Origin of the sequence: Nocardia aurantiaca (genome assembly GCF_009708175.1) — a bacterium.
In the GTDB taxonomy this organism is placed as follows: domain Bacteria; phylum Actinomycetota; class Actinomycetes; order Mycobacteriales; family Mycobacteriaceae; genus Nocardia; species Nocardia aurantiaca.
Genome location: NZ_WMBB01000003.1, coordinates 115,343 through 173,013, shown reverse-complemented (window position 1 = coordinate 173,013; position 57,671 = coordinate 115,343). Strand labels below are relative to the sequence as shown.

Here is a 57,671-nt window from a genome sequence, read left to right as displayed (position 1 = left end):
TGCGCGATCTCGTGCACATTGCCCGCGGTCGGCAGGCCCGAGCCGATATCCAGGAACTGCCGTATGCCCGCCTCGCCGGTCAGGTAGGCGGCGGCCCGACGCAGGAAGTTCCGATTCTCCACCGCGGACAGCTGCACGGTGGGGAAGGCCTCGGCTACCGCGTCGGCGGACTCGCGATCGGCGGGGAAGTTGTCCTTGCCGCCCAGCCAATAGTCGTACCGGCGGGCCGGATGCGGTTTGGTGGTGTCGACGCGCTCCGCCGCTGAATCCGAGTTCACAACGCTCCCAATCCTTTTCGGCTACTGTTTCACTATGTCAGCTCCAGTTGCGGATCGGTAGCGGTCAGGCCCGCCCCCCGCTCCGCGGCATTGCCGGAAGGTTCGTCATGCAGTTGCGCTATAGCCCGTTCGATTTCGATGTCCATGCCGATCCTTATCCTTACTATGCCAGGTTGCGTAGCGAGGCCCCGGTCTACCGGAACGACACCGATGACTTCTGGGCCTTCTCGCGCCACGCCGACGTGCTTGCCGCACTCCGCGATTCGGACCGTTTCTCCAGCGTGAACGGGCTGCGCATGGAACCGGCCTTCTGGGGACCGCAGGCCGAGCGGTTCTTCTCCTTCGTCGCCATGGACCCGCCCAAGCACACCCGGCTGCGCGGCCTGGTGGCGCGCGCGTTCACCGCGCACCGGGTGCAGTCGCTCCAGCCGCGGCTGCGTGAGATCGCGATCGGCCTGCTGGAACCGCTGCTGGAGCGCGGCAGTTTCGATCTCATGGCCGAGTTCGCCGGGCCGTTTCCGACCGAGGTGATCTCCGAGCTGGTGGGCGTGCCCGAGGAGGATCGGGAGATGCTGCGCAAGCTCGGCATGGAGATCATGTACACCGAGGAGGAGTCCACCGATCTGCGGCCCGAGGCCATGCAGGCCATCGGCGCGCTGGTGGGCTACTACACCGAGCTGACCATCGAGCGCAGCAAGTCCCGGCAGGAGGATCTGCTTTCCGGCCTGCTCGACGCCGCCGACGGCGACGACCGGCTCACCCCCGAGGAGATCGTCGGCGTCCTCATCCTGCTGGTCGGCGCGGGGATCGAGACCAGCATGCTCACCTTCGGCAATGCCTGGCACGCTGCCTGGCTGCATCCGGAGCAGCGCCGCCAGGCGCTCGACGGCCGCATCGACGACTGGATCGCCGAGGCCATGCGGTGGGACCCCGCCACTCAGACCCAGCTGCGCACCACCACCGAACCGGTCGAACTGCACGGTGTCACCATCCCCGCCGACGCCCGCATCCTGCTCATCACCGGATCGGCCAACCGCGATCCGGAGGTCTTCGCCGACCCGGACACCTTCGACCTGGGCCGCGACACCTCCGCCTCCCTGGTCTTCGGCAGTGGCCGCCACCACTGCCTCGGCTCCAACCTGGCGCTGCTGGAGCTGCGGACCGCGCTGCGGGAAATCGCCTCCCGCGTAGCAGATTTCGACGTCGACCCGGCGGGCCTCATGCGCATCCACGCCTCGAACAACCGTGGCTTCGCCAGCCTGCCCACCACGGTCGCGCTGCGCTGACCAGGTTCTCCGGGCACGGGGCCCCGGTGAATTCACCGGGGCCGCGAGCCTATGGCTCGAGAGTCCGGGCGATGCCTCGGATGGCGCGCAACCTGCCGTCGGCGAGCGCCTGGGTCAGGTTCGCGATCTTCTCCGGGAAGTTCGCGACGAAGGCCTGTAGCCCAACGGGATTCGGCGGTGCGGCCAGGACGGCCCGCATGATGGTGGTGGCCTGATCGGTGAGGTCGTCCCACCGGTCGATGGCGAAACCCGACCGCTCCAGTGCGATGCGCAGCTCGTCCGGGGTCACCAGGTGACTCTGGTCCGGCCGATCGGCCCACGGCAGCGGATAGTCGGGGGAACCGCCGGGGGCGGCGGTGATGTCCCAGATGGCAAGCAGACCACCGACTTTCAGTACCCGGTGCGCTTCGAGATACAGCCGGTACTTGTCGGCGATGTTCATCTGCACGTGCTGACTGAAGGCGACATCGAAGCTGTCGTCTGCGAAAGGCAGGTTCGTGACGTCGCCCTGCCGCACGGAGATCCGATCATCCAGTCCGACAATCCGATTGAGCCAGCGCGCCGTCTCGCAGTAGTCCTCGGTCAGATCGACCGCGGTCACCTGGCAGCCGTAGGTCTGCGCGACGTAGCGCGCGGTGCCGCCGATTCCGCTCCCGGCGTCGAGTACCCGGGTCGCCGGCGTGAGACCGGCGAGTTCCGCCAGCGCGCCCGTGGCTATCCGGCCCATGGTGTGGAAGTCCTCCACCAGCGCGAGATCGGCGAGCTGTAACCGGTCGAGATCGCGCCCGGCCGCGACCAGGGCCCTGCCGATGTCGACGCGGGAAGTGCCGGAGGAGTACGGGGTATCGATCGAAATGTTGCTCATATCAGCACTTTTCATTCGAAGGCCGGGTTGCGGACCGGAGAAGTTTCCATTGGTCACATCTACGAGTATGCTATTCCATGTGACCGGCGTCAACATTTTCGCCGAATATGCGATCCTGACGGCATGAGCTCAGCCGCCCCGGACCGCCGCCAGACCTATCACCACGGCGCACTCCGCGCGGCCCTGGTCGACGCGGGACTCGCGCTGGCCGCAGAGGGCGGGCCGGATCGCGTGGTCCTGCGCGAGGTCGCCCGTGCGGCGGGGGTGTCGCATTCGGCCGCCTACCGGCACTTCGCCGATCGCGAGGCGCTGCTCGCCGAGGTCTCGCGCCACGCCCGGGCCGAACTCGCCGCCGACATGCGCCGCCGCATCGACCGCACCGACGATCCGCGCGGCCGGCTGCATGCGGTCGGCACCGCGTACATTGATTTCGCGTTGACCCGGACCGGGCTGTTCCGCACGGCGTTCGGCGCCCACTCGGCCGTGGGCACCCAGGCGGACAAGCCCTTCGATGACCCGCATCGCATCCTCGGCCAGGTCCTCGACGAGGCCGAGGATGCCGGACTGCTGGATCCGGAACTGCGACCGGGGGCCGACATCGCGGCCTGGTCGGCGGTCCACGGACTGGCCGGTCTGCTGCTCGACGGATCGCTTCCCACCACCCGTGACGACATAGACTTCGCGGTGGAGCGGGTGCTCGGGCTGGTCAATCGCGGACTGCTGAACCGCGAGGCCCGAACGGGTCCGGTGCGCCGGTGACCCATGATGGGGGTGTGCGTCGAATCCGGGAATGGTCGCGGCCCTCGCGCTGGGGTCTGCGGATCCGGTCGGCCATCGCGTCCGCGCTGACCGTGGGCGCGGTATTGCTGATCGCGGCGGCGGCGATGCTCGGACTGTTGAATCGGTCGCTGCTGCGCGAGATCGATACGGCGGCGACCACCCGTGCCGAGGCCATCGCCAGTGATCTCGCCCGGAATTCGGTCGCGGAGCTGCCCGATTCCCTGTTCGAGGTCACCGGGCAGATCGGGGTGGTACAGGTTGTCGATGCGCAGGGGCGGATCGTGCGAGAGTCGAATACGAAGCTGTCGACACCGCTGCTGGATCCGGGCACCCTGGGCGAGCGGGAGACCGCGCGGCGTCCGGTCACGGCATACGACGAGGATTTGCGGGTCTCCGGTCGCACCGTGTCCGCACGGGATGGTCGGTACATCGTGCTGGTCGCCGGCGACGGCGAATCCGCCGAGCATGCGGTGAAGCGGGTCGCGGTGCTGGTCGCGGTGGGCGGGCCCATCGTGGTCGCGGCGGCCGCGCTGGCCACCTATTTGCTGGTGGGACGGTCGCTGCGCTCCGTGGAGGAGATTCGCAGCCGGGTGGCGGGCATCGGCGCGGCCGGGCTGTCCGAGCGTGTGCCGGTGCCGGTGGCGCGCGACGAGATCGCCCGGCTCGCCGAGACCATGAACGACATGCTGGCCCGCATCGAGGCCGGGCACGCGGCGCAGCGGCGGTTCGTCGGCGACGCCTCCCACGAACTGCGCAGTCCGTTGGCGGCGGTCACGGCAGCGCTGGAGCTCGCCCGCGACCGGCCGGAGACGCTGGACGCCGAATTGATCGACGGCACACTGCTTCCCGAGACCGAACGCATGCGCCACCTCATCGAGGACCTGCTGACCCTGGCGGCCGCCGATGAGAGCGGACTCGAGGTGCGCACCGGCGATGTGGATCTCGACGATCTGGCCGGAGCGCAGGCGGCGGCGCTGCGGGCTCGGGGCGGATACACGGTGCGGACCGCCATCGAACCCGTGCGGATCCAGGGTGACCAGCCCAAACTGGCTCGGGCACTGCGCAATATCGTCGACAATGCCGCCGCGCACGCTCGGTCCACGGTGGCGGTGACGGTTCTGCGTGACGGTGACATCGCCCGTGTGCTCGTCGACGATGATGGGCCAGGCATTCCGGCCGCCGACCGCGAGCGTGTTTTCGGCCGGTTCGTGCGGCTGGACGCCGACCGCGCCCGCGCCACCGGCGGATCCGGGCTCGGCCTGGCCATCGTCGCGGAAATCGTGGCCGCGCACGGCGGCTCGGTCACGATCGGTGAATCACCTTGGGGCGGTGCGCGATTCGTCATCGACCTGCCCGTCGCCGGCCCGGTCGGGGTCGACCATCCGGTAGCCGACACCCCGTAGCGTCTCGATGCTGGCGCTGCCGAACGGCGCGTCGATCTTCTTGCGCAGGTAGCCGATGTACACCTCGACCACATTCTCCGGGCCGTCGTAGTGGGCGTCCCATACATTGCGCAGGATCTCGATCTTGGTCAGCGCCAAGCCCTTGTGCCGCAACAGGAATTCCAGGAGCCCGAACTCGCGCGGGGTCAGGGTGAGGTCGGTGTCGCCGCGTCGCACCGTCCGCCGTGCGGGGTCCAGCACCAGGTCGCCCGCCGACAGCACGGACGGCTGCTGCGGGACCCGGCGGCGCAGCAGCGCGCGCAACCGGGCGATGAGCACCACGAAGGAGAAGGGCTTGGTCAGGTAGTCGTCGGCGCCGAGGTCGAGCGCGTCGGCCTGCTCGTAGTCGCCGTCCTTGGCGGTCAGCATGAGAACCGGGGTGGTCACGTCGCGCGCGCGCAACCGGCGCAGCACCTCGTAGCCGCTCAGGCCCGGCAGCATGATGTCGAGCACGATCACGTCGAAGCTGTCCTCGGTCGCCGCCCACAGCCCGTCGGTCCCGGTGTGAGCGAGCTGCACCACGAATCCCTCGAGCTCGAGTCCACGCTGAATCGTCCGCGCCAGCCGCTCCTCGTCCTCGACCACCAGCACCCGCACGGCACCAGCATGCCCGACCCTGCGGTACGGCCCGGGACCGGGCTCTCAACGTGCTCTCAGCGACACCGTGGCAATCTCGGTGACATGCTGTCCACACCATCCGCACAGAAGGAAGCACCCACGGCGAAACCCCCGGCCAGGCTCCACGACCACACGCTCACCGGCATGCTCGTCGCGCTGGCGCTGGCGGTGGCCATCGTCGTCATCACCTGCGCGGTGGTCTGGTGCAGCGGTCCGGCCGGACCGGATTCGACCTGGTTGCAGTGGTTCATCGACCAGCGCACCAGCACTTGGACCACGCTCGCCAAGGCGGTCAGCACGGCCGGGGACACCACCTCGGTGGCGATCTATTCGATCCTCGGCTGCGTCCTGCTGGCGTGGCGCAAGTATTGGGAACAAGCGGTCCTCATCGCCGTGGCGGCCGCCGGTGCGGGACTGCTCGTCTTCGTCGGCAAACTCCTCATCGGCCGCGATCGGCCCCCGGTGATCGACCACTTGGTCACCGAGACCAATCACTCCTACCCGTCCGGTCACGCGCTGGGTTCAACGGTCGCGGTCGGCATTCTGGTGGCCGTCGTCCTGCCCACCCTGTCCAGGCGCGTCACCCGCGTTCTGGTGATCAGCCTGGCGGCCCTGTTCGTCGTGGCGGTCGGCCTGTCCCGCCTCTACCTCGGCGTGCACTGGCCGACCGACGTCCTGGCCGGGTGGCTCATCGGCGCATGCTGGCTCACCCTCTGCCTGACTCTGCGGTCGCACACGCGCCGGATCACCGAGCGCATCCCCGTCGCGCTCCGCTGATCTCGAAAGCTAGTGGGGGAGGAGGATTCCGGCGGACCAATTCGCGGATGCGCCGCGATTCGCAGGTGGCACGGACCGCGATGCGGGTCAGTGACGGCGCGGCAGCCGGCGGCGGGACACGTGTTCGGTCATGGCGTCCGCGATCGGCGGGACCACCGGCGTGGGCCGGGTGGGTGGCGGCGGGGCCGAGCGAGCGTCGGCGGAGATGCGGATGAGCAACGCCAGAATGATGTAGTTGGCCAGCAGCGAGGAACCGCCGTAGGACATGAACGGCGTGGTGAGACCGGTCAGCGGAATCAGTTTGGTGACACCGCCGACGACCACGAACAACTGCCAGCCGATCGAGAACGCCAGCCCGCCGCCGAGCAGCTTGCCGAAGGCGTCGCGGGTGGTGAGGGCGGCGCTGAAACCCCGGATACACAGGATGAGGAACAGCGCCAGCACCGCGGCCAGGCCGATCAGCCCCAGCTCCTCGCCGATGGTGGAGATGATGAAGTCGGTCCCGGCGAACGGCACGTCCTGCGGCCGCCCGCTGCCCAGCCCGGTCCCGGCCAGCCCGCCGGTGCCCATGCCGAACAGGCCCTGCGAGATCTGGTATCCGGTCGTGTAATACGTGGCGAACGGGTCCCGCCACACTTGCACGCGCACCCGTACGTGCCCGAACAGCTGATAGGCGATGATCGCGCCGACCGAGAACATGGCCAGGCCGACGATCAGCCACGACGCCCGCCCGGTGGCGATGTACATCATGGCCAGCACCGTGCCGAAGACCAGCAGCGAGAAGCCCAGGTTCTTCTCGTACACCAGCACCAGCACCGCGACGAAGGTGACCAGCAGCAGCGGGGCCAGATCCCGCAGGCGCGGGAAGGTCATGCCCAGGAAGCGTTTTCCCGCGATGGTGAACAGGTCCCGGTTGGCGACCAGGAAGGCGGCCACGAAGATGATGATCAGCACCTTGGCGAACTCACCGGGCTGAATCGAGAACCCGCTGATCAGGATCCAGCTCTTGCCGCCGTTGACCTCGCTGAACCGCGAGGGCAGCAGGGCCGGAATGAGCAGGGCGACCACCCCGGCCAGCCCGCAGGTGTAGCCGTAGCGCGCGGGTTTGGTGTGGTCGGGTACGAAGACCAGCACCAGCACGAACAACAGCATGCCCAGGGCGGTCCAGATGAGCTGATGCGCCGAGTCCGAGGACGGGATGGGCTCGCCCGCGTTCTTCGCCTTCATCGCCTCGGCACGGTCCAGTCGGTCGATGAGCACCAGGCCGAGGCCGTTCAGCAGCACCACGCACGGCAGCAGCACCGGATCGGCGGCGGGGGCCCAGCGGCGCACGGCCAGGTGGGTGACCAGGACGAAGACGGTGAAAACGCCGAGAGCGCGCACACTCTGGCCGTCGAAGCCATTGGCGGTGGCCGAGGTCATGGCCAGGTACGCGAAGGCGATGAGGGCCAGTGCGGCCACGCACAGTAGCAACTCGGCATTGCGCGGAACACGCCCTCTCGACTTCGCCGGGGGAGGGCTGTGCCGAAATGCGCTCACACCGAACAGTATCGCGTGCGGTAGCGGATCAGGAGCCAAAGCCGAAGGGCTTCGGCTGATGGGCACACGGCGGCCGGCACTCGCTGCGGCAGCAGGGCGTCCTCGACGTGGCGGGCCCGGCGTACGTGGAAGACGATCACCACCGTGACACGCACCCCCGCGGCCGCATCATCGAGCCGAATCAGGTCCTGCACCGTTTCATGATCACCACCGTGCCGAGCATTCGAGGTCATGATGAATCTCGATCATGTTGGGTGCCGGGAAGTCGTCGTCGCGGCGGGGGTGGTCATGGTGGCGGCCGCCGGCGCGAGTCAGCGCGGCGCATCACCCGTGGCCGGCACCGTATCCGACGCACACGACGACCGGCCGCCTCGGCTGCTGAGCGGGACCGATCAGTAGGGCTGAGCGGCAGGGGACCAGCGGGGGGCCAGCTGGTCGGTGAGGGGGCGGGGGAAGGAGAGGCGGGTGGGGTCGCCATCGGAGGTGTAACGGGCGGCGGGGTGGGCGGCGAGCCAGTCGAGCCAGTAGGTGGAGTCGAAGGGAACCGGGTCGCGGCCGGAGCGGACTCGGGGGATCGCCATGGGATCGAAGGTGGTGACGGGCGAGGGGGCGGGGTTGGCGCCTACGAGGAGCACGGCTTCGAAGGTGTAGGGGGTGCCGTCCCAGGCGCCGGAGGCGGCCAGCGCGTGGTCCGTCGGATAGACGCCGAGGGGGAGGGCCATGGAGTGGATGGGGGCGTCGGGGGCGGCGGTGGTGATGGCGCGCACGTTCTGGACCAGTTCGCGCTGGACGTCGGTGGGGGAGAGGTGCGCGAGGTTGGGGTGGGTCGCGGTGTGAGCGCCGATGTCGTAGCCGTGGCGGATTAGCCACGGCAGGGCGCGAGGGTCGTCACCGAAGGGGTCGTTATTGACGTAGAAGGTGGCGGTGGCGGCGAAATCCGGGTGGCGGGAATGGAATTGCTCGAGCAGGCCGACCGCGCACTCGGGTGTGGGGTCGCCGGAATCGGTGAGGGTCAGCTGGGTGCGGGTGGAGTCGTCGAAGGTGAGGACCACCGGGTGGGTGCCCGCGGGTAGGTCGATCACGCCGGAGAGGTACCGGGCGACGGTGATCGGGCGGTAGCCGTCGGTGTAGAGGCGCTCCAGTTCGGAGGTGAATCTCATTGGCGTCTGGTCGTATTCGCTGCCGGGATCGGCTTCGATGCGGTGGTACATGAGAATCGGGATCTGGCCCAGCTCATTGGCGGCTACCGCGGCCGGATCCGGAGGCTCGGTGGTCGGTGGCGATGCCGACGCGGCCGGCGGACGTGGCACGGTGGCGGTGGTTGCTCCGCATGCGGTGGCGGTAACGCACAGCAGCGCCGCCGCGACCATCCGCAGCGTCGTCGACGCCTTCATTGCCGCAACGCTACGCGGCGACAACGGTTTTGAGGGGATCTCGCCGAAAAACGGCCGACGCCTCCGCGCAGGCGCGATAGTGATGCCAACAGCTGTCAGTGGAAGTTGGTGTGTACGTTGCTCATGCGACTCCGGTCGATCCGCCGCAGGCGGTCCGCCCTGCTCGCGGTCGGCGCGGTGCTGGTGTTGGGGCTCACCGCGGTGGTGTTCGTTTTCGGCCGCAGCCGCCCCTCGGCCGCCAATGCCGAAACACAGCCGCCCCGCCTGGAACTGGTCCCGCCGGCCGCCGCGACCTCCTACCGGGATCCGGTGATGGTGCGCGGCAGGGCGATCGGCGCCGAGCAGGTGACCATCGGCGACCGGACGGCGCGGCCCGCCAAGGACGGCTCCTTCGAGATCCAGCTACCGCACGCACCCGTCGACACCACCGTCGTGGCCATCGGTGCGGCGGGCGAGAAGGCCACCACCCCACTGCAAGTGGGGGTGGCGCTCCCGCGCATCCGCGCCGTCCACGTCACCGCCTACGCCTGGGCCTACGACCCCATGCGCGAGGCAGTCCTGGATATGGCCCGCGAGGGTCGCATCGACACCGTCCAACTCGATATCAAGGACGAGGACGGCATGGTCGGCTACGACTCGCAGGTGCCGCTCGCCCGTGAATCCGGCGCCGCCAGCACGATTTACGATGCCGCGACCGCGCTGAAGCAGCTGCACGACATGGGCATCAAGGTGGTCGGCCGCATCGTCGCCTTCCGCGATCCCACCCTGGCCTCCTGGGCCTGGCACAACGGCCACCCCGACTGGGTGATCCAGAACTCATCCGGCCAGCCGTACTCCAGCGGCTACGGAGCGATCGCCTTCACCAACTTCGCCAGCCCCGAAATTCGCTCCTATAACCGGGATCTCGCGATCGAGGCCGCCCGACTCGGTTTCGACGGTGTCATGTACGACTACATCCGCCGCCCCGACGGCAACCTCGCGGGCATGCAGTTCCCCGGCCTCACCGAATCGCCCTCCGATTCCATCGCCACCTTCCTGCGCGACTGCCGCGATCCCGTACACGAGGCCGGAGCCTCCCTGAGCGCCGCCGTCTTCGGCATCGCCGCCACCCGCCCCGACGAGATCGCCCAGGACATCCCGTCCATGGCGCGCTACACCGATTTCCTGGCCCCGATGCTCTACCCGAGCCATTGGCACTCCGGCGAATACGATGTCGCCAACCCGAACGCCCAGCCGTACGACATCATCTTCCGCTCGCTACAGGACTTCCGGGCGCGCACGGCGGGCACCAACACCCAGATCATCCCGTGGCTGCAGGACTTCAGCCTCGGCGTGGCGTACGGGGACGCGGAGGTGAAGGCGCAGATCGACGCCACCTACGCGGCCGGATACAACGGCTTCTTCCTCTGGAGTCCCACCGTCAGCTACCACTCCGGCGCTCTCGCTCCGAACTGACCGCCGAGCGGTTCCGGGACGGCTCCGCGGCTCACGGGGTGAATCGGACCGGCACCGATCGCCTTCGCTTCCGCGTACACCGCGGATGCCGGATCGCCCTGCCTCGCAGCGTTTCTCGTCATCGTGGCTCTCGCGGTCGCGTAAGCGGCATCGGCTGTTGCGGGGAAGGCATTTCCGCGCTGATTCGAGACGCCCGGGCACGTCTCGGTCAGGCGGTGGTCGGACGGTCGGCGAGACCCAGACGAAGGTGTTCGCTGTGGTAGATGGCTTCGTCGAGCAGCTGGGCAACGTGGTTGTCGTACAGGCTGTAGACGATGCTGCGGCCCGTCCGAGTGCCGACGACGAGCCCGAGATTGCGCAGCAGCCGCAACTGGTGCGAGACCGCCGACTGCTCCATGCCGATCGACGAGGCCAGTTCGGTGACGGGGAGCGGACCCTGCCGCAGCTCGCTGAGGATCAGTAGCCGGCTGGGGGTGGCCAGCGCCTGCAGGGTGGTGGCGACATGGGCGGCGGCCTCGGCGTCCAGCCGTGCCGTCGGCCGATCGCGGCCCTCGACGCCATGTCCCATGACACAGGAGGGTACCTCGAGGAATTTCATACACATGAAGACGTCTTCATATGTTCTGGTATCGTCACGACGGTCAATGATCGTGATGGAGGTGGTCTGTGGTCGTGGCGACCCCGGTGCAGATTTCCGCACAGCCGGAGGCGGCGGTGCGCCGGACGCGGTTGTTCGCGCTGCCCGAGATGCGATGGGCCGCACTGGCGGTCGCGCTGTTCCTGCTCGGGCTGGCCGCGCAACTGGCCGGTGCGCCCGCCTGGTTGTGGTGGGGGCTGTATCTGGCCTGCTACGCCGCGGGCGGGTGGGAGCCGGGTTCGGTCGGATTCCGGGCCCTGCGCGAGAAGACCCTCGACGTCGATCTGCTCATGGTGGTGGCGGCCCTCGGTGCGGCGGCCATCGGGCAGATCACCGACGGCGCGCTGCTGATCGTCATCTTCGCGACCTCCGGGGCCCTGGAGGCGCTGGCCACCGCACGCACCGAGGATTCGGTGCGCGGCCTGCTCGACCTCGCGCCCGAGACCGCGACCCGGCTCACGGCCGGCGGCGAGGAGACCGTGCGCGCCGCTGACCTGAGCGTCGGCGATGTGGTCCTGGTCCGCCCCGGCGAGCGAATCGCCGCCGACGCCACGGTGATCGACGGCGGCAGTGAGGTGGGTCAGGCCACGATTACCGGCGAGCCGCTGCCCGTCGACAAGACCGCCGGCGACGAGGTATTCGCCGGAACCCTGAACGGCACCGGGGCCCTGCGGATCCGGGTGGACCGCCGCGCCGAGGATTCGGTGGTGGCGCGCATCGCCATGCTGGTCGAGCAGGCCGGGCGGACCAAGGCGCGCACGCAGCTGTTCATCGAGAAGGTGGAGCAGCGCTATTCGATCGGCATGGTCGCGGTCACCCTCGCCGTGTTCGCGACTCCGCTCGCCTTCGGCGACTCGCTGCAGCGGGCGTTGTTGCGCGCCATGACCTTCATGATCGTCGCCTCCCCGTGCGCGGTGGTGCTGGCCACCATGCCGCCGCTGCTGGCCGCCATCGCCAATGCCGGACGGCACGGCGTGCTGGTCAAGTCGGCGGTGGTGATGGAGCGGCTGGGCGCGACCACCCGGGTCGCCTTCGACAAGACAGGCACTCTGACCCGGGGCATGCCGCATGTCGACGAAATCCGCAGTGTCGATCTGGATTTCAGTGAAGCGGAGGTACTGCGGCTGGCCGCGGCCGTCGAGGTCGACAGCGAGCACCCGCTCGCGGCGGCCATCGTGCGCGCGGCGCGAGCTGACGGGCAGCAGCTCCCTACCGCCGAGGGATTCGTCGCTGAACCCGGCAGCGGTGTCAGTGCCTGGATCGGCGGATGCCGCATCGCGGCCGGCTCGCCGGCGGCGATGCTCGGCGCCGGCAATGAGGCGGTGGAGCGGTGCGCTCGCACGGTGACGAATACGTTGCAGGAGAAGGGTTTCACGGCGGTCGTGGTGACCTCTGAGGGGCGTCCGATCGGTGTGCTCGCCCTCACCGATCAACGTCGTCCGGAGGCGGCCGTAGCCGTTGAGCACACCACCCGGGTCACCGGTTCCACCCCGGTCCTGCTGACCGGCGATAACCAGCCCGCCGCCGCGCGCCTCGCTGCCGCCGTCGGCCTCCATGACGTCCGCGGCGGCCTCCTCCCGGATCAGAAGGTCGCCGCCGTCACCGAACTCCGATCGGAGGGTCACCGCGTGGCCGTGGTCGGCGACGGCATCAACGACGCTCCCGCACTGGCCGCCGCCGACACTGGAATCGCCATGGGCGGAGCCGGTTCCGGCCTCACCCTCCACGCCGCCGACGCCATTGTGGTCCGCGACGACCTCACCGCAGTCCCCACGGTCATCGCCCTGTCCCGCCGTGCCCGCCGCGTCGTGGTGGCGAATCTGGTGATCGCCGCGACCTTCATTGCGGTCCTGGTGATCTGGGACCTGGCCGGCACTCTGCCCCTGCCGCTGGGTGTCGCCGGTCATGAGGGCTCCACCGTGATCGTCGGCCTCAATGGCCTGCGCCTGCTGCGTCGTGCGGTCTGGCGGCGGTCAGCGCCAGAATTGCCAGGTGCGGCGTGAATCCCGTTCTCGGGGTATCGGACAAGGCTCGGGGAGATTGTCCGAGGGGTTGAGGTCAGCGGCGGGGTGATGGCCCGGGGAGGTCCAGGCGGGTGTGGAGTCAGGGCCAGGCGCCGGTGAGGACGTCGGCAAGATCGGCCGGGGGCGAGGGCAGACCGCGCGCATGAGGGTGGACGGGGCATTTCCCATTGGCGGGCGCAGGCGGTCACCACGGTGGGAGTCCGTCAGGGGTGAGGGCGAGGACAGGGCGGGACGGCGTCGCGGGTCACCGCGGTGATCGCCGCGGTGGCGACGGTTTGCTGCGAGGTGCAGAAGGTCAAGTTCCGCCGGCTGTTCCGCGGCAGAGAGCCCGTAGCAGGCAAGTGCGTCCGTGCCGTCCTCGGCGATGGCCGGCCACGCCCGGCCAGTGTCACCAGCCCACTGAGCGCATCGGTGAGAATCCGCGCCAGGGCCGGAACCGACCACCTCTCCCGTGCCCGCCTTACCCGCCGAAAACCCCGGATGACAACGAATCACCGCCCACCCTACGGGCGCGCGCCCACCCTCCGCCCGCCATTGTTTCCAGCAGATTTGCCTCCAAGGGGGGCCCATGGTGTACCTTCTCCCAGTCGCCAGGGAAACCCAGCGACGACCATCCGGGGCTATGGCGCAGCTGGTAGCGCACCACACTGGCAGTGTGGGGGTCAGGGGTTCGAGTCCCCTTAGCTCCACCCCCCGACGTGCCACCGGACCGCAACCGAGTGGTTCCTCGGTGAATAGTCGGCGAATCGATGGCCGACGGGTCACCTGGCAGCGTTTCTCGAGCGGGTCGGCATCGAGGTAGGAGCAGTACCGGCGGTCCACGACGCTCCCGGTCAGCTCCGAATCCGGATGCGCTACAGCAGCGATCCGACCCGGGACTCGTTCGGCCCGCTAGAGGCGGCGAAGGTTTCGGCTTCTGTCGGCTTCAGAACGCGAACACGTACTTACTGCCGTTCTTTTCCATGCAGCTGTTCGCGAAGGTGCGGCGATAAGACACCGGCGCACCGTTCCACACACCGTCAGCGGCGACGATCACCGGCTGGTAGAGATTCTGACAGAACCGCATGGGTGCACCCCGCAGCCGACCGAAGTCCCCACCCGCCGCAGAGAGTTCGTCGCAGGCCTGGCTTGCTTGCGGATGGGTGCCGAGCGCTGTCGGCGAACAGATCAACAGCACGGTCCGTTGATTCGTGACCGCGTCCAGCGACGTGCCGTCGCCCACGGTCAACGTCAGTGCGGACGGCCCTGCGCCATCATCCGCGCGCACCTGCGCTGGCACTGTCGACACCACAGCAAGGGCTGCTACCGCTGCGACTCCCGCACCGATCATTCGAACACCAAGGGGCATAACCGGATACCTCCACGCTCGTCGACTCTTGCTATGCCGATCGTGCAACCGCAGCGAGGTGTTTCAGGTCGACGCCTAGAGAGACAGGGGCTATCCGTGGCTCCGGATGACCAGCAGCGAGAACACCACGCCACCGAACACCAGGAAGACACTGCCGATGATGCCGAGGACCAAGCCGATCATGACTTGGTGTCGACCGCCGAAAATGCCGCCGGCAGCATCGATCTCCCGGAGGGCTCGCACGCCGAACACCCGAGCGAAGGGTGCGCACGCCCCGCGGCAGAGCACCCCCAGCACCCCCAGTATCAGCACCGTCGAGGCGTGCGGGTGCTCTTGCGGGCCGCTGATGATGGGATAATTGCCTGTTATCCGGGGTTATCTGAGAGATTGCACAGGTGCGGCCCGCGCACTGTGACGTGGGCGTTTCGTTCGTCTGCCCGATGCCCGTTGTTGGGTCATCCTTTTTGTAATAGCACCGGCCGCGGTGCAAGGTGTGGCCGTGGCCGCCGGTTTGCGGGGACACCGAGCCAGGAGGGCATATGAGTACAACCGCACCGAATTCGTCACCGGAGCCGGTGGCGACCGTTCATCTGTCGCGGTTGCTGAAGGCTCCCGTCGTCGCCGGGTCCGGCGAGTCCATCGGCCGCGTGGACGATCTGATCGTGCGTTTGCCCGGCGGGGATGCCTATCCCCCGGTCACCGGTGTGGTCGTGGGTGTGGGTGGGCGCGACGTGTTCGTCTCCGCAGAGAACATCCGCGAATTCGGCGGGGAGCGAGTCGTGTTGTCGGTCAACAAGGTCGATCTGCGCTCGTTCGAGCGGCGCGAGGGTGAGGTGTTGTTGAAGGCCGATATTCTCGGGCACCGGCTCATCGACGTGGCGGCAGCGGAGCTGGTGCGCGCCTATGACGTCGAGCTCGATCGGACCGGCGAGGGCTGGGTGCTGGCGCGGCTGGACACGCGCCCGCCGGCACGGTTGTTCGGGCTGGTGAAGTCCTCGGGCGGGCACGCATCGCGGGATTGGAAGGCGTTCGAGCCGTTGGTCGGTCACGGTCAGTCCTCGGCCGTGCGTGGAATCAGCGTCCGATTGCGAGGGCTCAAGCCCGCACAGATCGCCGACCTGCTCGAGGAGGCCGACAAGCATGAGCGGGGTGAGATCCTCGATCAGGTGCACGGTGATCCGGAGCTCGAGGCCGACGTGTTCGAGGAGCTGGACTCCGATCAGTCCAGCCGGTTGCTCAACGACATGCCCGACGGTGAGGTCGCGGCCCTGCTGGGCCGTATGCGCGCCGACGACGCGGCGGACTCGATCATGGAACTACGGCAGTCGCGCCGACGTCGGGTGCTGGATCTGATGCCGGCCGGGCAACGGACCAAGGTCGTCACGCTGATGGGCTTCAATCCCGACAGCGCTGGCGGATTGATGAATGTCGACTTCGTTGCGTGTCCGCTGGATTCGACGGCTGAGCAGGCACTGTCGATGATCGCGGGCGCGCAGGTGTTGCAGCCGGAGGCGTTGCTGAAAGTGCACGTGCTCGACACCGGGCAGCTGGTGGGCGTCGCATCGGTGATTGCTCTGTTGCAGGCGGAGCCGGCGACTGCGGTCGCCGATCTCATGGACGCGGACCCGGTGCGGGTGGCCCCCGACGCCGACCTCACCGACATTGCGCTGCTGATGGCCGACTACAACCTTTATGCGGTGCCGGTCGTCGACGAGGAGGACCGGGTGCTCGGCGTGGTCACCGTGGACGATGTGCTCGAGGACATCATTCCCGAGGACTGGCGCCGGCGTGAGCCCGCGCCGCGGCCGGTGCGGGAATCCGCGCCCACCGCGAAGAACAGCGGCGAGAACCGGGATGATGCGGGACAGCTGTGACGAATACCGACGAAAATTACCCCGCCCCGGCCAGACCGGAAGTGCGGGGGGAGGCGAATGCGCCACGCGCGCAATCGCGAGCGAATCCGCCAACCGCGGCGAGTCGGCAGTCGGCGGTGCTGGATTCGGCGCACCTCGGCGACATCGAGGGCGCGCTCGGCAAGATCAAGCTCACCGATACCGACCATCCGCGCACGTTCAAGACCCGCATGCTGACGCTGCTGGCCATCATCGGACCGGGCTTGATCGTGATGGTCGGCGACAACGACGCCGGCGGTGTGGCGACCTACGCCCAGGCCGGGCAGAACTATGGTTACAGCCTGCTGTGGGTGTTGCTGCTGCTGATTCCTGTGCTGATCGTGAATCAGGAGATGGTGGTCCGGCTCGGCGCGGTGACCGGTGTCGGGCACGCTCGGCTGATCAATGAGCGCTTCGGTCGCGGGTGGGGCTGGTTCTCTGTCGGTGATCTGTTCGTTCTGAACTTTCTCACCATTGTCACCGAGTTCATCGGTGTCAGCCTGGCGGCGGAGTACTTCGGGATCTCCAAGTACATCGTGGTGCCCACCGCGGCGGTGGCGCTGGTGGCCATCATGGCTTCCGGGAGTTTCCAGCGGTGGGAGCGGGCGATGTTCGCATTCATCGCGGTCACCCTGCTGCAGATCCCGATGCTGCTCATGGCGCATCCCGACTGGGGCCGCGCGGCAGGCAGTTTCGTGGTTCCCGGTGTGTCGGGTGGTTTCACCTCGGATGCGGTGCTGCTGATCATCGCCATGGTCGGCACCACCGTCGCGCCCTGGCAGCTGTTCTTCCAGCAGTCCAACATCGTCGACAAGCGCATCACGCCGCGGTTCATCGGCTACGAGCGCGCCGACACCACGCTAGGCGCGTTCGTGGTGGTGATCGGGGCGACGGCGCTGGTGATGACGGCCGACTATGCTGCGCGGGTCACCGGCTCGGTGGGCAAGTTCACCGACGCCGGCGATGTCGCGCACCTGCTCGGGCAGGCGCACCACGTCCTCGGGCCGGTCTTCGCGATCGTACTGCTCGACGCGTCCATCATCGGCGCGGCGGCGGTCACACTGTCGACCAGTTACGCCTTCGGTGACGTATTCGGTATCAAGCACTCGCTGCATCGCGGGTTTCGCGATGCCAAGCAGTTCTATCTGTCCTATATCGCCATGGTGGTGGTCGCCGCGGTCATCGTGTTGATTCCGGGTGCGCCGCTGGGTTTGATCACCACTGCGGTGCAGGCGCTGGCCGGGTTGTTGCTGCCCAGCGCGAGTGTGTTTCTGCTGTTGTTGTGTAACGACCCGCAGGTTCTGGGGCCGTGGGTGAACCGCGCCTGGCTCAATATCGTGGCCGGGGTCATCGTCGGGGTGCTGCTGCTGCTGTCCGGGATCCTCATGGCCACCACCTTGTTCCCGGATCTGGACGTGGTGTCGACCTCGGAGTACCTCGCGGCGGGCATCGCGGTGCTCACCGTACTGACGCTGGTGGCGCTACGCCTGCTGCAACATCGCTCGCCTGCTCCACCGCCGGTGGCGAAGATCGACGAATCCGAGAAGGACACCTGGCGCATGCCGCCACTGGCCCTGCTCGAGCCCGTGACTTGGTCCGCCGGAACCAAACTCGGCATGCTCGCACTGCGCGGCTACCTCGTGATCGGCGCGATTCTGCTGGTGGTCAAGGCCATTCAGCTCGGGCGTGGCTGAACGGACAGCTACCCGACGGAACCGCTGGTCATCCCCGGATCGGAACCCCGTCGTAGCGAGTCTCTCGGCTCCGGCACACCCTGCGTCCCTGTTCGTATTTGATCTTGCCGCCTCGCGAAGAGGTGCACTCATGTGCGGTGACCGTCGAAGGTCGCGCTTGCGCGGGCACTGCGAGCGTCGGCAGCGCCGGGGTCAGTGCCACAGCGGTGAGCAGGGCGAACAGTGCACGAGTAGCGGTCAAGTCCGGCCTCCGGTAACCGAGTGCGGGTGTTCGGGCTCGAGATCTCAGTGTGTGACCAGGGATGACCTTAGCCCCGCCATCGGGGGCGTGTCCGGTGGGCGCGCCGCCGCTGGCGGGTTCCCCGGGTTATCCGGTGATGGACTGGAAGATCTCCACGCCGACCAGGATCACAGCGAGCAGCAGGTAGCCGCGCAGAGGCGAGCATGCCCGCCATGCGCCCGGTGGAGAACGTCGGCCGTTCCAGGGTCTCGCGCGCGGGGGTGCGCCAGGTGCCGCGGTCGGACTGACGGATGGCCTTGCGCTCGGCGGATGTCAGCGAGGTGGCGTCGAGTTCTTCGACCTGGTCGGGCTCGAGGTTGCCGAGTTCGGCTGCGGTGTACTCGGTTTCGCGCCGCTTGCCGCGCCAGGAAATCAGCATGCTCAGGCCGACGAGAGTAGGCCCGGCCATCAGTCTTCGCGTTCTCAGCGAACGGAAACTGGCCGGCGCATGGTGCCCAGATTCGAACAAATGACCGAACTGTTTGGAGGGCGGTGTGCTGCCGTGTTCGGGCTGCGGCGGTCGCTGCCGGGCGAGTGAGAGGTTCGGCGGGAACCTTCGAAAACACGCCTCTGGGAAGCGGCGGATGTACCGTAGTTGTAGGGTTCGATTCGCTTGCGAGAGAGACATTCTCATGACTGATGCGGCGAACACGTCAGTTCTGATCGTCGGCGCCGGTGGGGCTGGTTTATCGCTGTCGCTGCTGCTCGAGCAGCACGGCGTGTCCTCGATACTGGTCGAGCGGCGGGTTGATGTGTCCTGGTTGCCCCGGGCGCGAAATCTCAATTTCCGTACGTTGGAGGTTTTTCGGGGCCTCGGGCTGGAGAAAGAGGTGCTGGCGGCGGGCACGCATGTATCCCGCACCGTCCGCAAGGACAGCCTGGCCGCGTCCGGGCATCAGGACTTCCCGTCCATCGAGGACATCCTGCGGGTCACCGACCATCCCGAGGCGCTCAGTCCCGAGCCGATGTTCTGGTACTGCCCGCAAAGCGTGACCGAGCCGCTGCTGGGTGCGGCGGCCCGCGAACGCGGATGCGATATCCGCTACGGGCTCGAACTCGTGTCCTTCACGCAGGATTCGGCGGGTGTGACCGCCACGGTGAGCGATCGTGCCACCGGAGCGCAGACGGTTCTGCGGGCCGACTATCTGGTGGCCGCCGACGGCGCGCACAGCCACGTGCGCGAGCAACTCGGCGTGCCCGTGGCGGGAAAGGGCGTGCTCGAGGAGCACTACATCTTCGTCTACTTCCGTGCCCCCTGGGCAGACGTGGTTCGCGGCTACGAATCCGACGCCGTGCTCATCGACCGGCCGGGCGTTCGCGGGTTCTTCCTGATCACCGACCCCGACCGCGGCATGTTCCTGATCCAGCAGGATTTCGAGCAGGAGTACACGCCCGAACACTGCCGCGAATTGATCCTGGACGGCATTGGCGTCCCGGACCTTCCGGTCGAGGTCGTCGAGATCGCGCACTGGCGGCCGGCCCAGCAAGTAGCCGAGCGGTTCCGCGTCGGGAGGGTTTTCCTGGCTGGGGATGCGGCACACACCATGCCGCCGAAACTGGGCATGGGCGTGAACACCGCCATCGCGGGCGTGCACAATCTGGCCTGGAAACTGGCCGCGGTCCTGCACAAGCAGGCGGGCGACGCGCTCCTGGACACCTATGAGGTCGAGCGTCATCCCATCGCCGCTCTGATCTCCCGGCAGTCGCTGGTCGGCCCGGCCGCCACGTTGATCACCGGGGGCGAGGACGATGCCCTGCTCCCCGCCGAGGAGCGCGTGTCGATGTTCTCGTTGATCATCGGCAACCGCTATCGTTCCCGCGCCGTCCTGTCCGAACCGCCCGCACACCCCGCGCCGGATGGCGTCGAGCTCCTGAACGGACCCGAGGATCTCACCGGTGTCCCGGGCACCCGCATCCCGCACGGCGGCTTGGCGCGCAACGGCGAGTCCATCTCGCCGTTGGACCTCTTCGACGGCCAATTCGTACTGCTGACCGGCCCGGAGGGCGCGCCGTGGACCAATGCCGCACCCGAAGCGGCGGCCGCCACGGGGGTGCGCGTGGCCGCCTACCGCCTAGGCCCCGACGCGGACCTGCGCGATCCGGACGGAAAGTGGTGGGCGGCAACGGGTCTGCCCGCCGACGGCGTCCTCCTCGCCCGCCCCGACGGCATCGTCGCCTGGCGTACTGACGCCCTTCCCGCCGACCCCACCTCGGTCCTGACAGCGACCCTCACCGCCATCCTGGCCCGCGATAGCTGATACGTGGTCCTGCTCTGCCAAGTGACAGATGAAAGCGGCGCCCGGCAATTGTGGTTGCCGGGACTGCTGTCATGTGCCGTCGGGCGGGTCTGCCCCGGGGCGTGTCGTGGGTTGGCGACGGCGTGGTCAGACTGATACGCGCGGGTTGGCTACCGCAAAACGACTGTTCGAACCGGGTTACTTCACGGGTGCGATCGAACCTCGACGTTCTCAACGACGACGACCCGAAGTGTGCCGATGGTGGGATCAGGCAGGCGATGACACGCACGCTCTGAGGCTATGGCCAGATGGTAACCAGGTAGTGGCCCGTCTGTAGCTGGTGCCCGTACCTGCGATCCGTGCGCCGCGGTTTTTTGTCGGTGGGTCGCCGTAGAGTTGCGTTCATGAGCATTTCGATGTGTCGGTGCGCAGGCCCGGACGAATTCAGTTGCGCGGCCGATGGTTCGGATAGCACTGTGTTCATCGTAAACGATTCACGAGAAGGGTCATGGGGAGTGACCCTCCGGGGGAAGGAATGAATGCCATGAACTGCAACATGATTCGCGGAGACCATCGCGGCCCGAGGTTCGCCAAGAGCAGTTTCAGTTACGGTGGCGGCGATTGCGTCGAGGTCGCGTACCACGAAGGCCGGATCGCATTGCGTGATTCCAAGGATCGGCACAGCCCGATACTGTGGTTCACGAAATCTGAGTGGCGAGCGTTCATGTCAGGTGTGCGGGCCGGCGAATTCGATTTCGGCGACTGATGGGTAGGTGGTGTCGCAGCGAATTCGCTGCGACACCACCACCCCCACATGCGGCCGACCCCTCGTACGGCCGCTGGAAAATGGTCAATTGGTTGCGATGCGGTGGATTTCGTCCCGGAGTTGGGCGAGGAATACGCGGGCATCGGTGTCGAACACGGCCATTCGAGTCAAAGCCACCCAGCGCCGGCGATGGGCGTCGACGAGTTCGGGGCCGCGAGTGACCATGCTTCCCGGGATCGGTTCCGCGGAGGCGAGCGCGTGGTCCTCGTTCTCGTAGATGACGAAACCGTGCGGGATCGTGGTGCTCGCCTCGATATCCTGGGGAATCACCCCGATGATGACCGTATCGAGGGTCTCGATGGAGATGATCCGGTCCAGTTGGGCGAGGAGCATGCGATGCGGGCCGGGCCGAAAGCGCAGGGCCGCTTCGGTAATCAGGAATTCGAAGCGCTTCGCGGGGTCGTACAGCACACGCTGGCGATCCAGGCGCGCGGCGAGCGCGGCGGCCAGAGCGTCGGGCGTATAGGGCGGATCGAAAGTGGCGAACACCCGGCGGGCGTAGTCGGCGGTCTGGAGCAGACCCGGCACCAGTGCGGGCTGGAAGTTCCGCACCACGTGCGCGTCCTCCTCGAATGCCCGTACGTCGTCCTGCAAATGCGCGCGATCCGCGAGCGAGGCCGCCCAGTCGCGCACCTCGGGTGCGTGCGCCGCTTCAGTGAGAGCGCGTAATGAATGCTGAGAATCCTGTTCTGCCCCAACCGCTTTGGCCCAGTCGAGCACCTGCGGTAGCGGGGGAACGACGTGGCCTGCTTCGATCCGAGACAACGTCGACTGGCTGATTCCGACTCGTTTGGCCAACTCCCGCCCGGAGATTCCGGCCATGTCCCGCAACCGGCGCAGCTCCGCACCCAGCTGCTGACGCGGGTGCGACTGGCGCGCAACAGGGTTCACGGCGGTTGCCGCCGCCGCAGTCGCGCCCTCTGCCGGTTGATTCACTGGAACCATGATGATTCAGATCGAATCATCTTGATTCATCCGAGTCAAGACTCGGCCGGTCAAAACGTGAATCACGCGCTCACCCTCCGGCGCCCGGACAGCTGGCCGGCCCATGCGCCATTGCCGGATCTGACCTGACGAGAGGTCTATCCAGCCACCCTGGATCTGTACGGCCACCTGTTCTCGGATGATCTGGACACGATGGCGGCGGCGAGCGTCATGGCACCGGGGCGTTCCAGAGCGGGAACCAGCGCTCGAGTTCGGTTTCGATCGGCAGTTCACTGGAAAGCGCTGCACGAGTCTGTAATTCGAGATTGTTGTCGCGGCGTTGCGGCCCGGTGGGCGCGAACGGATAGAAGGTGCCGCGTTTGAACAGGTACACCAGTCCGAGCCGTCCCGGTGAGCCGTCGCGGGTGAAGCCGATGACGGTGCACAGCAGGCCGGAGCCGAATCCGTTGTCGGACAGGGTGGTATTGATCGCATGCAAGGCGGTGACGAGTGCGGCCGGGTCGGGGTCCTGCTGCCGGCAGGTGATCCAGGTGAATCCGAACTCGTCGGTCGTCACGTCGGTCGTCATCGTCGTGTCGAGGTGCAGCAGTCCGAGGATCTCGTCCTCGGACTGCCGTGCCCCGGCCCCTTCGGCTTGTTTGAAGCTGACCGCCCCGGCTCCGGTGGGGCGCAGGTCCAGGGCGGCCTGCAGGGTGAGGGCCGCGGCGGGAATCGTGAACAGGACATCGAGATTCGGCGGCACAGGTTTGGTGCGGCCCAGCAGGATATCGAGGAACCCCATCGCGTGCTCAGCTTTCCTTGCCGAGTTCGTTGGCCAGTTCCGCGAGCTGGTTCAGGCGCTGCTCCAGGCTCGGGTGGGTGGACAGCAGCAGCGACAGGCTCGCTCCCGCGCCGAACGCCGGCGCGAAGAAGAACGCGTTGAACGGCTGCTCGGTGCGCAGGTCCCGGCTGGGGATACGCGAGATATCGCCGCTGATCTTCGTCAGGGCCGATGCCAGTTCAGAGGGCCGCCCGGTGAGGATGGCTCCCGCCCGGTCGGCGGCCAGCTCCCGGTAGCGCGACAGCGCCCGGATCAGCAGGAAACTCACCGCGTACACGGTTGCGGAGACCGCCATCACGGCGAGGATCAGCAGGAACAGCTGGTCGCCGTTGCGGCGATCGCGGCCGCCGCCGAACATGGTCGAGTACAAGGTGAAGCGTGCCACGAGTCCGGCGAGGACGCCCAGGAACGAGGCGGTGGTCATGACCACTACGTCGCGGTGGGCGATGTGCGAAAGCTCATGGGAGAGCACGCCGTCGAGCTCGTCGGCGTCGAGGCGTTCGAGCAGCCCGGTGGTGACGGCGATGACCGCGCGGCGTTGACTGCGGCCGGTGGCGAACGCGTTGGGCATGCCCAGGTCGGCGATGGCCACCTGCGGTTTGGGCATGTTCGCGGTGGCGCACAAGCGGTCGATGATGCCGTGCAACTGCGGCGCTTCCTCGGGGGTGACGATGCGGGCGCGCATGGCGTACAAGGCGATCCGGTCGGAAAACCAGAACTGCGCGAACAGCAGCGCGGCCACGACCAGCACGATGGCGACCAGTGACTTGATCAGCGCCACCAGGACCGCGATGAACACCACATAGACCAGCCCGAGCAGGAAAATGGTCAACAGCATGCGGGCCGTGAGCTGATGGTCCGGCCGGAACCGGGTACGCATGACACTTACCCCGGAATCAGTCCGTCGCCGCGCAGCATCGCCTTCACCTCGACCAGATCGGTACCGGTCGCTGGCAGGACGAGGTCCGAGACGACCAGTTCGTCATCGGCGACGGGTGCGCCGTGCGTGCGAACGGAGTCCCGCAGCTGGCCGAGAATTTCAGCGAATCCGGCGTCGTCTCCGTCCTCTGCCGCTTCCAGCAGCAGCCCGTCGAGTCGCTGCAGGTCATCGGCTTCGCCTTCGTCGATGGTGTACTGGCCTTCGCCGAGAATGCGGATGATCATGACCGGTTCCCTTGCGGCGCGGGCGATTCGATCGCCGGGGTGAGCTTGCTCTTCAGCTGCGCCAATTCGGCGTCCACGCTGCTGCCGCGACCGGCGTCGAGTGCGGCCTGGATGTCGTCGCGCTGCCCGATGGGAGCGGTGGCGTCGTCGAGGGCCCCGGAGGAGATGAGTTCGTCGAGTGCCTGCGCGCGTGAACTCATCTGCGCGGTCTTGTCCTCGGCACGTTGAATCGCCAGCCCGACGTCGCCCATCTCCTCGGAGATGCCGGTGACCGCCTCGCTGATCTTGCTCTGCGCCTCGGCAGCGGTGTAGGTGGCCTTGATGGTCTCCTTGCGGGTGCGGAAGGCCTCGACCTTGGCCTGCAACCGCTGCGACGCCGTCGTCAACTTCTGTTCTTGGGCGGTGAGTTCGTCGTACTGCGGCTGTAATTGGTCGAGTTGCGCCAGTGTCGCCGCCTTGCGGGTCAGCGCCTCGCGGGCGAGGTCGTCACGGCTCTGCGCTACTGCCTGCTGCGCCTGGTTCTGCAGCCGGTCGGCGGCCGCGCGCAGCTGGTTCTCCTGCAGTTCGACTCGTTTGCGACTGGTCGCGACGTCGGCGAGGCCGCGCCGCACCTGGGCCAGCATCTCGAGCTGGCGCTGATAGGAGTAGTCGAGGACTTCGCGAGGGTCCTCGCTGCGGTCGAGCAGCTTGTTGGCCTTGACACGGAACAGCATGGCGATGCGTCGGGTGATGCTCATCTGTGGCCCCTTCCTCTACCCGGAAACCATCAACTCCACGGTCGTCCTCGAGGCATGTGTGGGGTAGGGACCTAGTTCCCGATTCCTGCTACCTCCGACCCCCTGCCCGGTGCTGGTTTCGGCGGGGCGCGGGCCTGGAACTGCTCCTGGACGCGGTCGGGCCGACTGGGCACGTATACGGAATCGAGATCTCTCCGACCATGCTCACCGAGGCAGGACGGCGCTCCCGCGATGTGATCGCGGCTGGCCGACTCGAACTCCGCTCCGCGGCAATGGATCACCTGCCCCTGACTGATGCATCGCTGGATGCCCTCATCAGCGCGAATACGATCTACTCCATCGGCTCCGGCTTCGCCGAGATGAGTGAGGCCCGAGTGTCGGAGTTCGTGCGGATCCCACCCATCCCCGGGCCGTCGCCGACGGCGGCTTCCGGGAGTGCTCTACGCGGGTAGAATCGGCTGCCGATATCGGTTTCGTCATATGCGCGAGGGGCGGTGCGGGGTGCGGGAGTTCCAGCGGGGTGCGGTGCGGTTGCACATCCTGCATCACGCGGCCGAGGAGGGTGTGCACGGTGCGTGGCTGACCACGGAGCTGGCGCGGCACGGCTACGACATCAGCCCGGGCACCTTGTATCCGACGTTGCATCGGCTCGAGGCCGATGGACTGCTGACCTCGGAGCAACAGGTGGTCGACGGTCGGGTGCGACGGGTGTATCGAGCGACCACAGCAGGGCTCGCGGCCTTGGCCGCAGACCGGAAAGCGTTGGCGGAGTTGGCGCGTGAGGTGCTCGGCGAGCACACCGCGTGATCCCTTGCCCTATCGGCCGTTCGGGCGGGCGCGGTGCTCATCGCAGCGCTGGGGCGCGTCGTCGGCGCAGCAGATAGACCAGCGCGCCGACGGCGAGGACCGAGGCGCCGGACAGTACCGAGGTGACGGGCAGGGCGAAGGCCAGGATCACACATCCGGCCAGGCCGAGAACAGGAACCACGCGGGGCGGGTGGCCCTCTTCGGGGGCGAGGGTCCAGGCCGAGGCGTTGGCGATGGCGTAGTAGGCGAGCACGCCGAAGGAGGAGAACCCGATCGCGCCACGCACGTCGACGACGGCGGCTAGCACCGCGACGACCACGCCAACAGCCAGCTCGGCGTGGTGAGGCACCTCGAAGCGCGGATGCACCGCCGCCAGTTGGTGGGGCAGGTGCCGGTCACGGGCCATGGCCAAGGTGGTGCGCGAGACACCGAGGACCAGCGCCAGTAGCGATCCCAGTGCCGCGACCGCCGCACCGACCCGCACCACCGGCACCAGGGCCGGTACCCCGGCCGCGCGCACGGTGTCGGCCAACGGTGCTGTGGCGGAACCCAATCCGTGCGGGCCGAGCACCGCCAGGGCCGCGACGGCGACGGTGGCGTAGACGACCAGCGTGATCTCCAGCGCGATCGGGATCGCGCGGGGGATCGTGTGGGTGGGATCACGCACTTCCTCGCCGAGGGTGGCGATGCGCGCGTAACCGGCGAAGGCGAAGAACAGCAGTCCGGCTGCCTGCAACACCCCACGCACCGAGGCATCGGAGCCGATCGCCAGATGTCCGGCATCGGCGGCCGAGGAGGTGAACGCGGCGACCACCACAGCGGCCAGCACCGCGAGCACGACCGCGACGATGATCCGGGTCGCCAGCGCGGATTTCTGCACGCCGCGATAGTTCACCGCGGTCAGCGCGACCACTGCGGCGACCGCGACCGCGTGCGCCTGTGCGGGCCAGACGTAGGTGCCGACGGTCAAGGCCATGGCCGCACATGAGGCGGTCTTGCCGACCACGAACCCCCATCCGGCCAGGTACCCCCAGAACTCGCCCAGGCGTTCACGCCCGTAGACGTAGGTGCCGCCCGAGGCGGGATAGCGTGCGGCCAAGCGGGCGGAGGAGGTGGCGTTGCAGTAGGCGACCACTGCCGCGGCCGCCAGCCCGATCAGCAGCCCGGACCCTGCCGCCGCGGCGGCAGGCGCGAGTGCGGCGAAGATCCCGGCACCGATCATCGAACCGAGCCCGATCATGACCGCATCGCCGACGCCCAGCCGGCGCCGGAGGTGGGGGTCGGTCCGGCCCGACGTCGGCATGGTGGACACACGTGCTCCCGGAGTCGTACGAGACGGACATTCGTGACGATAGCCGATATCGGGAAGCGATACCCTGGTAGGTGGCAGTCCTCCGTGCGGTGATCCGATAACCGGTCGAACGATGAACCCATCCTGCGGGGTGTCCAGTGCGGGGCATCCGCTTCGCTTCCGGAATCCTGTGCAGCGTATGAACGCTGGTCGTCCTGCTGCTCAAACGCCCTCTATCGGTACCGCACTCCCGGGCCACCGGCGCGACCGCATAGCATCAGTGGCATTCAGCCTGCGACCAACTGGATGAGGACGCTCGATCCGACATATATCGGGTGACGATATCGGGAGGCGAGGACCGATGGCGCGAACGCAGCGGTGGTCGTGGTCGCGGATCTTGGGCGCTGACGGCCCGGCGGCGGTGATCTGCATCCGGGTGGCGGTGGGGTTGGTGTTCCTCAGCGAGGGGATCCAGAAGTTCCTTTACCCGCACGCCCTGGGGCCGGGCCGCTTCGACAAGATCGGGATACCGGCGGCGACGTTCTTCGCCAACCTCGACGGTGTCGTCGAAATCGCCTGCGGCGCCTTGATCGTCATCGGCCTGCTGACCCGGCTGGCGGCGGTGCCGCTGCTGATCGACATCGGTCTGGCGATCGTGCTGACCAAACTGCGCGAGCTGCGCCCCGGCGGATTCGGTGGCGTGCAGGGCTTCTGGGGCATGGCCCACGACGCCCGCACCGATTTCGCGATGCTGCTCGGTCTGATCTTCCTGCTGTGGGCCGGCCCCGGCCGCTGGTCACTGGACGCGGTGATCGCACAGCGTGCTCAGCTCACGCGCAGCAAGGCCATGAACCCGTAGTCCATGTGCAGCAGCCGGTGGCAGTGCAGCAGCGACGCGCTTGCGCAGCCCCGCGGTCGGGGTGCCGGCGATATGGGTGACCTCGAAGGTGTCGCGGTGCGGGTCGAGTGGAGAGTGCGCCATGTGCACCTGCGTTGAAAGGGCGATCCGTCTTCGCGTGGCGGAACTTGCGCTTCTCACCGGTTTATTCATACCCCCTCGGGGTTATAAGGTCGCGGCGGCGGTGCGGTCACAGAGGCTGCCGAACAATATGAGATGAGGATGGCGATGAACGCTATCGGACACGCACTGGCGTTGGCCGGGTCGATGACCTGGGAGATTCTCTGGGCGCTGATTCTCGGTTTCGCGCTGTCGGCGATGGTGCAGGCCGTAGTGCGCAAGTCGACGATCGTCCGACTGCTGGGTGATGACCACCCGCGCACGCTCGCCGTCGCGGCCGGATTGGGTGCGGCGTCGTCGTCGTGCTCGTATGCCGCTGTGGCGCTGGCACGGTCACTGTTCCGCAAGGGCGCGAATTTCACCGCGGCCATGGCTTTCGAGATCGGCTCGACCAACCTGGTCGTCGAGCTCGGCATCATCCTGGCCCTGTTGATGGGGTGGCAGTTCACCGCGGCCGAGTTCGTCGGCGGCCCGATCATGATCGTGCTGCTGGCGGTGCTGTTCCGACTGTTCGTGCGCTCGCGGCTGGTCGACGCGGCCCGCGAACAGGCCCACAAGGGGCTGGCCGGATCGATGGAAGGCCATGCCGCCATGGATATGTCGGTGCCGACGGACGGTCCGTTCCTGCGACGGCTCTTCTCCCGCCCGGGTCTGACCGCCGTGTCCCACGTCTTCGTCATGGAGTGGGCCGCCATCCTGCGCGACCTGGTCATCGGCCTGCTCATCGCGGGCGCGATCGGCGCCTGGGTGCCGGATACGTTCTGGCAGAGGTTCTTCCTGACCGACCACCCGCTGGCCTCCGCGATCTGGAGCCCGATCGTCGGTCCCCTGGTGGCGATCCTGTCGTTCGTCTGCTCGATCGGCAACGTGCCACTGGCCGCGGTGCTATGGAACGGCGGCATCAGCTTCGGCGGCGTGATCGCCTTCATCTACGCGGACCTGCTGATCCTGCCGATCCTCAACATCTACCGCAAGTACTACGGCACCCGCATGATGCTCACCCTGCTCGGCACCTTCTACGCCGCCATGGTCGGCGCCGGGTACCTCGTCGAGATCCTCTTCGGCACAACCGGTCTCGTCCCCCGTGAACACAACGCCATGGTGATGGCCGAAGGCATCCACTGGAACTACACCACCTGGCTCAACATCGCCTTTCTTGTCCTCACCGCGCTGCTCGTCCTGCGCTTCGTCCGCACCGGCGGCATCCCCATGCTGCGCATGATGGGCGGCGCACCCGACGCCGACCACGACCACGGCGCGCACGCCGACCACGACCACAGTGATCACCAGGCCCCGCATGACCGCGCTCCCAGCGGACGTGATCACGCCGCCCAGGACCACACCGGGGATCACCCGTCCGGCCACACCCACTGACCCACAGCGCTATCCGGCTGCGATCTCGTCAATGGCCGCGTGGAGGCGGTCGCTGGCTTCATCCGCGACCTCCTTCACCCCTGGTACGTCGACCAGGTCGGCCATCAGATGCGGGTCGGTGGCTTCGACCCGCACCATGTCGGGTCCGATGGCGCGCACCACGACGTTGCAGGGCAGCAGCAGGCCGATGCGCCGATCAGCGTCGAGCGCACGGTGGGCCAACGGCGGATTGCACCCAGGATCAGGTAATACTCCATATCGACCCCGAGCTTGGCGCGCATGGTCGCACGAACATCGATCTCGGTCAGCACGCCGAAGCCCTGCCGCGCCAGGGCTGTTCGAGTTCACTCGACCGCATCGTCGAAGGGTGCGCGCAGGGTCGCCGACAATTTCGCGTTCGCTGTTGGTCCCTTTTCGAGGGCGCCCCGGATCCCGCAGTCAACTCGACGTGCCGGTGCCGAGGAGCTCCAGGCGGCGGGTGTACTCCTCGTCGTCGATCTCCCCACGCGCGTACCGCTCGGCCAGTATCTGTTGGGGGGTCTGCCGGGCACCAGCGTCGCCGCGCGGGGCGGCTCCACCCGAGTAACGAACGAGGGTGACGAGGCCCCCGATCACGAGTGCCCAGAAGATCAGCATGCCGATGGTCATCAGGGCATAGCCCCAGCCACTCATGCCGTTGCCATACCACATCATCATCTCTGTACTCCTTCGAATCGATCAGCCGCTGCCGCAGGCGATCACATCGTCATCGGGGGCAGAATGCCCTGCTGGTGCAGCCACATCATGATCGTGTGGCACGCCTGCATCAGCGGCGACTGCATGTCCATGTTGTTCATGTCCATCGGCTCAACTCCTCGAACTCGGGCCGTCGAACATCTCCGACCGTGTCGAGTTCGACGATCACACGGCCGCCCCCGGTGTCAGCAGAGTCCGAAGACCCCACCGCCGATCGTCGAATGGCTCAAATCATTGGGAGACGCGGTTAGCCAACGGCCTGGGTGCGGACGGCGTCGAGTTGAGCGGGGGTGCCGAGGACGATGAGGATCGAGCCGGAGTGGAGGGCGGTTTCGTCGGTGGGATTGGCGAAGAACTGGCCGTCCGAGGTTCGAAGAGCCAGCAGCAGCGCGCCGGTGGTCCGGCGCAATGCGGTGTCGGTCAGTGAGCGCCCCACCAGGCGCGAGTCGGCGCCGATCACGATCTCCTCGATCCGGTATTCGAGGGTGTCCTCATGCATGACCACGTCGAGGAACTCGGCCACGTTGGGTTGCAGCGCGAATGCCGCCATTCGGCGACCTCCGATCAGTTGAGGGTTGACCGCCCGATTCGCTCCGGCCCGAAGCAGCTTGGACTTGGAACCCTCGGTTCGCGCCCTGGCGATGATGACCAGGTCCGCGCGCAGCGCTCGGCTCGACAGCGTGACGTAGACGTTGTCGGCGTCGCTGTCCAGTGCGGCGATCAACGACTGAGCGTGCTCGATGCCGGCCGCGTCGAGCACGTTGTCATCGGTGACGTCGCCGAGGATGTTCGGAAAATCGATGTCGCGCAACCGTTCTGGGTCCCGGTCGATGACCACGACCGTGTTGCCGAGGCTGCGCAGATATTGCGCTGTCGCGCGGCCGACCCGTCCCCAGCCGCACACGATGATGTGCCCGCGCATTCGTCCTATCTGGCGGTTCATTCGCCTCCGCTCCAAATGGTGCCGTAGATGTCCTTCGATGAGGGCCTCCAGCATGACCCCGAACATGTAGAAGACGGTGCCCGCGCCGACCAGGATGAGCACCATGGTGAACACCTGGCCCATCGGAGTGAGCGGATGGACCTCGCGGAATCCGACGGTCGTGATCGTTGTCACCGTCTGATACAGCGCGTCGAGCAACCCGAACCCCAGAACCGCGTAGCCGAGGGTGCCCGCCAGCACCACCAGCAGGAACGCCAGCCCTACACGGCTGAGGCGTCGCAATGGGTTCATGCGGGAATTGTGTCATCAACCCGCGCAAACCAGACCACTACGTACCGTGACGGAGGTCGACTCGAACGCCGCGGAACCGGCGTCGCGCCCTACTGCGCCTGGCCGACTCCACGGGCGTACTGACGATTCGGCTCCCCGAACTGATGATCCGACCTCCATCGAAGGTTGGACCGACGTGTATCGATGGCCTCTACGACCGAGCGGTCGGAGCTTGCAGAATTCGACGGATGCAGACCTGCGCGGCCTACCGCTATGAACCCCCGGCACTGCCGGAATCGCAACCACAGCACTCGAACTCGCTGTCTCGCACTCGGGCGGGTCGGCCGTGACCGCCGAGTTGACCGAGTCCAGGGCCGACAGGCGCGCATGGCTCGGGCTCGGGGTCTTGGCCGCGGGGCTGTCGATGATCGTCATCGACGGCACCATCGTCGGTGTCGCTTTGCCGGTCATCGTCACCGATCTCGGTCTCGACCTGACCGACGCGCAGTGGGTCAACAGCGCCTACTCCGTGATCTTCGCGGCGCTACTGCTGACCACGGGGCGTCTCGGCGACCGCCTCGGCCGGCGACGGATGTTCATGGCCGGCGTGCTGGTGTTCATGGTGGGTAGTGTGCTGGCCGCCATGGCGAGCAGCGCGGTCGCGCTGATCGTTGCCCGGCTGGTGCAGGGAGTCGGTGGGGCGTTCGTGCTGCCCGCCACCCTGTCCAACGTGAACGCCACGTTCCGCGGCAGGGACCGCATCGTCGCATTCGCGGTGTGGGGCTCGGTCATCTCCGGTATGGCCGCGGTGGGGCCGCTGCTCGGCGGCAGCCTGACCGCCTATCTCAGCTGGCGATGGATCTTCCTTGTCAATATTCCGCTGGGGGTGGCTGTTCTGGTCGGCACGCTGCTCGTGGTGCGCGAAACCAAAGCGGAGGTCACCGAGCCCGGGCTGGATGTCGACGGCTTGCTGCTCAGCGTAATCGGCTTCGGCGGCGTGATTTTCGCGCTCATCGAAGGTCAGCGCCTGGGTTGGTGGCGGCCGTTGTCCGAATTCGGCGCCTTCGGTGTCGAATGGCCACGGCAGGCGCCTGTCTCGGTCGTTCCGGTAATGGGTCTGATCGGCATCGCCGCGCTGACACTGTTCGTCGTATGGGAACGGCATCGTGCGCGCCGGGGCAGGTCCGCGATTTCGGATCTGAGCCTGTTTTCGTTCCCGACCTTCAGCTGGGGCAATCTGACCGCACTGACCGTGGCGATCGGAGAATTCGGGCTGCTGCTGGTACTGCCACTGTTCCTGGTCAACGCCGTCGGTCTGTCGACGATGAGCGCGGGCCTGGTGCTGGCGGCAATGGCCCTGGGCGCCTTCGGATCCGGAGCGGCCGCCCGGCATATCGCCGCCGTGCTCGGCGCCCCGGGGACGGTGGTCGCGGGACTGATGCTCGAGGCGATCGGTGTCGCCGTTGTCGCACTGTGCATCTCGGCGAGCGTCTCGGTGTGGCTGCTCGCCGGGCTCCTCGCCGTGTATGGCGCCGGATTGGGCCTCGCCTCAGCGCAATTGACCGGAACGGTGTTGGTGGACATACCGCCGGAGAAGTCGGGTCAAGCTTCCGCGACGCAGAGCACGGTGCGACAGCTCGGCGCCGCACTCGGTGCCGCGATCCTCGGTGCGGTCCTCTCGGTCGGCTTGGCGCACAGCCTGACCGATCGGTTGGACCCCATCACGCAGATCCCTTCGCCTGTGAAGCAAGGATTGGTCACGGCGACAAGGGATTCCGCCGGCGGAGCCATTTCCGGACTGCGCACACAGGGCGATACGGGCAGATTCGGACCGGCGGGTTCCGAGATCACCACCGCGCTGTCCGAGGGATTCGCCGATGCCACCCGATCGGCGCTGTTCACCGCGGCCGGTTTCCTCGCGCTCGGCCTGGTCAGCGCGACCATCCTGAACGCCCGAAGCAGTCGCCGCTGATAATGGCCTCGATCGGGACCGCGGGGGTACGGCCGGAGCCGTCGGTGCGCCGGAGCACCCTCGTCGCTCGCCCGTTCTACAGTGAACGCTCACGAACGATGCGGGCGATGTCCAGATCGCGCACTCGGTGCAGTGCGGGGAGTTGGATGACGAGTGCTGCGATGAGGATCGCGAGAGCGACGAGCGCCGGTGTCGGGGAGCGCATCGCGAGCTCGAGGTGGGCGCCTTGGTTTTCGTAGGTGGACATCAGCCAGCGGGCGATCAGGATTCCGCAGCCAACTCCGATGGGTATGCCGACAATGGCCAGGGCGACATTTTCGGCGGCGATCAGCCGAGACAGCATTCCGGATCCCATGCCCGCCGCTCGCAGGGCGCCGAGTTCGCCGAGACGTTCGCCGATATTGGCCGACATCGCGTTGAACAGCAGCGCGGCGGCCATGACGGCGGCGAACAGGAGCATGATCCCGACCAGTGTGTCGTACATGGCGAACGCCTGCCGCATCGCCGAGGCGAGGGTAGCCGTGGACAGGTACGCGACCGCACCGGGGATCGTGGTGAGCCGATCGGAGACGGCCTGTTCATCGGTGACGCCGGGCCGCAGTTTCACCAGCACACCCGTGTCCGGCACAGGCCCGAGCGCCTGTCGCAGATAGTCGGCCGAAACGTAGACGACCGGGGACAGCGGCTCGTCGACGAACCCGGCCACGGGCGCGGAGAGGTGGTGCCCGGTAGCGGTATCGGAGACGTCGACGGTGTCCCCGACGGACACTCCCAGCGTGTCATGGAGTCCGGAGCCGAGCAGCAAGCCGTTGCCGGACAACTGATTCGAGCCTGATTTCGCGGTGAACCGGTGCATTTGCGTTGTGGGAGGCAAGCTGATCAGGAGGGTGTCGTAGTGGCGCTCGCCCGCTGAGAGCGCGACGTCGTAGCGGCCCACGGGCTCGGCCGCGGCGACGTCGGGGTCCTGTCGGACGCGGGCCAGCACGGTGTCGGTGGCGCCGGGTGTGGTGGCGATCTCGGCGTCCTGCAGCGTGATTCGGCTGTACTGCCTGTCGATGAGGGTGGCGACGGTGTCGCGTAGACCGGCGAACACCATCACCAGGCTCACCGAGAGGGCTACACCGGCGACGGTGAACACGGCGCGGCGGCGGTTGCGCAGCACGGCGCGCAGTGTCATGCGCCAGCGTGCGGGTGCGCGTTCCAGCAACGGCAGGAGGCGTTCGACGGCGCTGCGTCCCCCACGCCGGGCCGGTGGCGCGATGCGCATGGCTTCGGCGGGACGCATACGCGCGGCGGCACGCGCGGGTGCCCAGGCGGCGAGGGTAGCGGCGGCGATCGTGGCGGCGGAAGCGACGAGCAATGTGAGGGGATGCAGCGCGGTTACGTGCAGGGGCAGGCCGAGCGCCTGCGTATACCGGGTGGTGATCCATCCCCCGAGCAGATAACCCCCGACGAGACCCGGAACGATGCCGAGTAGCGCACAGGCCAAGCCGTATCCGAGATAGTGCACACGCAGCCGGGCCGGGGAGAACCCGTTGGCGACAAGGGTTCCGATGACCGCGCGCTGCGCCGCCACCACGCGCGACAACAACACGTAGGTGCCGAGCACGGCGGCAACCAGGAACAACCACGGCAGCAGGTTGGCGAAGGTCCCGAACGCGTTGACGTCATCCTGAAGAGCCCGATACGACGGTTGCTGATCACGCGGAACCAGTTGCAGGCCGTGCTCTCGTGCCGTCTGCTCGGCTGCCCGAACCAGTTCCCCGGCCGCGGCACGATCTTGCGCGTACAGCGCGACCTGTTCGATCGGGTCGGGCAGATTCCTGACCAGATCACTGTCCGGGACGAACACGACTCCGAAGTGCTCGGGGGTGCTCATGATCTCCTGGATGGACCGGGCAGGCCAGAAGTACTCCGCCGACAACGCCGATCCGGCCACCGGAACTGCCTGCCGGCCACGAGAAGTCAGCAGTTCGATGCTCTCGCCCGGCTGCAGGGCGTAATGGTCGGCCAGATGCTGTTCGACCACGAGCCGACCCGCCGACGGCAGTTCGCCCGACCGCATCGCGAGCTGGGAAACGCTGGGCTGCACCGCCTCCGGGACGCCGATCGCGCGCCCGAGGAATGCGCGACCGTGAATGCGGATGCCGACCTCACTCTGGTGCCGTACCTCGACGGCCGGTTCTCCCGGCAGCCGGTCGAGCGTCGAACTCAATTGAGCGGCACCGGGACCGGAGATGATCGCGTCGGGCAACCGCTGCTCGCTATAGGCACGGGCGAAGGACTGATCGAGGTTGCGGTAAGCGTCCGTGGCCGCGACGAAGGCGGCCACGCCGATGGCCAGGACTGTGGCGATGGCGAGGAACTGCCAGCGCTGCCGCCACAGGTCGCGGCGCAGTTTTCGTGGCAGCACCCGGCTCACCACTGCAGCTCCGATGCCTCGACCGGATGGGCCACGGTCTCGGACCGGCTGATCGCACCCGAACGCAGCCACACCACACGATCGGCCATGCGGGCGATCTCGGAATTGTGCGTGACGAGCAGGACCGTGTGATGCCCCTCCCGGGCGAGCTCGCGCAATACGGCCAGCACCTGTCGTCCCGTGTTGAGGTCGAGACTGCCTGTAGGTTCGTCGCACAGCAGCAGCGGTGGTTCCTTCACGATCGCCCGTGCGATGGCGACGCGCTGTTGCTGGCCGCCCGACAGCTGTCCCGGAAACCGATCGGCCACATCGCCGACACCGACCAGGTCGAGTGCACCGCGGCTGCGGGCGGCGGCGTTCGGCCCGGTCAATTCCGCCAGAACCTCCACGTTCTCCTGCGCTGTCAGGGTCGGAACCAGATTGAAGAACTGGAAGACGAACCCCACGCGATCCCGGCGAAACGCGGTGCGCTGCTTGTTGTTCAGTGCGCCGATGTCCACGCCCGCGACCTCGATGACACCTGCCGAGGGTTCCTCGATCCCGCCCACCAGGTTCAGCAACGTGGTCTTACCCGATCCCGACGGACCCAGCAACACCACGAACTCACCGGGACGCACCTCCAGATCGAGCTCCCGCAGCGCGACCACCCGTCCGGCTCCGGAACCATAGGTCTTGCCCACTCCGGTCATCCGCAGCGCGGGCGCACCGGACGCAGCGGCGGCCTCCGCGGCGAGCAACGGATCGACATGCGTGCGTCGGCTCATCTACTCAGCGTCACCACCCGGTGCCCGGAGCGAAAAGGGCCCCTTGTCACAGGCGTCCGTGTCCAAGGACCGGACCCCGACGTCATATCAACTTCCGAGGCGCGACCAGCGCGGGCGCGGTGGCTGGTGTCGTGGTGGCCTTGCCCATGCGAGTCGGGGCGACGGTTGTGTCGAAGTCAGTCGATGAATAACTCGCGCGCCATCTCCTTCCACTGCGGGTATCGAGAACTTCACCGGGACCTCGTTCCATTCCGCCCAGTGGGATCACGACCACGATCTGACCGGCCGCCGGGTGGCGGTGATCGGTACCGGCGCCTCGGCCGTGCAGTTCATCCCGCAGATCCAACCGCGAGTGGAGCACTTGTCCGTTTTCCAGTGCCGCACAAGGCGGCAATTCATCGAAGGGCGCAGGTGATCGGCTTTGGGTCGGAACATCACGGCAACCGCGCGGTCGCGACCCGCCCGGCGCCTCGCCGAATCGCGCAGTGCACGCACCGGGGAGTACAGTCCGCGTCTCGCCGCGTTGGGCCGGTTCACCATGGGACACCGACTTTTGGGGCGGCTCGCCGCCGAGCAGTTCGCCGCCGCCGGTGTCTCCCGGAACGTGGTCATCCCCCCAATTGTGGTCATTCCCCCAATGCTGCTTGCGACGCCTCCGGGGCGCTGGAGATGATGCCGATCACCGTTGCGACGAGTTGGCCTTCGGGATCGCGCAGTCGCGGCAACGATGTCCTGTTCACCAACAGGGATCCGAGAGTGAGATCTACCAGTTCGGCGCCGACCTGTTCGGCAGAGCTGCGCCCTTCCGGCTCGAACCACGTCCACGCCCATTGCGCGGCGCCGAAGACGAGCAGGCTGCGGATACTGGTATCGACGGGGTGAAAGTCACCGGACGCGACGCCCGCGTCGATCACGCCGCGCAGTATTCCGATGTAATGCCTCCGCAGCTTGCGGCCCTCGGAATCCTCGGCCTCCTGGGCGAGTCGTGCGACCTCGCGCTGGAATGCGACGGTCCGATTTCGGTCGTGCACCTGATACAGCATGGCCGCGTGCAACAGCCCGGCCAGCTGCTCGGGCGGTGTGGCGAAGGCGGACACAATTCGCTCCGCCTCATCCACTCGCCGCCGCATATAGGAAATATGCAGAGCCTCCAACAACCGCGCCTTCGTGCCGTAATGGTGCACGATCAAGCCCTGTGAGATGCCCAGCTCGCTGGCGACATCGCTGAAGCTCGTTCCGTCGTAGCCCTTCTCGGCGACATGGCGCGTGAAAATATCGAGAATCGCGCCAGACTTGCCTGGTCCCGCCGCACGCCCAGTCACTGATCCCGCCCCTCTTCGTCCAAATGTCCGGAACTCTAGCACCGACCGACCGCTCGACCAGTCGTTGACTGAGTGCGCAGTCAGTATTAGCATTATGCGCCGAGCCGCAGCGGCGCGCTCTTTACATCATCCATTCATCTCGAAAAAGTTGACCTACCGCCCATGTATCAACACGCATATCCCGCCGAGGCCGTCATCGAGCACCGAGCCTCCGAAGATTTCGCATGACCAGCTCTCTCTGGCAGCGCCAATTGTGGTCACCCGCGGACGCGGGTGTAGCGGCGTACGGGGATGAGGCGACGGACGCGGAATCGCTGCTGTCGCCAGATCAACTGCTGGCCGCGATCGCCGGGCGGCTCGCCGATCCGTTCCCGCTCATCACGTGGGCGAGGGAACTGGGCGATCTGCACGCCGCGTTGATTTCGGCGGTTTTGAATCCGCGGCAGAATGCGCCGGAGGTCACCGAGGCGGCGTTGTGCTCGGATATCGCGAAGGTTATCGACAAGATCAACTCTTGGGCCGCGTCCTCTGTACGCCACGACCGGTGCGCCCGCCGCCATACGCACACCTTCGGTGAGGTGATCAGTCAGGTCGCGAAGACCTACGCCGAGGCGTGGTGGACGGTGCTGCACAGTGACTGCGAGGAACTTCGGCACTCGGCGTGGGTCCATCTCGGCGAGGTTCGTGACGGTTACGCGCACCTCATCGGCGATATCCGGGCGGGCCGCGTTCAACTCCCGAGGGGCTGGCGAGGCATCCGGCACACCCGGCCCGCGGAGTGAAACCCATCCCGGGGCTCGCCGAAAGGCGAGGGCGGGATGGATCAGACGTCGATGACCCACGTTCGAAACGTGTGCGCTGTCACCCGCGAACGCGCAAGTACGCCATCCGGTGACACAGCTAGCGCTGGTTCTGGACTGTGGCATGAGGCGTGAGGCGGCCGGAGACGGTGTCGACGATGCTCAGGTTGGGCGGTTCCCCTTGTGTCTGTTCGCCGCCGGAGTCCGGGAACGGCACAGCGAACCGGTCGGCTCGACCCGCGAATCGATGATGTAACCGGTGGGACCTATGTCACTGATTCGAATGTCTTTCGGTCCCAATGTCCGATATCCGACTGCCCTTGCGATGGGGTGAATCCCGTTTGCCGACAGTCTCATTCAGCTGAATTGCGGTATGTATCACTCCGCCCCGCGGTGGTCGCCCGTTCTCGTTGCTCTACGGTTGCCCGGTGCTTACGTATGCAGAAGAGGTTGCGGATCAACTGGTCTCGCCGGTCGACGCGGGCGACCTGATCCTGGGGCCGACGGAACTGTTCTTCTCCACCACCGACCGGCGCGGTGTGATCGGCCTGGGGAATTCCGTCTTCGCCCGCGTATCGGGCTACGCGCTCGACGAGCTGGCCGGACGGCCGCACAATGTCGTCCGCCACCCCGATATGCCGGCCGGAATGTTCCGGCTGATGTGGGAACGGCTTGCCGATGGCCGACCGGTGGGGGCGTTCGTCAGGAACCGGGCCAAGGACGGAACGGCGTATTGGGTGTTCGCGATGATGAGCCCGGTGCGTGATGGCTATGTCTCGGTGCGGCTCGCTCCGTGCAGCCCGTATTTCGGCCTCGCCGAACAGGTTTACGCGCAGGCGCGCACCGCGGAGCAGGCAGCGCGCGGTTCCGGGAACGACCGCCGTGGCATCGCCGCGAGCGGCATGGCCGGGCTCGAGGAAGCACTGTGTCGCCACGGATTTCGTTCGTACGACGAGTTCATGCACGAAGCTCTGCCCGCGGAGATCGCGGCTCGCGGCAATCTGGTCTCGGCGACGTCACCGCGGCCGGACTTGTCCGGGCCCATCGGTTCCGTGCTCGCGGGCACCGCGCTGGTGGATGCGAGGCTCGCTGAGGTTGTTGGGCGATTGGGCGAATACCGGGAGCTGTGCGGCCGACTCATGACCGCCGCTACTCGGGTCGCCGACATCACCCGCCGCATCGATCGATCCGTTGTCGCGGCCAGGGATGCCTCCGAGCGGGTCGCCGCAGAGCATCCGGTGCTGCTCAATATCGCCCGGGTGATGGGTGAACCAATGAGCGAAGCGGTCGCCGCATTGCACACGCTGGGGCCCGAACTGGACCGGTTGCGTACGGCGGTGACGGAGCTGCGGTTCCGAATCTCGTTGGCCGCCTTGTACAACAGCATGGTCGCGGCCTTCGCCGCCGAAGTGGTCGACGGCGCGGCCCCGGCGCGCACGCTGAAGGCGGTACCCCTGCTGTGCGACGCGACCGCCATCGGGCTGTGCGATATGGCCGACCAGATGCGCGAGGTGAATGCGCAACTGTCGATCGTCGCGCACCAGACCGAACGGGCGAGTGCGGCACTGGACCGCTTCCGGCGCTTCCTCGGTCAATGGCGTCTGCGCGTCCTGCGGCACAAGGCCGGACCGGCGATCGGCGCGAAACTCGACCCCATCGACGCGGAGATCGCGGTGAGCTGGGAATGGATGGAACTCCTCCACGGTCTGGGACGGGAGTTCCGCTCCGGAGCGGTGGTTTTCGACTTCGTGACGGTCGAGGCGCAGCTTGCGGCGATCACGTTGGCCGCCGCCGAGTGCGATACCGACTGAAGGTCCCCGAGAGGTGGTCGAGGACCGGGCATACCTCGGTCCGAGATCCGGGGCGTGCGGGCGCGGTGGTGTTGTCGGTCGCGATCCGGCGAGGACGGTGTCCTCACGCTGACTTCCTGGCGAGGGTTGTTCACGATCGCGTCGTGCGAATCGCCCGGCTGCGGTATACCTAGCGTTATAAGGGGTTTCCAATCTCAGCACACGAGGAGACTTGCCGTGTCCGGTTCGATCGATTTGCATACCGATGTGCCGCATTCGGCTCGGATGTATGACTACTTCCTCGGCGGTAAGGACAACTACCAGGCGGATCGTGATGCGGCGGAAAAGGCGCTGCAGGAGTTTCCGGCGGTCCGGGTGACCGCGCGCACGAATCGTGAATTCATGCGGCACGCTACGCGATATCTGGCTGATCACGGTGTTCGCCAGTTTCTCGACATCGGGACGGGTATTCCGACGGAGCCGAATCTGCACCAGGTTGCTCAGGGGCTGGCTCCGGAGTCTCGGGTGGTGTACGTGGACAATGATCCGCTCGTGTTCGCGCATGCGAGGGCGCTGCTGGTGAGCTCGCCCGAGGGTCGGACCGCGTATGTTCAGGCCGATGCCGCGGATCCGGCGGCGATCCTCGCGGCGCCGGAATTGCTGGAGACGCTGGATCTTTCGCAACCGGTGGCCGTATCGCTGATGGCGCTGCTCCATTTCGTGCCCGGTGATGTCCACGAGATCGTGAAAACGTTGATGAAGCCGTTGGCGCCGGGCTCCTACCTCGCGATCTCGCACGTGACGACCGACTTCGACGACGGCGACTCGGATCCCGACGGCATGGCGCGCCTGCTGCAGGTCTACATCGATCGCGGTATCCCGGTGCGGCCGCGCACCCGTGACGAGGTCGCGCGACTGTTCGACGGGCTGGAACTGGTGGACCCCGGTGTGGAGGTGATTCACCGCTGGCGCCGCGAGGGCATCGAATACCCGCCCGGCCATGACAAGAATGTCTCGCTCTACGGCGGCATCGGCAAGAAGATCTGAGCACGGCGTCCCCGCCGACCCGCCCAGCCGTGGCGGGCCGGCCGACGCCGGCCGCCATCTACCGAATGCCGGAACCCTCCGAGCTTTGGTCGGCGCCACCGTCTTCTCCGAGCAGAGCGTCGCGTAATCACCGGGATCAGCCGCACGGGCACAGATTCCAGGCGCGTTGTTCGATTTCGAGATGGGCGGAGGCGCGGAGGTGGTCGAGCAGGCGCCGCCATTGCGGGGACCAGTCCGCGCGCGGGGCCCAGGTGGCGATGAGGGCAAGGGACAGGAGTTGGGCTGGGAGGGAAGGGTGTTCGGTGAGGGCGGTGGCGGCGGGGAGCATGAGCTGGGCGGGGACGCTGTGATCGCGCCGGGTGAAGTGGCGGGCCAGGGCGTAGTCGGTGAGGGTGGTGACATACAGGGGGCGGTCATGAAGAAGCGCGGCGAAGGACAGCAGACCGGTGGACAGGGCTTCGGCTGAGGCGGGGTCGGTGGGAAAGGGGAGCAGGTGCAGGGCCAGGGCGGCCGAATCCTCCAGGAAGAGTGGGTGAGTCGCCAGCCGGCGTTGCAGTTCGGCGGCAAGGTGGAGATCCGCGGCGGTCGGATGATCGCCGGCGATGCGGCTCGTGACGTGTCCGATGATGGAGCGCGCGCGGTGGCGGGCGGTATCGTCGCGGGGCGCCGTGAGCAGTGGATCGAGGACCGGGAGGATTTCGTCGCCGAGCACGCCGGCGTCGAAGAGAGCCAGCAGGATGGGCAGTTCGTCGGCGCCGCGGGGGTCGGCCGGGTCACTCACGGCCGCAATGAGATCGGTGCATCCGGCGGTGTAATAAGTGGCCCAGGACGAGAAGGCGCGGGTGGTGCGGAAGCGCACGCCCGGATCGTCGGAGGCGGTGAGGAGACGACGCGCGAGGACCGCGTAGCGGGGGCGGTCGGCGGGCGCGTAGTCGAGCGGGCCGGTCTGACACAGGGTTCGAATGAGGAGCTCCCCCGCGCCTGGAGCGGCCGCGTCCAGCAGCGCGTCGAGGGCGCGGGGATTCTCCGGCCAATGTTGCAGAGCCACGGCGAGAGCCGTCCGCACATCCCCGTGGAGATCCGGCTGATTCCATTGGCGCAGCAGCACATCCAGCGGCTCCACCCGATGCCGCTCCAGCAGGCGGGCCGCCTGCTTGCGGACGGTGATCTTGCGATCCGGCCCGGTCAGCGCCGCCACCAGCAACGGACCGAGAACCGATGGGCGCACCGAGCGCGCACAGCGGGCCATGGCGGCGACCGCGGCGGCCGAGGTCGATCCGGCGGCGTGGTCGAGCAACAACGCCATGGCCCGCGCGCTGCCCGAACGTGGCGATGTATCGGTCGATCCCGCGACAACCGGACAATCGCGTGCACCCACTCGGGCCGCGGCATCGAGCGCGGCCTCCGCGATCGGGATGTCCTCCTGGTCGGCCAGCTCGGCCAGAGTGGCGAGGCTGCCGGGCAGGAGACCGAGTGTCCGCACCGCATGCAGCCGCGTATCAACCGGCAGCGCGGTGTCTTTCGCCGCCGAGCCCATGACCTCGCGAACGTGATCACGCTGTGATTCGGTCCAGCGCGACGCCATCGACGCGGTGATCGCCGGCACCCAGCCGTCGTCCTCCGTACGCACGGCGGCGAGCGTCAGGGTGAGCAGATCACTGCGTTCACGTGCGACCACGCGCCACAGGTCGTGAACCGAGTTCAGCCGGGGATGCTCGATGAGAAGCCGCGCCAGCCGCCCGTCCCGCCGCGCCAACTCCGCGAACCAGAACCTCTCCCAGTGCTCACGCCGGACCGTGAGCTCGAACTCGTCGTGCGCACGCAGATCATCCTGGAGCTCGTCCAGCCGGTCGGCGCGCCGGCCGAACGAATTGACCAAAGCCATGGCCAGCGCGGTGCTGTGCCGCTCGCGCTCCTTGCTCAGGTGCGGCTCGAGGGCCGCGAGCAGCCGGACTTCCGCACCGCGCGGCAGCACTCGGTCCAGTCGATCGCGCCCGGAATCGAAGGACCGGTGCTCCTCGACCCGCCGTCGATATCGTCGCTCGATCCGGTAGGGCCGGTCCGGGTCGCAGCGCAGTACCTGATACCCGAACCGGCCGATCAGGCGCGCATAGGTTTCGAAGGCCCAGTCCATCAGCGCAGGAACGGAATTCGCGTCACAGTGCTGAATCACCCGCGACACCGATCGGCGCAACGCGTACATGCTGCGATCCGAGGTGTCGCGGGCTCGAACCACCGCGTCGGTGATGAGGGTGAGTGCGGGGACCAGGCCATCCTCGAGCACAGGAATGCGCAGCAGGGCAATACCTTCCAATACCTCCGCCCGGACCGGGTCCTGCTCGTGGCGGGTCCGGCGGGCGACCTCGTCGAGAACGACGCGCAGGGTCGCGGGATCGCCGGTCCGGACCGCGCACTCGATGAGCAGCGCCCGGGCCGCCCCGCGCATCCGCGCGTCACCGCCATAGGCCGCGGCCGTCAGCGCCTCCACCGCCTCCTCGAACGGCAGGTGCGCCGTCAGACGCAAGGGCAACATCGGATCGTCGAGCCGTCGCCGCGATGAATGCCACACGGAACCATGCCATTCCAGCATGCGGCGGGCCTCCGCGGCGGCCCGCCCGGCGGGCAACCAACGCAGTGCGGACTGGGTCGCGAGGCCCTTGGCCTGGTCCGCGTCCCGATCCAGCACCGCGTCGTACACCCCTTCGCGCAGGCCCGGTGGCAGCAGGGGGAGCGCATGCGGCAACTGCCAGGCCGAGATGAGCCCCACGATCGCGTCCGTCGGCAGGACGGGCCGGTGCGCGAGCAGCAGCGACTGCGCCGGATCGATGTAGTAGGCGGGGGTCCGCGACACCATGCTCGCGGTCCGCGCGGCATCGCAGCGGATGAGCGCCCGCAGCACCGGCGGGGACAGCTCGCCTCGCCAGCGGCCCCGCAAATGGCTGTCCAGAACATCCAGCGCGCGTTGAGGTTCCAGCCGGGCCGCTTCGGAGAACCCGCGCCGATAACGCCGCCACCAGTAGTAGTCGTGCGTCGTCACGCCGTCGATCGCGTCCAGCAGTGCCAGCGGATGTCCGCGGCCGATCGCCCGCCACGCCGTGCTCACGTGCAACAGCTCCGGCAGCAGCCGCGCCACTACACCGGTCGAGCAGGCCGGGAGCAGCGCCGCCGCTTCCCGATCGCCCCAGCGTGCGCGTACTTCCGGGAGTAAACCGTCGGCCAGCGCCGTGCGCCCGGTGTGTCGCAACGTCCGGTAGATCGCCCGCCGCAGGTCGGTCGGCGCATCAGCCAGGGCCGCCATGATCGCGGCATCGGACACCGGCAGCGTGCGCACGGCCCGCAGGGCCGCGCGACGCAGTGCCGGGTCCGGCCCGGCCAGCACACCATCGATATAGGCGAGATCGCGCGCGGCCATGGCCATGTGCAGCGCGAGCCGCGGACCGTCCGCACCGACCGCACTGAGCTGCGACAGTACGTCCGCTAAGGTTGAACTCCCGGCCAGTTGCCGGGCGGCGAGCGCCAATTCCCGCATGCGCCGGGAGTAGGGAAGAGTTTCATCGAGAGCCAGTGCTCGCACTGGCGTGAAGGGGCTCAACGGCCCGGGCGGAAACCGCCCTTCCATGAGATGAACATGCGATCAACAGTAGCGGATGGCTCCTGATTCTCCGAAGGGATTGCGGCGGGCCGAGTGGAAACGGCTGCGACGCAAGCGATGGCGATGGCGAAGCAGGCGAGGGTGTACCAGGGGTTGCCGATGGGGTCCCCATTGCGGGTGACGCCATCGGTGGCGTCCAGGAAATCGGGCAGGGCGGTGGCCCAGAGCACGCCCATGACAATGAGGTAGACCACGCTGTAGACGCGGACGAACTCGTTGTCGTAGCGCGCTTCGGTGGACCCGCTCTGCCGTAGCCGAGCCCAGCGGCGGTACAGCAGTGCGATCGCCACCACGCTGAGCACGATCAACTCGAGCGCGTAAACGACGCCGCGAACCGTAGTACTGCCCGCGCCGAGCACCGTGGCCGGCAGCGGCAGGATGAAGGTCCCGAGTGAGGCCAGCAGGCCGATCACGATTGTGCGCCATACCAATTGGAGCCCGGTGAAGCGCTCGCCCCCGTCGACGCGGCGGCCCACGAACCAGTACACGCAGAACGCCAGCGACATCGGCCACAGCGCTGCGAAGACCACCACGCTCGGCAGCGGCACCGAATCGAACATGGGCTGGTTCAACGGATTCGAGGTCGACCATTCCCACCAGCGCAGCTGCGGGCCGATGTGATCGAAGATCTCGTAGAACGCGTGGTGCACGAAGCCGGCACAGACCGACCCGGCGAGCGCGCCGTATGTGCGGAATACTCCGAGCATCCGGACGATTTCATACGCGATCGTCGCCATGAACGGATAGATCGCCACGATGTAGAGCGGCAGCCGTCCCCACAGGAAATCCACCGTGAAGACGTTGTGCGCGAACATCGTGTCCACATGCCCCGAAATACCGAACGCCGCAGGAAAATACAGCGGCGGCTCGATGATGAACAGGTACGCGGTGGCGCCGAACCACAGCACCAGATTGGTGGGATCGCCGTGCCGGCGCAGCCGCACGATGGCCCACACCAGCGCCAGTGCCGAGCCGAGGATCACGGTCAGCTCGAGGACCGGCAGCGTCCAGTTCTCCAGTGCCAGCGGATTTCTCACCTCGACCAGCCCGCCCGCCGTGTCGCAGGAGAACCCCAGCGAGGTGGCGAGCTGGTCGAAGGTGGATGCGCAATGGTCGGCCATCAATTCGCCTCCGCCCCGGCTGTTTCCGCGCTGTACCAGCGCGTCACATCGTAGCCGTCCTGGTAGCGCTGGAACCACACATCGGCCAGCGCGGGCGTGTTCTCGTGTGCCGGATCATGTTTGGGCAGCTGGCTGCGAATGATGCCGCGCAGCGCGATGAGCTGCTCGCCCAACGGCAGGGCGTCGAACGCCCGCGGGCCCGGACCCGCGTAGGGCAGCGCGAAGCGCGGCAGCAGCCGGCCCAGCCGCTGCTGGTAGCGATAGGTCGCGAACATCGCCAGTGCGTCGATCTTGCGATCCTCGAGTCGCACATGCTTGTTGAACCCGGCGCACGCCATCCGGACGACCTTCAGCACGTGCCGGAAAATGGACGGCGCCATCCGCATGCGGTACAGATCGCTGCCCACCACGGACTCGAAGATGATGAGCGCGGAACTGCGGTGCTCCACCTCCTCGACGAAGTGCCAGATGAACAGGGACGCGACCCGATCGTCGCCGGGCCGGAACAGCGCGGCCTCGTTGTCCAGCATCAGTTTGAACACCGAGGTGAAGGTGGCTTCCAGGTCGGCGGTGTAGGCCAGTCGATATTTCAGCGGCGTATTCGCGGTGAGCTTGTCGAATTCGCCGACCACCTCGTCGAGGGTCTCCTGCAAACCCGGATAGCTCCGGATCAATCCGCGCACATGCTGGCGGTGCGCGGTCGAATGCTGGCCCTCCTGGCGCATGAACGCGTCGGCTTCCTCGGCGACCGCGGGATCGGTGATCTGCGGTTTGGCCTGGGTGATCATCTGCACGATCATCTTCTCGAATCCGATGGCCAGGAACGACACCGCGTTGGCCATGCTCGAGAAGGCCGGGTTCTCCGGATTCCAGAGAAACGGCACCTCGTGGTCTTCGAATGCGAAAGTCAGCTTCCGCACGATCAAATCCGTCATTTCGGCGATACCTCGTCTTCCGGAGGTGGATGGGTCCAATGGCCCGGTCGCGCGCTCCGATGCCGTTGTGAACATACAAACATACATGAGACTGTTCAAGTGTATGATTAGAAATCCCTGCTCAGCGGGGCTGCCGTGCGGGGTGGCGTGAGCCCGCGTGTTACGGTCGGGCCGTGGCACGAAGGCGCGGGTGGGGCGGGAGTCCGCCGGAGAACGATGCGGAGGCGTCCCGTCGAATAGTCGCCGCCGCAGTCGAATTGATCGCGCGCACCGGCGCGGAGATCAGCATCGCCGACGTCGCGGAATCCCTCGGCGTCATCCGGCAGACGGTGTACCGATACTTCCCCAGCGCGGACGCGCTCATGCGGGCCTCGGCCATGGCCTCCGTGGACGATTTCCTGGACCGGCTGGCCGCGCACGTCAGCGGTATGACCGATCCGGTCGAGGCCATGACCGAGGGTGTCGTCTACACCCTCGCCGAGGTGAGGCGGACACCGCACCTCGGCATTCTGCTCACGGCCACGTACTCCAACTCGGGCCCGGCCGGGGTCACCTCGGAGGAGGCGCAGGCCTTCGGCATCACCATGATCAAGCGCTTCGACGTCGACTGGCGGCGCTACGGCTACGATGACGAATCCCTGCGCGAACTGGTGGAATTCCTGCTGCGCACCATGCAGTCGTTCTTCATCTCACCGGGCAATCCGCCGCGCGGCGATGACGAACTGCGCCGGTATCTGCGCCGCTGGATGGGTTCGGCGATCATCGCCCAGGCGAGCTTGGTGTCGGGCGCGCCCCACGGGCGGTCGTGAGCTGTCAGGCCGTTCACTAGGCTGACCCGTTGTGTCCGATTCGCGCTCGAGGGATGTTTCTCGCTCCGTTACAACACTTTTGGTGCTCGCCGTGAGCGCCGCGGCGGCCTTGGCGCTGGTGTTCGCGTCGGTCGATCCCCGGCTGGAGAAGGCGGGAATCCTCGCGGGCGGGCTGGACGTGCACATCTACCGCGAGGGCGCCTGGCGGCTGCTGCACGGGTATTCGCTGTACCGGGGCGAGACCGTCGGCGGGCTGCTGTACACGTATACGCCCTTCTCGGCCATCGTGTTCCTCCCCGGACTGGCCGTTCCCGCTGCCTGGCTCACCGATGCGTTCCTGCTGGTGAATCTCGTTGTGCTGTATGCTTGTGTGCTGCTGTGCTGGCGCATGCTGGGCTATCGGCTGAGCCCGAGGCTCGCGAGTATCAGTGCGCTGCTGGCGATTACGTGTGTTTTCCTCGAGCCGGTGCGCACCACGCTGTTCTACGGCCAGATCAATCTGGTGCTGATGCTGCTGGTGCTGTGGGATTTCTCGCGGCCCGATGGCGGGCGGTTACGGGGGCTGGGTGCCGGCTTGGCGGCGGGGATCAAACTCGTGCCCGCGTTCTTCATCGTGCAGTATCTGGTGCTGCGCCAATGGCGTTCGGCCGCGACCGCGACCGTCGCGCTGGCCGCGACGATCGCCCTGGCCTGGATCGTCTCGCCGAGTGATTCGCGGGAGTACTGGTTCTCGACCTTCTTCCATTCCGAGCGCATCGCACCGGACACCGAGCCCGCCAACCAGTCGATCCGCGGGGTGCTCGCGCACCTGACCGGCGGCAGCGCGCCGATGTGGCTGTGGCTGGTCCTCGCGGGGGTGGTCGCGGGCGCGGGGCTGACGATCGTCGTCGCACTGGACCGCTGTGGTGAGCGCCTGCTCGCGGTGACGCTGGGGGGAATGACGGCATGCGCGGTATCTCCCTTCTCCTGGGGCCACCACTGGGTGTGGTTCGTCCCGCTGCTCGTTCATCTGGTGTACCGGGCACAGGCCCGGCCGCAATGGTGGCTCGCCGCCGCGGGGCTGGTCGTCGCGACCGGTGCCTGGACCTACCAATGGACTCCGGATTTCGCCTCTGTCGGCGTCTTCGTCCTGCCCAAGCCCTGGCACACGGAGCCGATCCTGGAGAACGCTCACGTCATCGTGTATGTATTCGCGCTGCTGTACGGATTGTCGGTGGCGCGGCGCGCGGAGGCCGCCGCCGTACGTTTTACTCACTGCGATTTGCCCGGTCGATGCCGTGAAGCGGACGGCATAGCCGGGACAATTCACAGCAAACATTCTTTGGCCGAAGAAGTGTGACCTGACATCGAATTTTGTTCCCTTCCAGGGTATTTGCCGGATATTCCTGAGCTGCGCGGCAATTCATTGCCATCCGTCCGATCTTCGGCAACGAATAGATAATCAGCACAGTTGTCGGTTCGAGATAGAACCGACTGGTTAGTGATGTTTGTTCACATTTAAAGAGAAAGGAAAGCGCATGATTCCGCACTTCATCGGTGACGTCATCGCGGCCGTGAACGATCTCCTCACGAGGTTGCTCGTCCCCTAGAGTCGCCCGGCCCGGGGCGGTTCGCCGCCCCGGGCCGCTGGCCGAGGGTTCGGCCCCGGGCTGTTACCGTGCCCTGACAAGGAGGGCACATGGCACTGAAAAATGTTGTGGCACACATGGTGAGCGTGGCCAATGCCGGTGTGGTGGCGCTGACCAAGCTGCCGGTGATCGGCCCGATCATGGGCCGCGGGTTCGTCGTCATCGCCTATACCGGTCGGCGCTCGGGCAAGACCTTCTCCACCCCGGTCAACTACTGGCGCTCGGGGGACGAGCTCGTCATCGGCGTCGCCATGCCGGACAAGAAGAACTGGTGGCGCAATTTCCAGGGTGCGGGCGCGCCGATTTCGCTGCGCCTGAACGGCGTCGACCGCACCGGTCACGCGGTGACGCAGCGCGACAACGGCCGCGTCTGCGTGCGTGTCACGCTCGACGACAAGGTCTGAGCCGCGCGCCCGCCGACTGGCGATACGGTGGCCCCCGACCTCGGCGAGCGCCATACGCGGCACGCGGGAGTTCGCGGAGCTGTCTACGACGGGCTGCTGACCCAGTTCGAGCGTACGGAGTCCGAGGGCTTCCTGCCGGCGCCGCTGGCGGACCAGGTGTATTTCGCCGACGATCCCGCGCAGGTCACGGCGTAGCTCGAGGGCGCAATCCGGCACGGCTGACCGGCCCGATTCGCATTGCCTCGCCGCGGCGTCCATGCCAGCCTGGATGACGGATAGGACGTCTCGAGGAGGCAGCCGTGCGGATCCGGACAGGACTCGAGGAGCGGTCGGCGCTGCGCGTCACCGTCGATTTCACCGATGCGGCGCATCGGTCGCTGGGCGTGGGCTGGTCGGTGGACGCGGCGGTGCGCAAGCGGTTCGAGTCCGCGCGAATCTTCCTGGTGGCTCTCGGATCCCGGCCGTGCCGGACGTATCTGGGACTGGTCGACTGGCAGGACCGGACCTCCATCCAGCTGCCCGAGGCACTGCCCGCGGGCGCGTATGCGATCGATATCGACGCCTACGGCAGCGCCAGCTGGGGCGATGGCCGCCTGGACGCGCGCGGCCGCAGCGCCGCGTTCACCGTCGAATCGACGGTCGTGGGCGAATCCGCGGGCGGCGGAGACGATTAGCGGGGTCCGGGGCCGGCGGCGAAATCGACCGGACCGAGCAGATCGGCCACGCGCGAGAGCTGTCCGGCGTACCAGGGAATCAGGTTCGGATCCTTCAGCTTTCCCGCCGGGGTGAAGCCGAGCAGCTCGTTGCCGACCAGGCTCCACTGCGGCACCGCGCCCGCGATGTGCGCGGCGACCAGATGTGGGCCGACCATGGCCTTGGCGTATCCCGCATCCGCGGCGTCGATGCGGAACCGGGCGTCGAACATGACATTGCCGGTCGCGGTCGGCTTGTCGCCGAACAGCGCCCTCCCGAACTGCGACATCATTCCGCGCTCGCGCACCGCGAGTGACGGATGCGCTCGGTCCAGCAGCACCAGCACGGCGATGTAGCGGTGGGTCTTGGCAGTCGTGGATTCGCCTGTGCTCGACGTGGTTTCGTAGCGGTATTCGGCCACGGTCACCCAGCGCCCGTTCACGATTCCGGTCAGGGTGACCCCGAGGCCGCGGCGATTGCGGCCGGGCAGCCGCGTGGTCCAGGGCGCGGACGATCGTTCCTGGAACGTCCAGCCGTTCGCCTTGGCCCACTCGTGCAGTCGTCTCTTTCGATCCCGCTCGGCGAGAACCGCTATGGGCAGCAGCACCGCCAGCAGCATCAGCGGAATGCCGATCAACACGCCGAGGACGAGTACCGCCGCTTCCATCCGTGCCCCCTTCGCCGGTGTTCGGTCCCCGTGGGACCGAACCATTCACGATGCCAGCCTTCGCGAGAAATCTTCCGGGTCGCCTAACGAATCATTGCGACGCGGAGGTGTCGCCGATCTGCTCGGCTATCTGGTGGGGTCGATGGACGCGGCCCCACGCGATCCGAGAGTGGCTCGTTCTCACGAAGGTTCACCATCTGAAGTGCGGCGCCATGCGCGTGCTTACCGCCGCCTGCACCGCCACCGGCTCGGCCGCCGCGTGCGGCGGTACACCGTCGCGGTGATCCGCGAACCCATGGAATCATTCACAGAGAAGTACTCGCCGCCAATTGCCGCTGCGGCGCAGGCTATTTCATCGATCGAGCCGTGAATGTCAGCGGCGCCCATCGGGGTCAATCGCAGCTCCACCGCGCCCACGCGTTCGAAACCCTCAGTGGGAGCTGGACTGAGCTCTTCGGCCATGGTGCGCATCGGTTCACTCTCCGCTCCCCGCAGCGGCTGGTCAAGAGGTTGTCGCATCAGCTGTCTGGGCCGCAATCGGATTCGGGGAGACCGGACCCCGCGGCAGCGGATATGCTGCTCGGCGAACCGCCGCGCCGGGAACAGGGGAGCGGGGGAGGATCGAGGGGTGCGGCCGTGGTGCGGCCGTGGAGCGGAAAGGCAATAACAGGATATGCGGGGTGGATGGGCCAAGCGGGGCCTGGTGGGAGCCGCGGTGGCCGCCTTGTTGCCATTCGGGGCCATGACGACCGGACCGGCCACGGCGGACACGAATCCGAATGCGTTCGACTTCTATGTCGACTCCAGCATGGGTTCGATCAAGTCCCGGATCGTGCGGGCCGCGGACGGCAATACCGACCGGGTGGTGTACCTCCTCGACGGCGAACGCGCGCAGAACGACTACAACGGCTGGGAGATTCACACCAGCATCCCGGCGGCGCTGGCCAAGTTCAATATCAATGTGGTGATGCCGGTCGGCGGTGAGTCCAGCTTCTACCAGGACTGGGACGCTCCGAGCAGCTTCGGCGGCGTCAATCCCGACGCCTCGCTGTTCCCGAGCCGGGATTCCGGTTCGGCGGTCGCGGGCTGGGACGAGACCTCCGGCAAGTCCTACACCTACCAGTGGGAGACCTTCCTCACCCAGAACCTGCGCGACGCCCTGCGGGATCGTCTGGGGTTCAGCGACTCTCGCAATGGCATCTTCGGGCTGTCCAGCGGCGGCAGCGCGGCCCTGCTGATGGCCGCCTACCACCCGGACCAGTTCAACTACGCCGGCTCGCTGTCGGGCTACCTGTACATGTCCGCGCCCGGCATGCGCGACGCGCTGCGCCTGGCCCTGCTGGCCGCCGGTGGCTACAACATCGACTCCATGGCGGCCGCGGGCAGCGCCAAATGGCAGCGCATGGACCCGTACGGCTTCGCGCAGAAGCTGATCGGCAACAACACCCGCCTCTACATCGCCGCGGGCAGCGCCGTCCCGGCCCAGCAGGACCTGTCCTCGGCCGACGCGGTCATCCAGGGCATGCCGCTCGAGGGCATCGCCCTCGCCAACACCAAGGCCTTCCAGGCGCGCCTGCAGGACCTGGGCTACGACAACGTCAGCTACGACTTCCCGAGCATCGGCGTCCACAATTGGGGCAACTGGGAGCAGGTGGCCAACCGCATGCTCCCCGATATCGCCCAGCACATCGGCAAGCCGCTGCCCCCCGGCGTCCAGCCCGCCCAGCCTCCCGCCGACGGCCCCGGCGGCGGCCAGCCCCCGAACGGCGAACAGCCCGCCGGTGGCCCGGCCCCCGGCCCACAGAACTGACAGCGGCAATCGAAAGATCCGCCGTCGCCCGTCACCCGGGCGGCGGCGGATCCATTTTCGTGCAGGTCCGCTGCTCGAATTATGTCGCGGCACAGCCGATCCCGGCGATGATCACGTAATGAGCAATGACGCGGAGATCGTGACGCTCACCCGAAACCCTCTCCCGACGTCGCGCCGCCACCAGCTCGTCTAGTGGCTCTGGGCGGGGTCGGGGGCGGCCTTGATGGGAGTGTCGTCGACCCAGCCCCAACGGGATTCGACTCGGACTGTCACCGGGGCGGTCGGGGTTTCGACGTAGGGGGTGAGCTTTTGGAGCTCGCCCCAGTCCCGGGTCCAGTCATGGTCGAGGTAGGCGGGGATGGTCCGGGAGCGGAGGAGGAGGGTGGACCAGCCCAGGGGGCCGCCGCCGGAGTCGCCTTGCCAGGATTCGGAGACCTGGGCGTTGAGTTTGTCGGGGAGGATGCGCCAGGTGGGAAGTTGGGCGACTCCGTCGCGGTGGCCGAGGGGGCGTTGGCAGGGGAAGGCCAGGCCGACGTGGAAGTCGGTGAGGACCGGGGCATCGTGGCCGACCACCGTGTCGAGGGTGGCGAGGTGGGGCAGGCGCGGCGGGGTGAGGGCCAGCCATTGTTTCCCGGTGGGGTCGTCGGTGCTGGCGACCAGGCGGATCGCAGTGGTCTGTGCGGGGATTCGGTCGAGGGGGATGGGGAGGTTGCGCCAGCCGGGGGCGCCACCGACGGTGGGGGCTTCCAGTGTGGACAGGGGCTGGATGGCGCCGTCGTCGGTGCGGTGGGCGAACTCCAAGCGCAGCCGGGCGCCGTCGATCCGGTGACCCTGTTCCTCGCCCGCGATGCGGCCGGCGACGGTCAGGACCAGTACTCGGTAGCTGGAATCCTGTTGGGCCGCAGCTAGATCCATGCGGTACCACTGCGTGGTGAGATGGGCGGGCTGGGGCTGGGCGGTGGTATAGCTGCCCAGGACCGGGGTGCGTTTGGGATCGAGGCCGTAAGGGAGGGCCACGGTGCTGCCGTTGATGCCGGCCTCGGCCTGGGGCTTGTCGACGGGGGCCCCGCCGGGCGGCGTGGTGGGCTGCTTGCGGCCGCCCCCACCGGGGCCGCCGCCCTCGGGGGCGAGATCGCCGACGCCGTTGGCGGTGAAGCCGCTGTTGTCAGCGGCGAGTCCATCGGCCGCGGCGCCGGTGTAGGGCTGGAGGAGCGAGTCCTCGGGTTCGGTCTCCACCAGCACGTCATCGGCCATGGCGCAGGGTTTGCCCTGCAGGGCACGCAGATTCGACAGCGCGACCGAGTAGGCGGGGTACTGCGTCCAGGCGGCCGAGGCCATGGTGGCGACTTCGAACGCCACCAGCAGGGCGGCGGCGACCGTCAGCGGCCGGAGGGCGATACGGTCGAACACGTTGGAAGACTTGTCGTTTCCGGACGAGAGATAGGGCTCGCGGTAGTACTGCCAGGCCGCCACCAGCAGGCACAGCGCGCCCGGACCGAAGATGAGTGAGGCGACGGTCGTGCTGCCGATCAGCGGCGCGCGATCCGGCCAGCGCACGCCGTAGCCGGACACGTACCACCAGCCATTGGAACCGGTGAAGCAGAATGCCACCAGGAACAGCACCGCCGCCGCGAACAGCGAGCGCAGGTACCGCCGCCGAACGGCATCGCCGCCCACCGCGACCGCCGTCACAGCCGCGAGCGCGCCCGCCAGTCCGGCGTAGACGCCGAAGTGGTGGGTCCACTTGGTCGGTGTGAAGGCCATGAGCAGCAGCGACATGACAGCGATGCCGAGAACCCGGGCGACCGGGCCGCGCGCGGTGTCCGGAATCCGCCCACCCGTGCGCAGCGCCACCGCGACGCACACTCCGAGGCACAGCAGCATGGCGAGCACGCCGAAGCGGCGCGACAGCGAGCCGTCCGGCGTCAGCGACAGCAGCGAGATCCAGCGAGTCGGCTCGTCTGGCCAGGAGAGGTTGGGGCCCACCAGCTTTCGGACCCGCGTCGCCTCCGCGACCGAGGCGAGCGTTTGATCGGCGAAGACCACCGTCAGCACCAGCGTGCCCGCCGCCAGGACGGGCGTGATCCGCGCGAGATAGCCGAGCAGACCGCCGGATTCGGCCCGGACCTGCGCGATGAGTATGTGCAATACCCGCCGTGAACCAGCGAAAAGGGCTGCCAGGCAGATCAATCCGGAGGGACCGGCCGCCAGCGAGAAGGCCGCGATGAGCACCGCCACGGCGGCGGGCAGCAGGCGGCGGGTCGCGATGGCGCGCTCGATGGAGCACCAGGTGAGCACGGCGCCCAGGGCGATCAGCGGCTCCGGTCGCAGGCCGTTGTTGTACGGCAGCCACAACGCCAGGAAGACCAGCGCGGCGGTCCATCTCGGCGCCGCACCGATCCGTACCCGGGAACCCAAGCGCGGCAACACTTCCCGGCTGATCACCCACCAGGACAACACCCCGGCCGACAAGGCGGGCATCCGCATCCAGAGGCCGGCATCGGTGAGGCGGGTCATCTGCGCGAGCAGTTCGTACGGCCACCCGAACGGCGCCTCGGCGACGCCGTACCAGCGGTAGTAGTTGGCGGTGTATCCGGCGTACCTGGAGACCCGCGCCATGGTGAGGATGTAGCCGTCATCGGAGGTATTGGCCCCGATCACATGCCAAGCACCCAGCGTCACGAGCACGACGGCGTCGGTGCGCGTGAACCGCCACCAGCGGGCCGGAAGGAATCGCCGCCGACGCCGCCCGTCCGTGGCATCGATGAGGTACAGGCAGACCAGCGCGACCAGCGTGCACAGCACCGCACCCGCCGTAGCCGCCGATTTCAGCGCACTCGGGCTCGACGAGAACCGCGAATCCACCTCGGCATGCAGCGTGGCGCCACGCAACCGGGTGCGGTCCAGGTCGGTGTACACGCCGACGATCTGCGGCCGCACATCCTGCGTGAGCGTGGTCCGCAACGGTGTGCCGTCCTGCCTTTCGAGCCCGGTCAGCTCGGCGGTGGTGGCGTCCGCGGCCGAATGCACGACGAGCGCACCGCAACCGCCGTGCTGGGCCAGATTCGGGGTCAGCCCGGTCCCGGTCCCGGGCCCGGTCGCCGTACCCCCGGAGTCATTGCCGCTCGACGGCGGCGCCGGCGCATCAGCGGGCGGTGTGCTGCCGGGCGGCGGTGTGCTGCCGGGCGGCGGCGCGGCTCCGGCCGGCGGGGTCGCACCCGATGACGGGGCGCCGCCGGGTGGCGGTGTCGCACCCCGCGCCGGGTTCGAGCCCGTCGGCTGAGTCGCTCCGGGCGCAGGGCTCGCACCCGATGGCGAGGCCGCACCGGGCGGCGGGGTCGCTCCTGACGGGGGCGTCGCCCCGGGCGCAGGGCTCGCACCTGACGGAGGCGTCGCGCCGGGTAAGGGGTTTCCTCCCGATGGAGGCATGATGCCGGGTGCGGAGGTCGGTGTGGTTCCGCCCTGCGGGACGACGCCGGACGGTGAGGTGATAGCCGGGTCGGAAGCCGTTCCGACGCCGGTCATTTCGAATACGGACGCGGTGAGCAGCGGGATGTTCCGCAGCGTCACCGACAGCGTGCGACCGGTCCCCGGCTTGTCCTCGATGCGCGCGATCAGCCCCTTGTCGGCGCCGCCCGGCGCCTGCGCGGGCACCGTCGACAGCACGGTCCCGCTCGGCATATCCCGCAGCACCGCGCACGGCACACTCACATCCATCGACAGCGGCACATAGTCCACCAGCGGGGCGGTCAGCTGGGCCGCCTGCGCCTGGGGCCAATCGATACCGGCCCGATCCTGCCGAACCGGCAGCAGCGGTGTGAGCACCGCCAGCACGAAACCGAGCACCCCCGCCACGAGGGCGATCAGTCGAATTGAGAAAACTCCCCCGGAAACTGAACGCACGAACGCCGATGCTAGCCATAGCGTTCGAGAAACTCATCGCCGAATAGCCGGGCCCGTACGCGTCCGGCCGCTGGTCACACGCATAACGGCTGGTGACGGCCGATCGGGCACCTTCGCGCCCCATCCGGACTCGTCGATCGTATTCAGCCCCATGCCATTTCCCCTTGGCGACCTCGGTGCCGAGGTTCGCGCGATCCGCAGACCCGCATCCGGGTGGGCGGACAGCATCTGCTCGCCTGGCGGCGTCCGGGGAATCGGACGGCCGGGATGCGGTCTTTCACGCATTACCGCAGTCGAGCCGCGCCCCTCGCGGGCGGCGTTATCGTTTGCCCCGGCGCAGGGTGGGTAGACAGAGTACGCGGACCGTAGTCAGGAGTCGTGATGGCGGAGGTGCTCGACGAAGGCGGCGTGGTGCGGACCCTGGTGCCCGCTCGGATCGATCGATTGCCGTGGTCG

General features: G+C 67.5%; 50 protein-coding genes, 1 tRNA gene and 3 pseudogenes (2 of these 54 running past the window's edge). 27 read left to right on the top strand and 27 right to left on the bottom strand.

Annotated features, from left to right (window positions below; genetic code table 11):
* On the bottom strand, positions 1-278 hold the 5' portion of the coding sequence (locus GLP40_RS07000) for an SAM-dependent methyltransferase (RefSeq protein ID WP_328289813.1). The gene continues 535 nt to the left of window position 1, outside the view; only the first 278 of its 813 coding nucleotides appear in the window; its start codon is at positions 276-278; its stop codon lies beyond the left edge, outside the window.
* A 173-nt stretch (positions 279-451) separates the two neighbouring features.
* On the opposite strand from GLP40_RS07000, the gene GLP40_RS06995 reads away from it, so the two are divergent.
* The gene (locus tag GLP40_RS06995) at positions 452-1,564 is read left to right on the top strand and encodes a cytochrome P450 (RefSeq protein ID WP_230329319.1); all 1,113 of its coding nucleotides are present in this window, start codon (positions 452-454) and stop codon (positions 1,562-1,564) included.
* 49 nt (positions 1,565-1,613) lie between these two features.
* On the opposite strand, the gene GLP40_RS06990 is transcribed toward GLP40_RS06995, so the two are convergent.
* The gene (locus tag GLP40_RS06990; RefSeq protein WP_154787022.1) at positions 1,614-2,429 is read right to left on the bottom strand and encodes a class I SAM-dependent methyltransferase; all 816 of its coding nucleotides are present in this window, start codon (positions 2,427-2,429) and stop codon (positions 1,614-1,616) included.
* 123 nt (positions 2,430-2,552) lie between these two features.
* Here GLP40_RS06990 and GLP40_RS06985 point away from each other — a divergent pair, with 123 nt between their 5' ends.
* Together GLP40_RS06985 and GLP40_RS06980 are read left to right on the top strand one after the other, a co-directional pair.
* On the top strand, positions 2,553-3,188 hold the full coding sequence (locus GLP40_RS06985) for a TetR/AcrR family transcriptional regulator (protein ID WP_154787021.1): 636 nt from the start codon (positions 2,553-2,555) through the stop codon (positions 3,186-3,188).
* Between the two features lie 14 nt (positions 3,189-3,202).
* On the top strand, positions 3,203-4,612 hold the full coding sequence (locus GLP40_RS06980; protein WP_328289812.1) for a sensor histidine kinase: 1,410 nt from the start codon (positions 3,203-3,205) through the stop codon (positions 4,610-4,612).
* Here the strand turns inward: GLP40_RS06980 and GLP40_RS06975 are convergent.
* Complete coding sequence (locus tag GLP40_RS06975) at positions 4,526-5,248, bottom strand: response regulator transcription factor (RefSeq protein WP_328289811.1); 723 nt, start codon at positions 5,246-5,248, stop codon at positions 4,526-4,528. The two genes, GLP40_RS06980 and GLP40_RS06975, sit on opposite strands and share 87 nt — an antisense overlap.
* An 84-nt stretch (positions 5,249-5,332) precedes the next feature.
* Here GLP40_RS06975 and GLP40_RS06970 point away from each other — a divergent pair, with 84 nt between their 5' ends.
* Entirely contained in the window at positions 5,333-6,046 is a 714-nt protein-coding gene (locus tag GLP40_RS06970; RefSeq protein ID WP_196054556.1) for a phosphatase PAP2 family protein, read from the top strand.
* Positions 6,047-6,133: 87 nt separating this feature from the next.
* Here the strand turns inward: GLP40_RS06970 and GLP40_RS06965 are convergent, their stop codons facing one another.
* The 3 genes from GLP40_RS06965 to GLP40_RS06955 all read right to left on the bottom strand — a co-directional run bounded on the left by GLP40_RS06965 (position 6,134) and on the right by GLP40_RS06955 (position 8,979).
* Positions 6,134-7,585, bottom strand: a complete 1,452-nt coding sequence (locus tag GLP40_RS06965; RefSeq protein WP_328289810.1) for an FtsW/RodA/SpoVE family cell cycle protein — start codon at positions 7,583-7,585, stop codon at positions 6,134-6,136.
* Positions 7,582-7,779 carry a hypothetical protein gene (locus GLP40_RS06960; RefSeq protein WP_154787019.1) on the bottom strand — a complete coding sequence of 66 codons (198 nt, stop codon included), beginning with the start codon at positions 7,777-7,779 and terminating at the stop codon, positions 7,582-7,584. Before GLP40_RS06960 ends, GLP40_RS06965 begins: the two co-directional genes overlap by 4 nt.
* Before the next feature lie 198 nt (positions 7,780-7,977).
* Complete coding sequence (locus tag GLP40_RS06955; RefSeq protein WP_230329318.1) at positions 7,978-8,979, bottom strand: polysaccharide deacetylase family protein; 1,002 nt, start codon at positions 8,977-8,979, stop codon at positions 7,978-7,980.
* Between the two features lie 123 nt (positions 8,980-9,102).
* On the opposite strand from GLP40_RS06955, the gene GLP40_RS06950 reads away from it, so the two are divergent.
* Entirely contained in the window at positions 9,103-10,434 is a 1,332-nt protein-coding gene (locus GLP40_RS06950) for a putative glycoside hydrolase (protein ID WP_154787018.1), read from the top strand.
* A gap of 208 nt (positions 10,435-10,642) precedes the next feature.
* On the opposite strand, the gene GLP40_RS06945 is transcribed toward GLP40_RS06950, so the two are convergent.
* Positions 10,643-11,002: an ArsR/SmtB family transcription factor gene (locus GLP40_RS06945; RefSeq protein WP_154787017.1), complete on the bottom strand. Its 360-nt coding sequence runs from the start codon at positions 11,000-11,002 to the stop codon at positions 10,643-10,645.
* Positions 11,003-11,106: 104 nt separating this feature from the next.
* Between GLP40_RS06945 and GLP40_RS06940 the strand changes: the two genes are divergently transcribed.
* Positions 11,107-13,074, top strand: coding sequence for a heavy metal translocating P-type ATPase (locus tag GLP40_RS06940; protein ID WP_328289884.1), 1,968 nt, complete (start codon positions 11,107-11,109; stop codon positions 13,072-13,074).
* A gap of 637 nt (positions 13,075-13,711) precedes the next feature.
* A tRNA-Ala gene (locus GLP40_RS06935) sits at positions 13,712-13,784 on the top strand.
* A gap of 236 nt (positions 13,785-14,020) precedes the next feature.
* On the opposite strand, the gene GLP40_RS06930 is transcribed toward GLP40_RS06935, so the two are convergent.
* A complete protein-coding gene (locus GLP40_RS06930; protein ID WP_328289809.1) occupies positions 14,021-14,374 on the bottom strand; it encodes a subtilase-type protease inhibitor in 354 nt (117 codons plus the stop codon).
* A gap of 608 nt (positions 14,375-14,982) precedes the next feature.
* On the opposite strand from GLP40_RS06930, the gene GLP40_RS06925 reads away from it, so the two are divergent.
* Positions 14,983-16,317, top strand: a complete 1,335-nt coding sequence (locus tag GLP40_RS06925; protein ID WP_154787015.1) for a magnesium transporter MgtE N-terminal domain-containing protein — start codon at positions 14,983-14,985, stop codon at positions 16,315-16,317.
* A 116-nt stretch (positions 16,318-16,433) separates the two neighbouring features.
* Complete coding sequence (locus GLP40_RS06920; protein ID WP_328289808.1) at positions 16,434-18,029, top strand: NRAMP family divalent metal transporter; 1,596 nt, start codon at positions 16,434-16,436, stop codon at positions 18,027-18,029.
* Positions 18,030-18,337: 308 nt separating this feature from the next.
* Here GLP40_RS06920 and GLP40_RS06915 read toward each other — a convergent pair whose 3' ends face one another.
* Positions 18,338-18,718 carry a hypothetical protein gene (locus GLP40_RS06915; protein WP_154787014.1) on the bottom strand — a complete coding sequence of 127 codons (381 nt, stop codon included), beginning with the start codon at positions 18,716-18,718 and terminating at the stop codon, positions 18,338-18,340.
* Between the two features lie 223 nt (positions 18,719-18,941).
* Between GLP40_RS06915 and GLP40_RS06910 the strand changes: the two genes are divergently transcribed.
* Positions 18,942-20,567 (top strand): FAD-dependent monooxygenase, encoded by a 1,626-nt coding sequence (locus GLP40_RS06910; RefSeq protein ID WP_154787013.1) that lies wholly within the window; start codon positions 18,942-18,944, stop codon positions 20,565-20,567.
* 487 nt (positions 20,568-21,054) lie between these two features.
* On the top strand, positions 21,055-21,312 hold the full coding sequence (locus tag GLP40_RS06905; protein WP_328289807.1) for a DUF397 domain-containing protein: 258 nt from the start codon (positions 21,055-21,057) through the stop codon (positions 21,310-21,312).
* 84 nt (positions 21,313-21,396) lie between these two features.
* Here GLP40_RS06905 and GLP40_RS06900 read toward each other — a convergent pair whose 3' ends face one another.
* From GLP40_RS06900 to GLP40_RS06880, 5 genes are all read right to left on the bottom strand, one after another.
* A complete protein-coding gene (locus tag GLP40_RS06900) occupies positions 21,397-22,308 on the bottom strand; it encodes a helix-turn-helix domain-containing protein (RefSeq protein ID WP_328289806.1) in 912 nt (303 codons plus the stop codon).
* 217 nt (positions 22,309-22,525) lie between these two features.
* Positions 22,526-23,098, bottom strand: a complete 573-nt coding sequence (pspAB, locus tag GLP40_RS06895; protein WP_154787011.1) for a PspA-associated protein PspAB — start codon at positions 23,096-23,098, stop codon at positions 22,526-22,528.
* Positions 23,099-23,105: 7 nt separating this feature from the next.
* Positions 23,106-24,017, bottom strand: a complete 912-nt coding sequence (gene htpX / locus GLP40_RS06890; protein WP_154787010.1) for a zinc metalloprotease HtpX — start codon at positions 24,015-24,017, stop codon at positions 23,106-23,108.
* Positions 24,018-24,022: 5 nt separating this feature from the next.
* Positions 24,023-24,301 (bottom strand): PspA-associated protein PspAA, encoded by a 279-nt coding sequence (pspAA, locus tag GLP40_RS06885; protein ID WP_154787009.1) that lies wholly within the window; start codon positions 24,299-24,301, stop codon positions 24,023-24,025.
* Complete coding sequence (locus GLP40_RS06880) at positions 24,298-25,038, bottom strand: PspA/IM30 family protein (protein WP_154787008.1); 741 nt, start codon at positions 25,036-25,038, stop codon at positions 24,298-24,300. Before GLP40_RS06880 ends, pspAA begins: the two co-directional genes overlap by 4 nt.
* Positions 25,039-25,040: 2 nt before the next feature.
* On the opposite strand from GLP40_RS06880, the gene GLP40_RS06875 reads away from it, so the two are divergent.
* Together GLP40_RS06875 and GLP40_RS06870 are read left to right on the top strand one after the other, a co-directional pair.
* Positions 25,041-25,490, top strand: a complete 450-nt coding sequence (locus GLP40_RS06875) for a methyltransferase domain-containing protein (protein ID WP_328289805.1) — start codon at positions 25,041-25,043, stop codon at positions 25,488-25,490.
* 49 nt (positions 25,491-25,539) lie between these two features.
* The gene (locus tag GLP40_RS06870; protein ID WP_328289883.1) at positions 25,540-25,845 is read left to right on the top strand and encodes a PadR family transcriptional regulator; all 306 of its coding nucleotides are present in this window, start codon (positions 25,540-25,542) and stop codon (positions 25,843-25,845) included.
* Between the two features lie 37 nt (positions 25,846-25,882).
* Here GLP40_RS06870 and GLP40_RS06865 read toward each other — a convergent pair whose 3' ends face one another.
* The gene (locus tag GLP40_RS06865; RefSeq protein ID WP_154787293.1) at positions 25,883-27,148 is read right to left on the bottom strand and encodes an APC family permease; all 1,266 of its coding nucleotides are present in this window, start codon (positions 27,146-27,148) and stop codon (positions 25,883-25,885) included.
* A 385-nt stretch (positions 27,149-27,533) separates the two neighbouring features.
* Here GLP40_RS06865 and GLP40_RS06860 point away from each other — a divergent pair, with 385 nt between their 5' ends.
* Positions 27,534-27,995 carry a DoxX family protein gene (locus GLP40_RS06860; RefSeq protein WP_154787292.1) on the top strand — a complete coding sequence of 154 codons (462 nt, stop codon included), beginning with the start codon at positions 27,534-27,536 and terminating at the stop codon, positions 27,993-27,995.
* A gap of 255 nt (positions 27,996-28,250) precedes the next feature.
* Positions 28,251-29,441 (top strand): annotated as a pseudogene (locus GLP40_RS06855) (permease); the annotation flags it as partial.
* Positions 29,442-29,537: 96 nt separating this feature from the next.
* Here the strand turns inward: GLP40_RS06855 and GLP40_RS06850 are convergent.
* The 3 genes and pseudogenes from GLP40_RS06850 to GLP40_RS06840 all read right to left on the bottom strand — a co-directional run bounded on the left by GLP40_RS06850 (position 29,538) and on the right by GLP40_RS06840 (position 31,497).
* Positions 29,538-29,917 (bottom strand): annotated as a pseudogene (locus tag GLP40_RS06850) (DUF302 domain-containing protein).
* Between the two features lie 49 nt (positions 29,918-29,966).
* Positions 29,967-30,224 (bottom strand): SHOCT domain-containing protein, encoded by a 258-nt coding sequence (locus GLP40_RS06845; RefSeq protein ID WP_154787005.1) that lies wholly within the window; start codon positions 30,222-30,224, stop codon positions 29,967-29,969.
* 286 nt (positions 30,225-30,510) lie between these two features.
* Positions 30,511-31,497, bottom strand: coding sequence for a potassium channel family protein (locus GLP40_RS06840; RefSeq protein ID WP_154787004.1), 987 nt, complete (start codon positions 31,495-31,497; stop codon positions 30,511-30,513).
* A 325-nt stretch (positions 31,498-31,822) separates the two neighbouring features.
* Here GLP40_RS06840 and GLP40_RS06835 point away from each other — a divergent pair, with 325 nt between their 5' ends.
* Entirely contained in the window at positions 31,823-33,448 is a 1,626-nt protein-coding gene (locus GLP40_RS06835; protein ID WP_328289804.1) for an MFS transporter, read from the top strand.
* Positions 33,449-33,524: 76 nt separating this feature from the next.
* On the opposite strand, the gene GLP40_RS06830 is transcribed toward GLP40_RS06835, so the two are convergent.
* Positions 33,525-35,861, bottom strand: coding sequence for an FtsX-like permease family protein (locus GLP40_RS06830; protein ID WP_154787003.1), 2,337 nt, complete (start codon positions 35,859-35,861; stop codon positions 33,525-33,527).
* Positions 35,862-35,866: 5 nt separating this feature from the next.
* Positions 35,867-36,634: an ABC transporter ATP-binding protein gene (locus GLP40_RS06825; protein ID WP_154787002.1), complete on the bottom strand. Its 768-nt coding sequence runs from the start codon at positions 36,632-36,634 to the stop codon at positions 35,867-35,869.
* 205 nt (positions 36,635-36,839) lie between these two features.
* Here GLP40_RS06825 and GLP40_RS33635 point away from each other — a divergent pair.
* A pseudogene (locus GLP40_RS33635) lies at positions 36,840-37,010 on the top strand (flavin-containing monooxygenase); the annotation flags it as partial.
* 250 nt (positions 37,011-37,260) lie between these two features.
* Here GLP40_RS33635 and GLP40_RS06815 read toward each other — a convergent pair.
* Positions 37,261-37,998, bottom strand: a complete 738-nt coding sequence (locus GLP40_RS06815) for a TetR/AcrR family transcriptional regulator (protein ID WP_328289803.1) — start codon at positions 37,996-37,998, stop codon at positions 37,261-37,263.
* Positions 37,999-38,180: 182 nt separating this feature from the next.
* Between GLP40_RS06815 and GLP40_RS06810 the strand changes: the two genes are divergently transcribed.
* The 3 genes from GLP40_RS06810 (at position 38,181) to GLP40_RS06800 (ending at position 41,593) form a co-directional block, all read left to right on the top strand.
* Positions 38,181-38,738 (top strand): hypothetical protein, encoded by a 558-nt coding sequence (locus GLP40_RS06810; RefSeq protein ID WP_154787000.1) that lies wholly within the window; start codon positions 38,181-38,183, stop codon positions 38,736-38,738.
* Between the two features lie 446 nt (positions 38,739-39,184).
* On the top strand, positions 39,185-40,567 hold the full coding sequence (locus tag GLP40_RS06805) for a PAS domain-containing protein (RefSeq protein WP_328289802.1): 1,383 nt from the start codon (positions 39,185-39,187) through the stop codon (positions 40,565-40,567).
* A 126-nt stretch (positions 40,568-40,693) separates the two neighbouring features.
* Positions 40,694-41,593, top strand: a complete 900-nt coding sequence (locus GLP40_RS06800) for an SAM-dependent methyltransferase (RefSeq protein ID WP_230329315.1) — start codon at positions 40,694-40,696, stop codon at positions 41,591-41,593.
* Positions 41,594-41,729: 136 nt separating this feature from the next.
* Here the strand turns inward: GLP40_RS06800 and GLP40_RS06795 are convergent, their stop codons facing one another.
* The 3 genes from GLP40_RS06795 to GLP40_RS06785 are packed head-to-tail and all read right to left on the bottom strand — an operon-like array spanning position 41,730 to position 47,301.
* Positions 41,730-45,122 carry a hypothetical protein gene (locus tag GLP40_RS06795; RefSeq protein WP_154786999.1) on the bottom strand — a complete coding sequence of 1,131 codons (3,393 nt, stop codon included), beginning with the start codon at positions 45,120-45,122 and terminating at the stop codon, positions 41,730-41,732.
* 59 nt (positions 45,123-45,181) lie between these two features.
* Positions 45,182-46,366 (bottom strand): hypothetical protein, encoded by a 1,185-nt coding sequence (locus GLP40_RS06790; protein WP_230329314.1) that lies wholly within the window; start codon positions 46,364-46,366, stop codon positions 45,182-45,184.
* Entirely contained in the window at positions 46,366-47,301 is a 936-nt protein-coding gene (locus GLP40_RS06785; RefSeq protein WP_154786998.1) for a metal-dependent hydrolase, read from the bottom strand. Before GLP40_RS06785 ends, GLP40_RS06790 begins: the two co-directional genes overlap by 1 nt.
* A 173-nt stretch (positions 47,302-47,474) precedes the next feature.
* Here GLP40_RS06785 and GLP40_RS06780 point away from each other — a divergent pair, with 173 nt between their 5' ends.
* From GLP40_RS06780 to GLP40_RS06760, 5 genes are all read left to right on the top strand, one after another.
* On the top strand, positions 47,475-48,110 hold the full coding sequence (locus tag GLP40_RS06780; protein WP_328289801.1) for a TetR/AcrR family transcriptional regulator: 636 nt from the start codon (positions 47,475-47,477) through the stop codon (positions 48,108-48,110).
* An 82-nt stretch (positions 48,111-48,192) separates the two neighbouring features.
* Entirely contained in the window at positions 48,193-49,449 is a 1,257-nt protein-coding gene (locus tag GLP40_RS06775) for a glycosyltransferase 87 family protein (RefSeq protein ID WP_328289800.1), read from the top strand.
* A 345-nt stretch (positions 49,450-49,794) separates the two neighbouring features.
* The gene (locus tag GLP40_RS06770) at positions 49,795-50,142 is read left to right on the top strand and encodes a nitroreductase/quinone reductase family protein (protein ID WP_407671554.1); all 348 of its coding nucleotides are present in this window, start codon (positions 49,795-49,797) and stop codon (positions 50,140-50,142) included.
* Positions 50,143-50,169: 27 nt separating this feature from the next.
* The gene (locus GLP40_RS06765; RefSeq protein ID WP_230329313.1) at positions 50,170-50,337 is read left to right on the top strand and encodes an LOG family protein; all 168 of its coding nucleotides are present in this window, start codon (positions 50,170-50,172) and stop codon (positions 50,335-50,337) included.
* A 104-nt stretch (positions 50,338-50,441) separates the two neighbouring features.
* Positions 50,442-50,816 (top strand): hypothetical protein, encoded by a 375-nt coding sequence (locus GLP40_RS06760; RefSeq protein WP_154786996.1) that lies wholly within the window; start codon positions 50,442-50,444, stop codon positions 50,814-50,816.
* Here GLP40_RS06760 and GLP40_RS06755 read toward each other — a convergent pair.
* The gene (locus GLP40_RS06755) at positions 50,813-51,502 is read right to left on the bottom strand and encodes a hypothetical protein (RefSeq protein ID WP_154786995.1); all 690 of its coding nucleotides are present in this window, start codon (positions 51,500-51,502) and stop codon (positions 50,813-50,815) included. The genes GLP40_RS06760 and GLP40_RS06755 overlap by 4 nt on opposite strands.
* 222 nt (positions 51,503-51,724) lie before the next feature.
* A complete protein-coding gene (locus GLP40_RS06750; RefSeq protein WP_154786994.1) occupies positions 51,725-51,973 on the bottom strand; it encodes a hypothetical protein in 249 nt (82 codons plus the stop codon).
* A gap of 202 nt (positions 51,974-52,175) precedes the next feature.
* Between GLP40_RS06750 and GLP40_RS06745 the strand changes: the two genes are divergently transcribed.
* The gene (locus GLP40_RS06745; protein ID WP_154786993.1) at positions 52,176-53,312 is read left to right on the top strand and encodes an alpha/beta hydrolase; all 1,137 of its coding nucleotides are present in this window, start codon (positions 52,176-52,178) and stop codon (positions 53,310-53,312) included.
* A gap of 189 nt (positions 53,313-53,501) precedes the next feature.
* On the opposite strand, the gene GLP40_RS06740 is transcribed toward GLP40_RS06745, so the two are convergent.
* Complete coding sequence (locus tag GLP40_RS06740) at positions 53,502-57,215, bottom strand: arabinosyltransferase domain-containing protein (protein WP_328289799.1); 3,714 nt, start codon at positions 57,213-57,215, stop codon at positions 53,502-53,504.
* A gap of 381 nt (positions 57,216-57,596) precedes the next feature.
* Between GLP40_RS06740 and GLP40_RS06730 the strand changes: the two genes are divergently transcribed.
* Positions 57,597-57,671: the 5' portion of an MFS transporter gene (locus GLP40_RS06730; protein WP_154786992.1), read on the top strand. Its footprint extends 1,431 nt past the window's final position; the window shows 75 of its 1,506 coding nt (coding positions 1-75); the start codon lies at positions 57,597-57,599; its stop codon lies beyond the right edge, outside the window.

Excerpts from the sequence above, each read along its gene's own strand:
- htpX (WP_154787010.1), bottom strand. The coding sequence starts at position 24,017 with ATGCGTACCCGGTTCCGGCCGGACCATCAGCTCACGGCCCGCATGCTG.
- GLP40_RS06825 (WP_154787002.1), bottom strand. The coding sequence starts at position 36,634 with ATGAGCCGACGCACGCATGTCGATCCGTTGCTCGCCGCGGAGGCCGCC.
- GLP40_RS06985 (WP_154787021.1), top strand. The coding sequence starts at position 2,553 with ATGAGCTCAGCCGCCCCGGACCGCCGCCAGACCTATCACCACGGCGCA.
- GLP40_RS06880 (WP_154787008.1), bottom strand. The coding sequence starts at position 25,038 with ATGAGCATCACCCGACGCATCGCCATGCTGTTCCGTGTCAAGGCCAAC.
- GLP40_RS06905 (WP_328289807.1), top strand. The coding sequence starts at position 21,055 with ATGGGGAGTGACCCTCCGGGGGAAGGAATGAATGCCATGAACTGCAAC.
- GLP40_RS06745 (WP_154786993.1), top strand. The coding sequence starts at position 52,176 with ATGCGGGGTGGATGGGCCAAGCGGGGCCTGGTGGGAGCCGCGGTGGCC.
- GLP40_RS06840 (WP_154787004.1), bottom strand. The coding sequence starts at position 31,497 with ATGAACCCATTGCGACGCCTCAGCCGTGTAGGGCTGGCGTTCCTGCTG.
- GLP40_RS06955 (WP_230329318.1), bottom strand. The coding sequence starts at position 8,979 with ATGAAGGCGTCGACGACGCTGCGGATGGTCGCGGCGGCGCTGCTGTGC.
- GLP40_RS06915 (WP_154787014.1), bottom strand. The coding sequence starts at position 18,718 with ATGGCCGGGCCTACTCTCGTCGGCCTGAGCATGCTGATTTCCTGGCGC.
- GLP40_RS06945 (WP_154787017.1), bottom strand. The coding sequence starts at position 11,002 with ATGGGACATGGCGTCGAGGGCCGCGATCGGCCGACGGCACGGCTGGAC.
- GLP40_RS06755 (WP_154786995.1), bottom strand. The coding sequence starts at position 51,502 with ATGGAAGCGGCGGTACTCGTCCTCGGCGTGTTGATCGGCATTCCGCTG.
- pspAA (WP_154787009.1), bottom strand. The coding sequence starts at position 24,301 with ATGATCATCCGCATTCTCGGCGAAGGCCAGTACACCATCGACGAAGGC.
- GLP40_RS06950 (WP_154787018.1), top strand. The coding sequence starts at position 9,103 with ATGCGACTCCGGTCGATCCGCCGCAGGCGGTCCGCCCTGCTCGCGGTC.
- GLP40_RS06925 (WP_154787015.1), top strand. The coding sequence starts at position 14,983 with ATGAGTACAACCGCACCGAATTCGTCACCGGAGCCGGTGGCGACCGTT.
- GLP40_RS06795 (WP_154786999.1), bottom strand. The coding sequence starts at position 45,122 with ATGCGGGAATTGGCGCTCGCCGCCCGGCAACTGGCCGGGAGTTCAACC.
- GLP40_RS06865 (WP_154787293.1), bottom strand. The coding sequence starts at position 27,148 with ATGCCGACGTCGGGCCGGACCGACCCCCACCTCCGGCGCCGGCTGGGC.
- GLP40_RS06910 (WP_154787013.1), top strand. The coding sequence starts at position 18,942 with ATGACTGATGCGGCGAACACGTCAGTTCTGATCGTCGGCGCCGGTGGG.
- GLP40_RS06785 (WP_154786998.1), bottom strand. The coding sequence starts at position 47,301 with ATGACGGATTTGATCGTGCGGAAGCTGACTTTCGCATTCGAAGACCAC.
- GLP40_RS06810 (WP_154787000.1), top strand. The coding sequence starts at position 38,181 with ATGACCAGCTCTCTCTGGCAGCGCCAATTGTGGTCACCCGCGGACGCG.
- pspAB (WP_154787011.1), bottom strand. The coding sequence starts at position 23,098 with ATGGGGTTCCTCGATATCCTGCTGGGCCGCACCAAACCTGTGCCGCCG.
- GLP40_RS06845 (WP_154787005.1), bottom strand. The coding sequence starts at position 30,224 with ATGATGATGTGGTATGGCAACGGCATGAGTGGCTGGGGCTATGCCCTG.
- GLP40_RS06970 (WP_196054556.1), top strand. The coding sequence starts at position 5,333 with ATGCTGTCCACACCATCCGCACAGAAGGAAGCACCCACGGCGAAACCC.
- GLP40_RS06790 (WP_230329314.1), bottom strand. The coding sequence starts at position 46,366 with ATGGCCGACCATTGCGCATCCACCTTCGACCAGCTCGCCACCTCGCTG.
- GLP40_RS06750 (WP_154786994.1), bottom strand. The coding sequence starts at position 51,973 with ATGCGCACCATGGCCGAAGAGCTCAGTCCAGCTCCCACTGAGGGTTTC.
- GLP40_RS06990 (WP_154787022.1), bottom strand. The coding sequence starts at position 2,429 with ATGAGCAACATTTCGATCGATACCCCGTACTCCTCCGGCACTTCCCGC.